This window comes from Cupriavidus sp. GW821-FHT02F09 (assembly GCF_059421605.1).
The window spans coordinates 1-49,320 of sequence record NZ_JBWKVH010000050.1 but is presented as its reverse complement, the minus strand read 5'-3'; the positions used below and the strand labels follow the sequence as shown (position 1 = coordinate 49,320).

Here is a 49,320-nt window from a genome sequence, read left to right as displayed (position 1 = left end):
GACTGCACGCCGAAGGCCATCTGCGGCTGGTGGTCGATGAAGATCAGCTGGCTGTTTTGCGGGGTCAGGACTTCGAGCTTGGCGTTGGTCATGATTTCTCTCCTTGGCTATTTGGCTATCTGGTTGAATTATTTAGAACATCGTCTTTGGCGTCGATCCGTCCATGGGTTGAACTTTATGGCAGCGTCGGCTGACTATGTGATGAGTTAGTCTGATAACTTGTTCAATTTTATTGATTGATATTTAATGGGAGTAGGAGGCAGCCAAACGGTGGGGTGGCCGCGTTGGCTTTCGCGACACCCAAGTAGTAATCTTCAATACTGGCTGCCGCATAGGGAACAAAGGCAAAATGCCCGACTGCTCGATGGCGGCTTGAATTGCGATGGGGCAATACGGTCAGCCAACGATATGACTTGAGGAGCCGGGCCAATGGGAAGCACCAACGCAGTTGCGGTGGCGGCAGTCGCCTTCGTGGGCAGCCACTTTCTCTTGTCCCATCCGCTGCGTAGGGGTTTGGTCCGCGCACTTGGCGAAGCCGGGTTCCAGGGCGTTTATTCGCTGATTGCAGTCTTGACGCTCGGCTGGCTGATCCTGGCATACCGAAAGGCGCCCCTGACGGCACCACTATGGCCGGTAGGAAACGGCCTCTGGGCGGCTGTGACCACGGTCATGCTGATCGCGTCGGTCCTCCTGATGGGTTCGCTGATCCGCAACCCGGCGCTTCCCACCGGCGGTCGGCTCGGCGCGTTCCCGGAAGCAGCGCGCGGCGTGTTCGCGGTGACGCGCCACCCAATGATGTGGTCGTTCGCACTTTGGGGGCTGTGCCACATCGCGGTGTTTCCGGTGGCCAAGAACATCATGATCGCAGCGGCTATGGTCATCCTCGCGCTCGTCGGCGCCGCGCTGCAGGACCGGAAAAAGGAGCAGCTCCAGCCCGATCTCTGGCCCGCATGGGAGTCCAAGACGAGTTATCTGCCGTTCGCGGCGATTGCCGCTGGCCGTGCGCGGCTCGGCGGGTTCGGCTTGCACGCGCTTTTGGGCGGCCTCGTCGTCTGGCTCGCAGCAACCTGGGCACATATCCCGCTCGCCGGTTGGGCCGCGGGCATCTGGCGCTGGCTGTAGCTGTAGCTGTAGCCGCAGCGTCAGGCGTCCAGATACACCCGCATCAGCGCCTCGAACCACTCCACGAACACCGCCAGCCCTCGCGAAGACCGCTATCGGGCCGCCCCGGGGCTACGCGCGTCGTCAAAGTTGTGAAGGCTTAAGCTTTTGCCTCGGAATCCGGAGGGAGAGGGCGGCGCGGGGAGGAAGCGAATGGGGCATGATCCCCCTCCGCTCCGCCCCGCGCTCTCTTTTTACTGCAGCTCGATCTTCGCGATCGCTGCCAGCCGCTTCCAGCGCGCTATCTCGTCCTTCTGGTAGTCGCGAAGTTCTGCCGGCGTGGACAGGATCAGCGAGGTGGACTGGCGCTGGTAATACTCCTTGACGTCGTCGGCGGCGCCGGCCTGGGCAAACAGTTCGCCAAGGCGTTGTGCAATGGGCGCAGGTGTCTTGGCGGAGACCGCCGCCGCCACCCAGTTGTAGGCCAGGAAGTCCGGCACGCCGGCTTCGGCCGCGCTCGGCACGCCCGGCAGTAGCGGCGAACGCTGGGGCGCGGTGTAAGCCAGCGCGCGCACCTTGCCGCCCTTGACCAGCTCAATCGCGCCGCTGGCATCCACCACGGCGAAGTCCACGTTGGCGGCCATCACGCCGTTGATCGCGTCGCCCGCGCCCTTGTAGGGCACGGCAGTGGTCTTCATGCGGCTTTGCTCGTTCAGCCATTCGCTGTACAGCGTGTACGACACCGAGCCGGTGCCGTAGTTGAGCGCGCCGGGCCGCTTGCGCGCGTCCTCCACCAGCGCCTTGAGCGTGTGGTACGGCGAGCTGGCGGGCACGATGATCAGGCATGGCCCACGCGAGAGCAGCGTGATGGGCGTGAAGTCGGTCAGCGGATCGTAAGGCAGCTTGCGAAAGGTGGCGGCATTGGTGGACAACGTGGAGTTGCTGCCGATAAACACCGTGTAGCCGTCGGCCGGCGCGCTGAGCAGCGTCTGCACGCCGATAAAGCCGTTGCCACCCGGCTTGTTCTCCACCACCACGCCCTGCCCCGTCAGCTCGCCGATCTTCTTGGCGAACATGCGGGCGGTCATGTCGGTACCGCTGCCGGACGGGAACGGCACGATAAAGCGGATCGGCCGGGTGGGAAATGCCAGCGGCTGCGCCAGCGCGGCGAACGGCGCGCCTGCCAGGCTCGCTGTAAGGACGGTCCCTGCCAGGACAGCGAAGCGGCGCCGGGAACAGTTCACGGTTCGGGTCATGTTGTCTCCTTGGTCTTGCGCCTGGCAGTGGGTTCCGCCAGTGCGGGTGCGTCAGTGATTCCGTGGTTCGCTTTGGCGGCGGGCTAACGCTTGAGGCCAAGCAGATCCCGCGCGATAACCCATCGGTGCACTTCGGACGGGCCTTCGTAGATGCGCATCAACCGCGTCTCGTTGGCCATCTGCTGCAACGGCATTTCCTTGGTCATGCCCATCGCGCCAAAGGCCTGCATGGCGTGGTCGATCACGTCCCAGGCCATCTCGGTGGCGAATACCTTGATCATCGAGACCTGGGTACGCGCCTCGTCGCCGGCGTCAATGCGCGCCGCGGCCTCGTATGTCATCAGGCGACAGGCGTGGATGCGGGTGGCGGCATCGGCCACCCACCACTGGATTGCCTGCCGGTCCGCCAGCGCGGCGCCGAAGGTGCGGCGCTGCGGCGCGTACTCGCACAGCATGTCAAGCGCGCGCTGGGCGCGGCCAATGCACCAGGCCGCCATCTGCACGCGCCGGCTGGACAGCCGTGCCTGCATCGGCGCGAAGCCCTGGCCTTCCACGCCCAGCAGCTGCGTGTGCGCGACGCGGCAGTCCTCCAGCACCACCTCGTAGGTGGAGGCGCCGCCGATCATGGGGATGCGCCGTTCTACCTTGAAGCCGGGCGTGCCACGGTCGACCAGAAAAGCGGAGATGCCGCCGCGGGCGCCGCGCGCCTTGTCGGTCACGGCCATCACGATGGTCCAGTCGGCGCGGGCAGCGCGGCTGATCCAGATCTTGCGGCCGTTGAGCACCCAGTCGTCGCCGTCGCGTTCGGCGCGGGTGGTCATCATGGCCGGGTCGCCGCCGGCGCCGGGCTCGGAAATAGCGATGGCGGAGATGGTCTCGCCGCGCGCGTACGGTTCCAGGTAGCGCGCACGCTGGGCCGCGTCGGCGGTCTTGAGCAGCATGCGCAGGTTCGGCGAATCGGGCGGCAGGTCGTAGGGTGTGACGGTCTTGCCCAGTTCCTCGTTGACGCCGACCATGGCCACCACTGGCAGGTCGGCGCCGCCCATCTCGGCCGGCGCATCCAGGCCCCACAGGCCCAGCTCACGCGAGAGTGCGTCCAGCTTGTCCTGCTCCTGCGCCAGCAGCGTGAGCTGGCCGCCCTCTGCCTCGCGGGCCAGCACGCCCGCTTCAAGCGGGATCAACTGCTCGCGCACAAAGCGCGCCACCAGATCCTTGAGCATCTGGTGCTCTTCTTCCAGTGCGAAGTTCATGCAATGTCTCCTTTATTGTTTGCGTCCCGCTTCAAGCGGCGTTCCTGCCGCCCGTCACCCGGGCGATGTCTTCAGGGGCTAGCCCGGCTTCGCGCAATACTTCATCGGTGTGCTCGCCCAGCGTGGGCGCGTGGCGGCGCAACGACAGCGGTGTGGCGGAGAAGCGCGTCGTGGGCCGCATTTCGCGCAACGGGCCCTCGGTGGGATGCTCGGTCTGCTGGAACAGCCCGACCGCCTCCAGGTGGGGATGCGCCAGCAATTCGTCCGGCGCATAGATCGGCGTGGCGGGGATATCCAGCGTCTCGAACAGCGCCATCCACGCCTTTGTGGTCCGGGTCGGCGTGATTTCCGCGAGGTGCTGGTACAGCGCGCGGATATGGGCGTTGCGCTGCGCGCGGCTGGCGATGTTGTACTTGTCACCCAGGTCATCGCGGCCCACGGCGTGGAAAAAGGCTTTCCAGTGGCGGTCCGTGTACGGTAGCGCGCAGATCCAGCCGTCCGCAGTCTGCGCCGGCCGCCGCCCTCCCTGCAGCAGGCGCGCATAGCCGGCCGCGCCAGTGGCGGGCTCGAAGGTCAACCCCGCCAGGTGCTCGGCCATCACGAAGCTGGCCATGGTTTCCAGCATCGGTACCTCCACCGCTTGCCCGCTGCCGTGGCGCTCGCGGTGCAGCAGCGCGGCCATCACCGCGTTGGCCAGCGCCATCCCGGTGGTCTTGTCGGCAATCAGGCTAGGCACGTACTCGGGCCGGCTGCCGGCGACGCAGCCCAGCGACACCAGCCCGCAAGCGGCCTGGATGATGTCGTCGAAGGCCGGTTTGTCACGGTGGGGGCCGTCCTGGCCAAAGCCGGTGGCCACGCAGTAGACGATGCGCGGGTTCAACGCTGCCACCGCAGCGTAGCCAAAGCCCAGCCGCTCGATGGCGGCCACGCGCATATTGTGGATCAGCACATCGGCGCCGGCGATCAGGCGGCGCAGCGCCGCAGCGCCTGCAGGCGTCTTCAGGTCCAGCACCACCGAGCGCTTGTTGCGGTTGAGCGCCAGGTAGATCGAACTCATGCCGGCGTTGCGCGATACGCCGTTGGCGCGCATGAGGTCGCCTTCCGGCCCTTCGACCTTGATGACGTCCGCGCCCAGGTCGGCCAGAGATTGCGTGGCCAGAGGGCCCAGCACCACCGAAGTCAGGTCGAGTACGCGAATTCCCTCGAGCGGGCCGGCGCAGACGGGTTTCTCATGTTGCATACGGCCCCCTCAGCGGCGCTGGAACACGGGCGCGCGGCGCTCGGCCATCGCCGCCACGCCTTCGCGGAAATCCGCGGTAGCGAACTGCACGCGCTGGATGGCCAGTTCACGCTGGTTGGCCTCCACGATGCGGTCGGCCAGCCCCAGGCGCAGCGTCTCACGTGTGCTTTCCACGGCCAGTGGCGCCGAGGCCGCGATATCGTGCGCGAGCGCCAGCGCGCGGGCACGCACCTCGGCCTGCGCCACCAGTTCGTCGGCCAGCCCGATGCGCACCGCTTCTTCGCCGTCGATGCGCCTGCCCGTATACAACAGCAGCGCGGCCTGCTGCTCGCCGACCAGGCGTGGCAGCGTCACGCTCATCCCAAAGCCGGGATGGAAGCCGAGCCTGTTGAAGCTGGCGCTAAAGCGCGCTTCGCGGCATGTGATGCGAAAGTCCGCCACCAGCGCCAGTCCCAGCCCCGCGCCGATCGCGGCGCCCGCAACCGCGGCCACGATGGGCTTGCGGTTGCGGTACAGCTTCATGGCCTGTGCGTAGAAGGCCGATGGGTCGCGCGAGACACTGCCCTGGTCGGTGCCGCTGAAATCGGCCCCGGCGCAGAAGGCGCCTACGCCGGAAGACAGCACGATGGCGCGACAGCTGTCGTCCTCGTCGAGTTGCAGCAACGCTTCGGCCAGCCGGCGCATGACATCGGCGTCGACAAAGTTATGGGGCGGGCGGGAGATCTCGATCTGCGCAACATGCTGGTCGCGTGTCAGGACGATTTCGGGGGTGGATGCCGAGGTCATGGCGAAGGGCTCCGGGAAGTGGAAAGGCACCCAGTATTCGCCGATGCGGATTCCCGCGCTACACTACAATTTCGAATACCGAAATTACTTGCAGCGCCCCGATGCTGGATTGGCGGGCCTGCGGCCAACTACATGCCTGATCCGCACCCCCATTCCGACCCCGGTTCCGCCCCGGCTTCCCACCCGGATTCCCGCGTCAAACCGCCTTCGAGCCGCGAACTCACGCACAGTACGGGCCGGTTCACGCGGCAGACCGAAGGCAGTCAGTCGCTCGAACGTGGCCTGATGCTGCTGCGCGCGTTCCGCGTCGGCTCTTCCAGCCTGACCAATGCGGACCTGGCAGCGCGCACCGGCCTGCCGCGCCCCACTGTCAGCCGCCTCACGCGCTCGCTGGTGGACAGCGGCTTCCTGTGCTACGACGCCACCGAGCGCGCCTATCGGCTGGCGGCCGTGGTGGTGAGCCTGGCGGACGCCTTCCACCACGCCACCACGGTGCCCGATATCGCCCTGCCGCTGATGCGCAAGATCGCCGAGGCGGAAAAGGTCAATGTCGGCCTGGCCGTGCCCGACCAGACCGCCATGGTCTACCTGGCCGCGGTGCGCCACAGCCGCGACAGCGTATCGCGCACCCGGCGCGTAGCGCCCGGCACGCGCGTTCCCATGGAACTGACCTCGATCGGCATGGCGTGGCTGGCCGCGGTGCCGGCCGGCGTGCGCGACCACTTCCTCGCACGGATCGAGGAGAAGGCCGGCGACGAATGGCCGGCCTTGCACAAGGAACTGTCGCGTGGCATTGCCCAGGCCCAGGCGCAAGGCTATTGCAGCACCAACTACCAGCCCGGCCACCTGACCGCCGTGGGCGCGGCGTTCCGCGGGCCGGACCACCAGTGGTACGGGCTCAATATCAGCTTCCCGCACAAACCCAGCGAAAAGCCGCGTGATGTGGCACGCTATGCGCCGCTGCTGCTCGGTCTGATCGAGAAGATCAGCGCGTCATGCGGGGTGGAGGACGGCGTGGAGTCAGCATGACGGCCGGCGGCTAGCGCGGGGCCAGCCTTCTTGCCCATCAGGGGAGTCATACTGCTTGTTTCAAAATGAAGCGCAGCGGTTCTGGCTAGGCGCGCGGCCGCAGACAGCGCATGTGGTACGGCCAAGGCCGCGCAATGACGCCAGGATCTTTTTGAAATGGCCTCTTACAAACCGACGTGATGGACCCAGCCGGCAGGGCCAGCGGCCTGGTTGCGCTGAATCTCCACCAGCCGCTCCCTTAGCACCTTGACAGTGTTGCCAGCGGCGCCGTTCCCGATCGCGAAGCGCGTCCGCGCGGAGCGCACTTCGCCAATGGCCACCAGCGTCGCCGCCGTTCCGCAAACAAAGGCCTCGGCCAGGCGTCCGCTTTGGGCATCCGCCTCCCACTCGGGGTACGAATACCGGCGCTCTTCCACCACCATGCCCATCTCCCTGGCCAGCTCGATCACCGAAGCCCGGGTGATGCCCGGAAGAATCGAGCCGCTAAGGGGCGGCGTGACCAGGGTGCCGTCGTCCATCACGAAGAAGATGTTCATGCCACCGAGTTCCTCCACCCAGCGGTGCTCGGCGGCATCCAGGAAGACCACCTGGTCGCATCCGTTCGCAGTGGCCTCGCTCTGCGCGACCAGGCTGCCGGCATAGTTGCCACCGCACTTCGCCTCGCCGGTGCCGCCGGGCGCGGCGCGCGTGTAGTTCTCGGATACCCAGACGGAGACGGCCTTGTCTCCGCCCTTGAAGTACGGGCCCACCGGGCAAGCGATCACGCAGAAAATGAACTCGGAGGCTGGCTTGATGCCGAGGAACACCTCGTTGGCAAACATGAAGGGACGCAGGTAGAGGCTGCCCGAGCCATGCGGCACCCAGGCCTGGTCGATCCGCACCAGTTGCTCGATCGCTTCCAGAAAGAGCGATTCGGGCAACGCCGGCATGGCCATGCGCTTGGCCGACGCCTGGAAGCGGCGCGCGTTCTCGAGCGGGCGGAACAGCGTCACGGCGCCATCCGCGCCGCGATAGGCCTTCATGCCCTCGAAGATCTCCTGGCCATAGTGGAGTACCGAGCACGCCGGATCGATCGAGAACGGCTTGCGGGCAGTGACCTTGGCGTCCTGCCAACCCTGTCCTTCACGCCAGGTGATCGTCACCATATGGTCGGTGAAGACGCGGCCGAACGCGGGGTCGCGCATCAGTGCATCCCGCGTGGCCGCGTCGAGCGCGTTCGGGTTGGGTTCGAGGCTGAAAATGGTTTGTTGCGTCATGAGCGCGCGTCTTCCTTCGCTGGCGTTGGGGATTGGCAGCAGGGCGAACACCCCTGTCTGCCGCCGGCATGGCACGTGGTTCTACGTGAAATCCGAGGGTATCGATGATCGCATGCTGGCGCCCAGTTTGTCTTCAATGACAAGGATTGACCTTCGCTCCGGACATTGCTTAGCCGCTACAACAAACCAATTGCCGCACAAAGGTTATGTTAAATCGTTGATTTGAGACGGTAAGCCAATTGAGACAGCCTCTTAGCCTGCCTCAACACGATTGCGTCCTTCAGCCTTGGCGCGATACAGCGCCGAATCGGCCCGTGCCAGCAATTCGTCAAGGGTCGCTTCCCCGGCCTCGATGCTGGCCAACCCCAGGCTTGCCGTGCAGGCGGGCTGCCCGGCGATGGCCGATTGCTGCTCGACTGCCTGGCGCACGCGCTCGGCCATGGCAAGCGCGGTCTCCATGCCGGTCTGCGGCAGCAGCACGACAAACTCTTCGCCGCCGAAGCGGCCAAGATGGTCCGTGTGGCGCAGTGCCCGCCCTACGATTTGTGCGAAATGCGCCAGCACGCGGTCACCCACCAGGTGTCCGTGCTGGTCGTTGATGCGCTTGAAGTGGTCGATATCCATCAGCAGCAACGACAGTGGCTGCCCGCCGCGCCGGTTCTTCAGTTCACTACTACCTGCGTGCAGCACAGCGCGTCGACTCAATACTCCCGTCAGGTCGTCGCGTTGCGCCAGGTACTCGAACTGCGCACGTAACCGCTCGCTCACAGTCAAAAGCAGTCCAAGGCAGACGAAGAGCGACGCGAAGCAATACGCTGCAATGTACGCGGTCTGAATAGCCGAAGGGGAAAACCGCGAAGTATCGACGGCATCCTGGAAAAGCGTCGTCGCTGCCCGCATGAGCAAGGCCAGCCCCTGGAAAGCGAGGACAACTGCCATGAAACGCGGGGCAAAACCCCGGCCGTGCTGCCAGGTCAGTCGCGCATGGGTCAGGCATATTGCCGCTAACACCGAGGTAAGCAGCAACACGCGGATCCGGTAGTCGGGATGGACCAGCAGGAACCAGGTAATGCCAGCCAGGCAGCCAACACCCAGGGCGAGCCAGCGTTTCCAGCTACAGGGCACCCCGTAGAAGCGCTGGCTGCCGAAGTAGAACAAGGCGCAGCCCGAAAGCAGCAGCGCGTTACCGCCAAGTGCGACGAGCACGGCCGGCCAATGCCCGTCCATCGCATAGAAGGCGGTGGAAAGCGCGCAAAGCACCGGTGCCAGCGCCCAGGGTAGCAACCCTTTGGTGGAGGCAGGATAGGCGCGGCGAAAAGCCAGCAGGACGATGCCCAGGGCGATATTGATCATCCCCGTCATCGCCGTCATGGAGCGCAGGTCCAGGTTTAGCATGGGTCGGCCGTGGAGAAACGATCTGTGCACATGGCACCGTGCACACATTGTACTGGCGGTTAGCCACCGCCCGGCCGCCAAGCCGGCCGTCGCCTGGTAAGGCAGGCAGTGTGTACACTACTGCCCTACCTTTTTCGCTTGACCCATGACGATCACTATCAACGAAGACCTCCGTGCCTATATCGATCCACTTACAGACGACGAATACGCGGCGCTAGAACGCAGCCTACTCTCCGAAGGGTGCCGCGATGCACTGGTGCTGTGGGGCGATCTCCTGGTGGATGGACACAACCGCTACAGCATCTGCCAGAAGCACGGAGTCCCTTTCAATACGGTACAAAACCAGACGTTCCAGTCCATGGAGGATGTTCACCTGTGGATGATCGACAATCACCTCGGGCGGCGCAGCGTATCGGATTTCCAACGCGGTGTACTCGCATTGCGGAAGAAGGAAATCGTATCCGCGCGTCTGGCACAAGCCCAAGCCCAAGCGCAGGCCCAGCCGGGTTCTGCAAAGCCTGCCGGGGCTGAAGTCGCCATGCAATCCGGGGCCGATACCGTGTTGACTCGCGAGGCGGTTGCGCGCACGGCGCGGGTGAGCAGTGCGACGCTTGGTCAGATCGAAAAAATCCAGAAGACCGCTGCGCCCGAGTTGGTCAGCGCGGTAAAAGCGGGCGTGATTTCCATCAATGCTGCGGCTGCCGTAGCCTCCTTGCCTGGCGAGAAGCAGGTAGCGGCGGTTGCCGGGGGCAAGAAGGAACTGCGCCAGGTGGCCAGACAGGTGCGCGAGGCCCGCGTGCCACCCAAGCCTGAACCGGCGCCCCCACCCAGCGACGCCACCCCCGACCAACTGGCAATTCATCGTCTGACGCAATTGGTGACACAGCTCACCGAAGAGCGCGATCAGTTGAAAAAGAAGGTGCAGCACTTGACGGTTGCACTCGCAGAGGCCCGCGGCGGGCAATCGACTGAGGCACTCTTGTCTGGTGAGCGGGCACGCGTGTCCTAGCGCAAGCACTACTTGCGCTCGTCGAGAGCGCGCCGGTGTAGTGCTGCTCACCAGAACCGAAAGGCCCGTGATGATCGCCTATCGATGGCGGAGCGGGGCGGCGGCCCCGCTCCCAACGCCGCCGGCTTACTGGCTCAGCCGCGTTACCTTCAACTGCGGGTCCGCCGCAATGGCTTGCTCGCTGAACGGCAGCCGCACCCATCGCTTGGCGGAGTACTCCGCCATCTGGTCAAAGGCGTGCGGCGACTGCTGATCTACGGACTGGCCGTACACCAGCAGCGCCTCGGCGACCGGCCCTTGCTCGTCAAAGCCTACGGTCTGCACGTAGCTGGTCCCAAAGTAGACCTGCAGACCCTTGTCCGACACGGGGGTGCTTTGCAGCTTGTTGAGCACGCCTTCATATTCCTCGCCGCCGTGCAAGGCGATGCGGCCAGTCGGTGCCGTGGCGGCCTGCACCTGGCCCAGCGGCGCATCCAGCGCAAAGCCGGCAGTGCGCATGGCCTGCACGGCGTCCTTCAGTGCCTTGAAGACCTCGGTGCGCACAGACGCATCGCGCATGCGCAGTCCGCGTGGCGTGTTGACCGGATCGGTGGGGGTGAACTCGATGGCGTAGACCTTGGGGATCTTGCTGGCGCGCATCCAGAACTCGCGGAACAGCGGTGCGGCACGACTGTCGAGGTTGCTGTGGCGGTCCCACTTGCGCAGCGCCGCGCAGCCGTCGCTCAGGTCGGCGTCCTTGGCGCCGCGGCAGGCATCGAGCAGGTCATCCAGCACGAGCTCGCCGGAGAGGTTGCGGTCGCGGAACAGCACGGCCTGCAGGCCGGGTACGTCAAAGCGGTTACCGGGCAGGCCGTCCTCCCCCGCGAGGCGGCGGCCGATTTCCATCAGGCCAACGCGCGTGCGCAGGCGTTGCGCAACTTCGGTGGGACCCAGCACCGGTGAGAAGCCGGTCAGCTTCTGGCTGGGGTTAGACAGCCACGAACTGTCATTGCTGTTGGCGACATAGTCATCGCGTACCAGCACGGGCATGGCGTTGGGGGCCACCAGCCCCGGTACTGGCGACGCCGCGTCCACCGTCCAGTTGCAGCTAGCCCGCGTGCCGTCCAGCAGGACCATGCCGGTGCCCTGCATCAGCTTGGCGGCCAGCGCGGCGCTGTCGCCGGTCGGCGCGCATTGCTTGAGCAAGGCGGCCGATACGTTGGGCGCGACCGATACATCGGCAAACATGGCGCGGCCTTCACGGTCGGTGGCAATCGTGTTGACCCACGGAATGCCCAGGCGGCCAATGGCGGTGCGGATGCCAGCGACGTCGCGCGCGCGGCCGATATCAAGCCAGGTGTCGACCGAACGCGTGTTGTTGCGGTTGGCGTCGCGCAGCGCGTAGGCCTTTTGCGCGGACCACGGCAGGCCGGCCGATGGCATGGACAGCACCGGGCCGTATTCGGTCATGTAGAAGGTGTGCGAGCGCTGCTCGGTACGGCCGTCGGGCAGTTTTGCCGCATAGCTGACGGTGCGTGGGGTCATCTTGCGCGGCGCGCCGTCCACCAGGTAGGTGGTGGGGTCGCCTTCGGCCAGTTTCAGTTCATACAGGGTGAAGCGGCGGGCGGTGGACACGGTGTGCGTCCAGGCCACGTCCTTGTTGAAGCCGATGCTGATGATGGGGAACGAGGCAATGGACGCGCCCATGACGTCCAGCTTGCCCGGTATGGTCAGGTGCGCTTCAAAAAAACGATTGGTGGTGGTCCACGGAAAATGCGGATTTCCCAGCAGCAGGCCGCGCCCATTCGTGGTGGCTTCCTTGCCAAAGGCCCAGCCGTTGCTGCCGATCGGCGGATCCAGCAGCTGCAGGTTGTTGTTGACGGCTTCGAAGTCGATGCTGGCTACGTCCACCGCCCCCGCCTGCTGCGCGGTCTTGGCACTGCCCGCGGCCCCGGGCGGCACGGCGGCGACAATGCCCGCTGCCAGCGCGCCGGCGCTGGCTTGGATGCTCTTCTCCTCGGCCAGGCGGAACAGGTCGATGGCGGTAACGGGCCGCACCCAGTCAGCGTTGCGGCAGCCAGCCGGGCGTTGGGCGGGCGGGGTATCGCGCAGGTAGCGGTTGTAGCCGGCGATATAGCCGCGCAGCAATTCGCGCGCCTCTGGCGAGGCCTGCGCGTAGCCGGCGCGCAGGGCGTCGTCATCGATGATCGCGCGGAAGAATGGATCGGATTCGCTGTTCTTGATGCGCTTGAATGACACCTCGGTACTTTCGTCGGGGCCGAACACGCGCGAGCGATCGCCGCTGACCGTGACGACCTGGTCGGCCATCAGGCAGACGTTGTCCTGCGCGTATGCGTAGCCCATGCCAAAGGCCAGGCTGGCGTAGTCGTTGGCCTTGATATGGGGAATGCCATAGGCGGTGCGGCGGATCTCGGCGTTGAGTCCGCCTTCGCTCCAGTTGGCGCTGTCGCTGCCTGCGGTGGCGCAGCCGCCCAGGGTGGCGACCGCCAGCACGGCGCCGCCAAGTGCGGTCGCGCCGCGCACGATGCGTTGCTTCATTGTGTTGTCTCCTCGTTCTTGTGTCTGTGGGCCCATGGAACGTTGCGCGCCAACCGGCGACGCGCCATGGTGCCGCTGACATGGTCGGGCATCGGGGCCGTGACAGGTAGAGTGGATTCCGCCACAATTGGTGGCATTCCCGCCATCGGGCAGGCAGCTTTCCAACCAAAATCCACCGCGCCATGTCGGACGTCTATCTGCTGTGCTACCCCTCGGCCGTTGTCTCCGCCCTTTCCACCGCGGTCGACATGCTGGACATTGCCAACACGCTGGCCTCCATGCAAAGCCGGCGGCGCGGCACGGCGGCGCCCTTTCGCTGGCGGCTGGCGGTAGCCGAGCCGCAACGCTGGCAGGCGCTGGCCAGCGTGCTGCGCTGCACGTGCGCGCCGCTGGAAGAACTGGCCGGCGCAGGCAAGGACGCCATGGTGGTGATCGCGCCACCGTTGTTTGACCACATCGCCGGGCTTGAACATATGCTGTCGCTATTGGACCGCGAACGCGCCGCCATTGCGGCAGTTGCTACGCGGGGGGCGCTGGTGGTGGCGCCGTTCACGGCAGTAGCACTTCTGGTAGCCATGGATTTGCCGGCACAGCGCAAGCTGGCGGTGCCGTGGCTGATTGCCAACTGGATGCGGCTGAGCGAACCCGCGCGACGATTGCAGGCCGACCAGCCAGTGGTCAAGAGCGGCAACCTGCTCAGTTCCCGCGCCCTGGATCGCATGCATGCGCTGTTGCTGCAGGCGGTGGCGCATACCGCAGGTAACGCCCTGGCCCGCACGCTGGGCAACGCCCTGCTGGACCAGCCCGAGCGCGGCGAGGCAGTCAGCATCTGGCTGAAGACCGGCGATGCCCCGCGCCACAGCGTGGCGCTGCGCGCGCGCCGCTACCTGCAACAGCATCTGGCCGAGCCCTATGACCTGCCCCGGCTGGCGGCGGTGGCGTCCACCAGCGAACGCACGCTGCTGCGGCATTTCATGAAGACCGTGGGCATGTCGCCGCTGCAGTTCCTGCACCGATTGCGGGCTGAGCGCGCCTGCCATCTGCTGGAAGTCTCCACGCTCAGCCTGACCGCCATTGCCGAACAATGCGGCTACCAGGATATGTCCGCCTTCCGCAACCTGGTGCGCCGCCATACGGGCCAGACGCCGGGCGCGCATCGGCGGGCGCATTCGGTGCGCTCGGAATTGCGCGCGGGCTGAATGCCGTGGACAGGCGCCTCAGGCGCACATTTGAGCTCGGCCAGGACCGGACATAATGAAATGGTCAGCCCAGAGGAAATGCGAATCCCGATGCCGACGCGGATATCGGGAAAGCGCTTCGTGCACGGTTGGCGGTTGAACGATGGCGCTTAAGGTGGGGGTTCAACCGGTCCGATCGCCCCGGTCTAGTCCGGCCCTCGGCGCCAAAAAGCCAAGGCAGTGAAACTGATCGGCTAGCAACGCTATGGCACGGCGCGAAATCGCTTCCACGCCTCCGCCTCAAGCTCGCCACAGGAGGAAACAGCCATTCCTCGCTCATCCAGAATCTGGAAAGCTTGCTGATCGCGCCCTATGCTAGACGCGCCATCGAGTCCAAGAAGCAGGCTGTACATGGCGTCTCGCAAAACGCCATCGAGCACATTACGAAGCTGCTCAGTCTGGTCCACCGTCAGCGCCATATTCCGAATCTGCGTAGCGATGACACTTTCGCCTTGTTCGCCCATCAAGACGGAAAGGAGGTCGTTTTTGAGGTCTACCCAGTTTCCCACGAATGTAGCTGCATCCATTTTCTTTGCTCGTTTGCAGTAGCCGGGACGCGGTGCGCGGCAGTTTAGTTCGGGCGCAAGCTCAATTCAGCAGGGGCCGGGCCGGCGCGTCACCATTGTAGCCTCCCTTGAACGGCCGAATCTGGTTGTGGCCGTCCGATCCAGCGGCCAAGCTACCGCCCTAAACGCTCGCGAAGGAACTCGATGAAGCGCTGCGTCTTCGCCGGCAACAGACGGGTTTCGGTGATGGCATAAACGAGCATCGGCGTGCCGTGCCATTCCGGCATGATGCGACGCAGCTTTCCGCTGGCCAGTTCATCAGCGACGACTTCCTCCGGCATCAGGACGATGCCCATATCGAGCGTTGCCAGGCGGCGGCTCATGCCAACGCTGTTGAGCGTGAACCGCCCACCCACCGGCACCGTGGCGCTTCGCCTCCCGTCGCGCAACGTCCACGAACCCGCCTTCAGGATGCTCAAGCACTCGTGCCGATCCAGGTCGGCGGGCTTGTTTGGCTCGCCCGATCGTCCAAGGTAGCCGGGCGAGGCGTAGAGGTTAGGCGTAAGCGCGGCCAACGCGCGTGCGATCAGCTGCGAGTTTTCGGACTCCCCCATGCGGATAGCCACATCGAAGGGTTCGCTGACCAGATCGACCCGTCGCGGAGTCAGGTCGAAATCGAAGGTGATGCCGGGATAGAGGCCAGCAAACTCGGCGATCAAGGGCGCCAGGTAGGTGACTGCGAAATCCACCGGCAACGATGCACGCAGCACACCGCTGGGCTGGGCAAGCATGTCGCCGAGCTGCTCGTGTGCCAGCCGGGCTTCATCGACGATGCGTTTGCATCGCTCGAAGTAAATCTGGCCGGCCTCGGTCAATTCGATCTTGCGTGTCGTGCGATGCAGCAGGCGCAGCCCGATCGCTTTCTCCAATGCGCTGATCCGCCGCGATAGTGTCGAGTTCGGCACGCCCATCACCTCCGCGGCACTTCGAAAGCCCTTGGCTTTGACGACCTCCACGAACAAGGCCATGTCGTTCAACAGCTCCATGCTCGTTGCTCCATCAGTGGATCAATGTTCTCCAAATTACCATATTTATCCCGCATGAGAAGCAGGCGATGATTCCTCCATCCACCACTTTCTGAGGATTCCATCATGAGCAAACTGTTCGATCCCGTCCGCGTCGGCCGCCACACCCTGCAAAACCGCCTGGTCATGGCACCAATGACCCGCAGCCGTGCCCAATTCGACGGCACGCCGGGAGAGCTGGCCGCCGAGTATTACGCCCAGCGCGCCAGCGCCGGCCTGATCGTCGCCGAAGGCACCCAACCCTCGGACGATGGACAGGGCTACCTGACCACGCCAGGCATCTACACCAATGCACACGTCGCCGGCTGGAAGAAGACCACTGACGCCGTGCATGCCAAGGGTGGCCACCTCTTCATCCAGCTCATGCACGCCGGGCGCATGTCGCACCCGGACAACACGCCGCATCATCGCCAGGGCGTCGCACCGTCGGCCATTGCGCCGGGCACGCAGATGTTCACTGCCAAGGGCATGCAGGACATCCCCGTGCCGCGTGCGCTGGCCACCGAGCAAGTGCACCAGACCGCTCAGGATTTCCGCCACGCGGCGGGCCGCGCGGTCGAAGCCGGCGCCGATGGCGTCGAGATCCACGCTGCAAACGCCTACCTGATCCAGCAGTTCCTCGCACCGAGCGCGAACACGCGCACCGACGAGTACGGCGGTTCGATCAAGAACCGCGCCCGCTTCGCCCTTGAAGTCGCCGCCGCGATTGCCGAGGAAATCGGCGCGGACAGGACCGCGATTCGCCTGTCGCCCGGCACGACGCTTTGGGGTATCGACGAAGGCGCCGAAGGGCCGGATCTGTACCGCTACCTGGTCGCCGAACTCGACAAGCTGGGCCTGGCCTACCTGCACATCCTGCACCAGGGCAACGAGCCGCTGCTGGCCGACATCCGCAAGCTCTGGAAGCGCACGCTGATCCTGAACCGGCCGAGTCGCCCGCGTGACCAGATCGGGGCCGACGTGGCATCGGGGCTGGCCGACCTGGAAGCCTACGGCCAGATGGTTCTTGCGAACCCGGATTTCGTCACCCGGCTGAAGACCAATGCGCCGATGAACGAGGTTCAACACAGTGCTTTCTTCGGCGGCACGGCGCAGGGCTACACCGATTACCCGACCTTGAGCGAAGCCCAAGGAGCCTGAGGCCACCACAATGTGCGCCAGCGATGCCAACCAGGGTGTCACGAGCGAACGCACCAAAAACAGCCTGCGTAGGCGTCGATTGAATTCGCTCTGCGACTGCACTGACAGAGCGCGCCTCTTCTTCGACGCGGGTTGGCCAGATTGCCGTGGGAGCGTTTTCAATAGCGTGTAGACGGATTGCCTTGAAGATTGCTGCGTCAGCGGCGGTAAGTAGTCGGATCTCAACCAAGGAGGTGGTCATAAAACCTCAGAAATTATGCGTTTTCGTCATTTGAATAATGATGCATTTTTAGAATGCCGCGGTTAGCAATTTGACGCGCAGCACCAACAGCGCTGGCGCGCGGTTCTTTTCGTTCGCGCGCACCTTCGCATTGTGGTGGATGAGCGAGAGCAGGCAGAATCGATCGTCTGGCCTGAGAGTCCAATAGTGGCCGGGCTCGGCCGTGCAGGCGGACGGCAGTAGTCGACTGCGGATTCAACCGGTCAACGCAACAGCTTGATGGAATCGCTCAGCCGGTGTATCGAAGTTTAGTGTTTTGCGTGGGCGTTCGTTGAGTCTTCTGGCTATGGCGTTGAGCTTGGCTTGCGAGTAGCCCGAGAGATCGGTGCCTTTCGGGAAGTACTGTCTCAACGATCCACGTCTTCAACGCTGCCGCCCCGGCGCCAGTGGTCTTCCCTGCGGCAGGTCTGTTTCAGAAATGAAACGCTCTTCACAGCTTCACTTCGCGTCGCTGTGCCATGTCAATGGTTGGCGCCTGCTATGCAACCTGCTCCAACTGGTGGCATGCTAGATGTTGCGTTCTTTTCGTCAGTCGATTTGACGCTGACGAATGGCCTTTGGGAGAGATGAAAAATGCGAATCTATCGGTTGTTGCTCGCTAGCATCGTTGCCTTTGGTGCCCTTCCTCTAGGGCAGGCGAACGGTGAGGTAACGCAAACGCGAACCGGCACGCACCTCATCACGCTCGGTACGCGCGGAGGGCCAATTCCCGCCAAAGACCGGGCGCAATCATCGAATCTGCTGATCGTCGACGGGACGTATTATCTTGTAGACGCTGGCGATGGCGTGCTGCGCCGGTTGACGCAGGCAGGGGCCAATTTCCGCCAGATTGGGAAGGTATTCATCACGCACGGCCACGATGACCACACTGCGGGGTTGGGCACACTCATGTCAGTTGCGTGGGATTTTCAGCGCCACGATCCAATCGCCGTCTACGGTCCGCCCGGGACCGCGGCGCTGGTAAAAGGCGCCATTCAGTGTTTTACGGTGAATGCGGAAATCCGCTGGGCCGAAGGCAGGCGCACACCGCTTGCCGATGTCTTCGTCGGCCATGATGTTGTGCCTGGGCTGATTTACCAGGATAAAAACATCCAGGTAACTGCTGTCGAGAACACGCACTTCCATATCCCGGAGGGCAGCCCATACTATGGGAAGTACAAATCCTATTCCTATCGCTTCCAGACACCCGACCGCGTAGTTGTCTTCACTGGCGACACCGGTCCCAGCGACGCGGTGACTGAGCTAGCAAGGAATGCCGATATCCTCGTGTCGGAGGTCGGCTCCAGCGAAGACGTGAAGCAGGTGTTGGTCAAGAACGGTACTTGGCAAGGAATGACAGCGGAACAACAAACCGCATTCATGCGGCATGAAGTTGAGGAACATCTGACGCCGGATGAGGTCGGGAGAATGGCGGCACGCGCTCATGTCAAGACGGTGGTATTAAGTCACCTGTTGCCGACGGTCAACGAGCATGACGATTACCTGCGCTATGTGACCGAGGTTAAGAAATTCTTCTCCGGACAAGTGGTCGTTGCCAAGGACCTGATGGAGTTTTGACCCTCATCCGGCCAACACTAGCGGTCGGCCGCTTTCGGGGAAGCAGACCGACCACGTTGGCCGACGACGCGACTGACGTCGTCCGCGCACGAGGGGCCGTTGTCCGGGACAGAGCTGACGTTCGAACGTCAGCGTGAAAGCGGGCGTCAATGTCCCTAGGTGGCCGAACCCGGAAGCTCGTCGCCGGCCAGCGTCGATCGCCCCGACTTAGATCCGAACTTCCGTAGTCGACTGCGGATTGAACCGGCCCTTCACTGCCTTCCGCAGACGGCTCTCATCGTTCTTTGGCAAGACTTTCGGCCTGTCGCCGAACCCTGGCAAGCATACGCCGCCGGATTAGCCCACTGACAGGACGGATGATGTACCAGTAGGGAGCAAATCGGCGACGAACCGCCGCGGTTGGACAAAACACCCGGGTCTCCGTGCTCAGCACGGATGCGCCTGACGCATCGGCATCTACGTTGAAGCCCATGACGAGCTGGCAGACGTCCATTCTGACGCTCGCCTTGAAGGCTTCGGGGGACCCAATGTCCAGCAAACCGTAATCTGGCCGCCAGAAAGCTCCGGTCAGCCCAAACGCCAGCCCGGAATCCCCTTCGCGACCAAGAAATGTGAAATCGTCGAGATCAAGTGGGCGTCTGCTCGACCGGTTCATCCATCGCGACGGCAGTTCGCGCAGGCCAATGGCCAGTCGTACCAGCGGATCATCTTGCGCACGTTGGCGAGCAACGCAATCCAGAATAATGTTCGCTGGCGCGTGTACGAGCGCAGCGTGTCGCTCGCGGAAATCATATTGAGGCAGAAAATCGTCAATCAGAGTCATTTATATTTTTCCCACCGCACGCGAGATTTGCATCCTATGGTCTGCAGTTCACTCCACGAAGAGAATTGCCTGCCATCCACACGTCGATTGTCGACGATCCAGGCGTCCGTGTCGACCGGCCGATACTGGCGGGCCCGGCCGCGTTAGCCGGCCCCAAGCAGCCGCTTGAGAGCCCATGTGCCTATTCCGAAGCGGATCCAAATGCGCCGTGCCCGGCCACTACTTCGCTAAGAAAGTCCATCACCGCGCGCACAGGGGCCGAGCGCCGCAAGTCCCTGTGCACCACCAGCCAGATGTCGCGCGAGAATGCGGCGCCCTCGTGTTCCAGCCGTACCAGGCCCGCATCGGCATCCCCCAGGAAACAAGGCAGGCCAGCCACGCCCGCCCCTGCGCGGGCAGCGGCGAGATGGCTGCTGATATCGCTGAGTTCGCAGCCCACGGGCCGTGGCCCCGCCAGCTCCAGCAGCCAGCGCTGCTGCGGCATGTCGGCGAACTGCGCATCGTAGGCAATAAAGGTCCAGTCGCGGGGACTCCGCAATGCCGGATAGTCGAGGCTTGCGTACAAGGCGAATGGCATCTGCCCCAGCTTGCGCACCACACTGCTCGACTCGCTGGGCCGCACCAGCCGTAGCGCTACGTCTGCCTCACGGCGCGTCAGCGACACCGCGCGGGCCTGCGCCGACACGCAGAGTTGGATACCCGGATAAGCCGCGCGGAAATCCGCCAGGCGGCCGGCCAGCAGATGTGTGGTCAGCACCGGTGGCGCACTGAGCGACACCTTGCCGCTCACGGGCTCGTGGCTGGCACGCGTCTGCCGCTCGATAGCGAACGCGGCGGCTTCCATCGTCCTGGCTTGCTCGAAGACCGACACCCCGAGCGGCGTCAGGCGGCACGAGCGCGGCAGGCGTTCAACCAGAAGCGCTTGCAGCCCGGCTTCGAGCGCGGCCAGCCGGCGGCTTACCGTGGCGTGATCCACCTGCAAATCGCGCGCTGCGCCGGACAACGTGCCGGTGCGAGCGACTGCCAGGAAGTGGCGAAGATTTTCCCAATCGAGCATCTGTGCGTTTTCTCCAGGTTCGGTGGAGATTTTAGGGAATTTACGCAGATATGTCTGCAGCCTAGCATGCGGAGATCCTATCGTTGGAATCCATGCCATGCCTACCACCACCAATGCGCAACGGGCCACCCTGCTGGCCGCTGCGCTCGGCCTTGTCGTCGTCCTGCTGGACGTCAGCGTCGTCAATGTCGCCCTGGATACCTTGCGGCAAGGATTCGCCACCGATGTGGCGGGGCTGCAATGGGTGATCAACGCCTACACGCTGGTGTTCGCGGCGTTGCTACTGACCAGCGGAGCGCTCGGAGATCGCTTGGGCGCCAGACGGGTGTTCCTGATGGGGCTCGCGCTGTTCACGCTGACGTCGGTGGCGTGCGGCGCGGCGGGCAGCCTGGCGATGCTGGTGGTGGCCCGGCTGGGCCAGGGCATTGGTGCGGCGCTGCTGGTGCCGAACTCGCTGTCGATGCTCCAGCGGGCCTTTCCCGAACGCGAACAACGCAGCCGCGCAGTCGGCTGGTGGGGTGCGATCGGCGGCATCTCGCTGGCGGCCGGGCCGGTACTGGGTGGCCTGCTGGTGACCCACTTCGGCTGGCGCTCCATCTTCCTGATCAACCTGCCGCTGGGCCTGATTGGCCTGTATCTGACGTTGCGCCATGTCGCCGCCGATGGCGGCGGACATCACCGCGGCCTGGATTGGCCCGGGCAAGGCGCGGCCATACTGGCGCTGGCCGCACTCACCGCATCGGTCACCGAAGCCGGCCGTCTCGGCTGGGGACACGCCTGGGTACAGGCGGGGCTGTGGCTAGCCTTGGCGTCGGCGGCCGCCTTCGTCCGCATCGAATCACGCAGTGCTGCGCCGATGCTGCCGCTGGCGCTATTGCGCATCCCGGCGTTCAGGGTGGCGTCGCTCGCCGGTGTGATCGTGAATTTTGCCTACTATGGCCAGATCTTTGTCTTCAGCCTGTTCTTCCAGCTTCAGCAGGGACTATCGCCACAGCAGACCGGGCTGGCGTTCCTCCCGATGACGGTGGTGCTGATGGCAGTCAACGTGCTCGCCGGCCGCCTGATCACGCGGATGGGCGCGAGATACCTGATGGTGCTGGGATTGCTCCTGGCCGCCCTGGGTTACCTGATGCTGTTGCCGGTGCGCATCGACGGCCCCTACTGGCTGCTTGCCCCGCCGATGCTGCTGGCCGCCAGCGGCATCGCGCTGATGGTGCCGACCATGACCAATGTCACGCTGTCAGCCGTGGATGGCTCCCGCGCGGGCATCGCCTCCGGCGTCCTCAACTCGGCGCGGCAGGTGGGCGGTATGCTAGGCGTGGCGGGGTTCGGTTACCTGGTGCACGACACTGCCCCGCAGGCCTTCATGCGCGGCATGCATCTCTCGCTCTGCCTCGCGGCCGCATTGCTGCTGGTGGGAGCCGTGACGTGCTGGTTTGGCATTCGTGCGGAACGTCCCGCCGCTAGCAAGGACGGGCAGCAAGGCGCCACTGGAACCAATGCTCTCTAATCGGCACCTTCGCTGCCATGGCGGGATGGTCCGATCACGCTCCGGATTTCGAGAGCGGGATACCGGCAGTGTGTGGATTGCCTTCCTTGGAGTCCTCAGGCAGAAGGTTGCCATCGTCGAGCGCAGCATCGGCGTTGGCCGTTTCGGGAAAGCGCTCGGGATACAGATGCCGCTGCGCAATCTCGTGGTCAAAGGTGCCGGACCACTTGGCAATGACCACGGTCGCGACGCTGTTGCCGATCGTATTGCAGGTGGAGATCGCCATCGACAGGAAGCGGTAGACGCCGAAGATAACGGCTAGTCCCTCGACCGGCAGCATCCCGGTCGAAGTCACCGTTGCAGCGAAGACCACGAAGGAGCCGCCGGAGACGGTCGCCGTGCCCTTGGAAGTCAGGAGCATCAGCAACAGGATGCCAATCTGCTGATCCAGCGACAGCGGCACGCCGTAGGCATGCGCGATGAACATCACGCCCATGGCCATGAAGAGCGAGGTGCCATCGAGGTTGAATGCGTAGCCGGTTGGCAGCACCAGGCCCACGGTCTGCTTGGCGCAACCCAACCGCTCCAGCTTGATCAGCAGGCGGGGCAGTGCACTCTCCGACGATGCGGTGCCGAGCACGATAAGGATCTCGTCTTTGATGTAGCGCAGGAAACGCCAGAGACTGAAGCCTGCCAGCCGTGCCACCAGGCCCAGCACCACCACGATAAACACCGCCACCACCGCGTAGAAGCTGAACACCAGTTGGGCCAACGCGATCAGCACCGCGGTGCCGTTGCTGCCGACCGAATAGGCTACTGCGCCGAACGTGCCGATCGGCGCCAGTTTCATCACCAGGTTGATGAAGGAGAACAGTACCTCGGAGATCTGGTCGAGCCCCTCGTTGATCTTCTCGCGCCGGCCTTCCGGAATGGCGAGGATGCCGATGCCGACCATCACCGCAAGCACCACCACCTGCAGCAGTTCGCCCTTGGCAAACGCCCCGACAAAATTGTCTGGCACGATGTGGGCCATGAACGCCAGGAAGCCGTGCTGCCCGGCCTTGGCCACCACCGGCGGGGCGGCGCCGGTGGCTACGGTGGTCATGCCCTTGCCGATCTGCAAGAGGTTACCCGCCAGCATGCCCACGACCAGGGCAATCGTCGAAAGCACTTCGAAGTAGAGGATGGAGCGCCAGCCAACGCGGCCAGCACTCTTCACATCGCCGGCGGATGCAATGCCGTGGACAATGGTGAGGAACACAAGCGGCGCCACGCCCGCCTTGATCAGCGAGAGGAACATGTCGCCGAGCAGCTTGAGCTGCGAGGCGAACTTCGGGAAGATGAAGCCCACCGCGATGCCAAGCACCAGGGACACCAGCACTTGCATACCCAGCTTGCGATACCAGGGTAGTTTTCTCGGGGGCGAGATCAGCGCATCTGCGCTGGATGAATGGTTTTCCATATCTGTCTCCTCGATGCTGTTTGATGCTGTTTCTTACACACCGTTCGACAGCGCGATGGCGCGGTCCACCATCTGCGGCGCCAGGCCGAGATAGTTGGCCGGATCCGTCAAACGCTCGATCGCCGCACGATCGAAGTGTTGCGTGACCTCAGGCAGTGCCATCAGCGCCTCGGCCAGCGTGCCGCCCTTCTCGTTTACGGTGCGGCAGGCGTCGTAGACGATGTCGTGCGCCTGCTGGCGGCCGGTGAAGGGGGCCATGCCCATCATCACCGCTTCGGCCACGATCAGGCCACGGGTGATGCCGAGGTTGTGCTTCATGCGTTCGGTATCGACGATGAGGCCGCCAAGCGCGAACTTCGCCTGGTGAAGGGCACCCGCAGTGAAGATGAAGCTCTCGGGAATCGCAATCCACTCCGCATGCCATGGGCCGGTCGCGCGCTCGAAGTCTTGCACCATGGCATCGACCATCAGGCCGGCGTGCTGGCGCACTGCCTTCGAGGCGGCCAGCATCAGTTCGCTGGAGATCGGGTTGCGCTTTTGCGGCATGGTGCTGGAGGCGCCACGACCCTTGACGAAGGGCTCGTAGACCTCGGCGAACTCGGTCGACGCCATGATCATGATGTCGAGTGCGATCTTGCCAAGGGAACCTGTGATCAGTGCGAGCAGGTTCACCGCCTCGGCGAAGCCGTCCCGTGCCACATGCCAGGTGGTTGCCGGCACGCCCAGCCCAAGTTCCTCGGCCATCGCCTGCTGCACCGCGAAGCCCTTGTCGCCCAGCGAGGCCAGCGTGCCCGCCGCACCGGCAAACTCCACCACGGCCACCCGTGGCCGCAATTCCGCCAGACGCTGCTGGTGGCGGTCGAACATGGCGAGCCAGATCGCTACCTTGTAGCCAAAAGTGACCGGCAGCGCCTGCTGCAGGTGGGTGCGGCCGGCCATGGGCGTATCGCGATGCTTGACCGCCAGGCCGGCCAGGATGCCGCGCAGTTCGCGGACATCGGTGTCGATGCTGTCGAGCGCGTCGCGCACCTGCAGTGCCACCGCGGTGTCCATGATGTCCTGCGTGGTCGCTCCCCAGTGCACGTAGCGGCCGGCATCGCCGCACATGCCCACAAGCTGATGCACCAGCGGCAGGATCGGGTACCCGACGATGTCCGTCTCCTCACGCATATGGTCAAAGTCGATACGCTCGATGCGCGACTCGCGCGCAATCACTTCCGCCGCCTCGGCCGGGATCACGCCGACGCGCGCTTCGGCCTTCGCCAAGGCGATCTCGGCGTCAATGTAACGCTGGATCAGCGCCCGGTCGGAGAAAATCTCGCGCATCTTGGCGGTGCCGAAGGCATCGCGGAACAGAATCGAATCAACAACGGTGCTAGCCATGGGGACGGAAAAAGTGGACATATCGGCCTCTGAGGTAATTGCTGGTTTCGCGAACACGCTCAAATATGTTCGAACATATCCAACTATAATATGTTCAAACATATTCACAACCATGGGTTTACCCTAGCGCCATGAAACCGCCCGCTCCCCTCGCCATGCCGAAGCTCAACTTCGCATCGCCTGGCATCTTGATCAGCGCCTTGATCGAGGCGCGTTACGGCCGCTGCATTGGGGGCGCGTCCGCAGCGCCTCGGATCAGGGCTTGGCAGGCATGCAAGGCATGCGAAATTTCAAATGCGGACGTCGACATGTAGCGGCTGCTTTTTCCGCAAGGCTGGGCAAGCCGCATCGCCTTTCAACACCTTGCCGTCTGCCAACGTCAGCACTGGGACTGGCAGCCCGGCGCCGCCGGTCTCGTCTGTCCCCTTGTCACGCGCATAGATGCGGCTCCGTACTTGGGAGCATGCAATGTCGCACGCTGCTGGCCAACCTGATTCATGCCGACCGGCTGGTCGGCCGGCGGTACGCCATCAGCAACCGCCAGCGAGTATGTCCGGGCGCTGGCATCGCGCTCAGCCCCCGGCAAGAAAGGATTGATGGCGCCAGGCGCCGGTTTGATCAGATAGTCGGCCACCGATTCGACTGGCACGCCGGCGCCGTCATACTGCCGACACGGACGCAAGACTACTTGTCCTTTCGCGGGCGCAGTTCGCGCGGAGCGTCAAGGAAGGACCAACGGCCTACCGCTACTTCGCGCTGCTCATCGCGCAGCGGCATGCCGGCGTCCTTCGCTATATCTCAGATACAAAACTGATGGCCCCGGAGGCTCGCGTACGCGCGAGGCTGGCGGAACTCCTGCTGTTGCAGCGCCCGCTGGTGCCTCAAGGCGGTCCCGTCACCTTGAAGGTTTCGCAGGTCAATCTTGCCGCGATGATTGGTGTGTCCCGCCAGACATTGAATAAGCTCCTGAAGCAATTGGAGAAGCGCGGGCTGATCGAGATCGCATTCCGGAGCATTCGCGTGATGGATCCGGAGCGCTTGCGGGATGAGGACAACACCTGACACGGGCATTTCAGTGCCGGGCCGCTTGGCGGGGTCCATGTCCCCTACCGATCGATCCGTGACCTAGCTCGCAATGCGGGCTGGCCCCAACTCGGCGATAGCCTGGGACGATACGAGATTCGCCGGGCGGCGCTCAGGCGTTGATCCAGGCGCGCGCCTGATCCAGCTCGTTGACGTGGAACACCTTGACTTCGGCCTTCGTGAAGAACCGCGCCAGATGCATCGAGGCGTGGATCCATCCCGCGTCGGCCACCACGGCGGCGCGCGTGATTTTGCGGGCCACGGAAACGCCGAGCGTCAGGTCGGTCCACAGTGCCTTTGGCTCGATGCCGGTGAAATGCTCGATGCGTTCGAGCACGCGGGTCTTGCCGTTCAGTTCGAGATCCCCTCGCAGGCGCTCGATGGCTTCGCGCAGATCGCGGTCAGTGATTTTGCCTTCGACGGAAATCTCGACGACCGGGGAATCGGGGTCAGTGTGATACAGGATCATGGCAGGACCACTTGGCTGGGGAGGCGTAACACGCTCAGGCACGGACGAACCTAGCGCTCGATCACCTCCTGATGGTACGCCTTTTCGCACGGCTCGGACCGCACGGGTTCCTGGTTCGCCAGAACTGGACCCAGGAACTGTGAGACAAAACCCACTAACCGTGAGACGTGACTGTTCCGTCTCAAATCTATTAGGCAACGGGTGTACAAAGGATCAATGACTTAGCTTGCCGAGTTTCAAACAAGCTGAGCAGGATTCTCAAAGTTAGTGGGCGAACGGCACGATTTGTCTCACAGTTAATGCGCATATGGAGACGTGATGCCGTCCAGCGCGGACTGGAAAACGTGCGTCAGATGCGCTGCGCGGTGCGGCGGCGATGGCCAAGACGCTACCCTGCTCAACTGCGCACCGGCACGATACTGAACCGGGAGACACCCTGGGTTGCAGCCATCTCGGCCGCCAGTCCTGCCGGCGATAGTGCGCGCGCCTTGTCCGGCGCGACCAGGCTGATTCGCCACACGGCCTGGTTGTCGGCAAACGTGATAGTCAGGCTGTCGTGCAGCACGCGATAGCCGCGGGACTTTGCCCTGTCGATCAGTAGATCGAGATCCGGCGCTTCACCGGGTTGGAAAGTCAGAGACACATCCAGCGTCGTGCGCCCCGGAAGCCTGGATTCAAGTCGGTGCAACAGAGACATCGAGCTCACGCATAGCACGGCGAGCAGCAACGCGGCGGCATAAAAACCAACGCCGAGCAACACGCCTATGGCCGAGGCAGCCCAGATGGATGCCGCGGTCGTGAGGCCGCGGATGCGCATGCCGTCCTTCATGATGACCCCGGCGCAGAGGAAGCCGACGCCGGTGACCACGCCCTGGATGGTATGGGTCGGGTCTGCCTGGATGTGCGCTGTGGCGCCGCCGTACCAGAGCGGCGCGTGGCCGACGAACACCGTCAGCGCCGTGGACGCCATGCACACGAGGCCGTAGGTGCGCATGCCGGCGGCGCGGCCATTGTACGAGCGCTCGTAGCCTACCAGCATGCCGAGCAGCAGCGCGCCCACCATGTTCAGCCCGATGAACGCGTTGGCGGCGAGAAAGGCGCCGCTCCAATAGTGCTGCAGATCTCCTAGCATAGGATTTCGCGATCAGGCTGCGAGCCAGGCATTCAGCGAGCGCAAGGTTTCCTCGCTCAGTTCCCCCGCCGCGGCGGCAAGCCGCAGACGGCCAAGGAGGTAGTCCAGGCGTGCCTGAACCAGGTCAAGCTCAGCGGCGAACACGCGCTGCTGCGCATCCAGTACGTCGGGTTGCGTACGGGTGCCAACGTCCCGGCCAAGCGTCGTTGCCGCGAGCGCGCTACGCGCCGAAGTCAACGACTGCTCGAGTGCAGCAACGCGCGACACGCCCGTTTTCACTGAGAGGAATCCGTCCTGCACCCTCAAACGCACGTCTCGCCGGGCGGCGGCAATCTCCTGCTCCGCCTGACTCTTCCTCGCGGCCGATTCCCGCTCGCGCGAATCCAATCCGCCGCCCGCGTACAACGGAATGTTGAGCTGCAAGCCGATCGTCGCGGTTCGGGTGTTGCTGCCAGCAATCCAGGGAGCCAGGTTGCCGGTTTGCCCTTGTGCGCCATAACGCGCCACGAGCGCGACGGTCGGGCGACTGCTGAGGCGGTATTTATCGATTTCCGCGCCGGCAATGTCGTGCTCCGACTGCCTGGTCTTGACGAGGTAGCTCTGTTCTTCACCCTTTGCCTGCCACGCCGTGAGATTGTCCGGTTCCGGCGGCCGCGGTGCGAAGCCAGGCGCCAACCCGCTGAGCCGATCGGGCGGCATGCCGACGGTTTCCAGGAATCGCGTGCGTCGCTGTTCGAGCGCAGATTGTGCCGTGACCTCGCGACTCTCCACCCCATCCAGGCGCGCCTGGGCTTCATGAAGATCGGTGATCTTGCCCTGGCCGATGTCAAAGCGTGCCTTCGCGCGGTCGCGTTGCTGTCGCAACGCCGCCTTCTCGGCCTGCACCACGCGGAGCGTCTCCTCGCCCAACACCACGCCGAAGTATGCCTCGGCCACCCGCAAAGCCAAGTCCTGGCGAGACTGGTCGAATTGCGTTTGCGCCAGGTTGGATTGCTCGTGCAACTGCCGTCTCGTGGCCACAGCGCTCCTGTCGTACAGCGGCTGCACGAGCATCACCCCGGCCTGGCGAGCAGTGCCCGAACTATCAGCGGAGACCAACGGCGCGAGCTCGGCAGGCGGGTTGGCGGACGACCGATTGTTGATCCGGTCCAGCGCCGCCTGGAGGCTTACGCGGGGACGCAGCAAGGCGTCGCCTTGCACAGCCTTCTCCCGTCCCGCCGTGAGCGCATCATTTGCGGCGAGGCTCGTCGGATCATGCGCCAATGCCTGCTGATAGGCCCCCACGAGATCGATAGCGCTCGACGCTCCAGCGTTCATGAAAAGCATGCAGCCCAAAGCCACCTGCCCGGCCCGCAAGGCCATACTCATTCTATTCATCGCATTTACTCTTAACGTCACATCTGCGATCAAACGGTCGCAGGGCGCTTGGCCCGGTACCAGGTCGCATACAGAGCGGGAAGGAAGACGAGCGTCAGCACCGTGGCAACGGCGAGCCCTCCCATGATTGCCCACGCCATGGGGCCCCAGAACACGGAGTGTGTAAGCGGCACCATCGCCAGAATTGCCGCCAAAGCAGTCAGCACGATCGGACGCAGCCGCCGCACCGCCGCCTCGACGATGGCCGTCCACAGTGCGACGCCCGCGCCCACGTCCTGATCGATCTGTACGACCAGGATCACCGAGTTGCGGATGATCATTCCCGCGAGGGCAATAACGCCCAACATGGCGACAAAGCCGAATGGAATCCGGAACGCGGCCATGATCGCGCTGACACCGATCAGCCCGAGCGGTGCCGTCAGCAGGACCATCGCCATCTTCTTCATGTCCTGCAGTTGAATCATCAGCAGCACGAGCACCGCGATGATCGTCACAGGCATCACCGCGAAAACGGAATGCTGGGCCTTCGCACTCGATTCGTAAGCGCCGCCGATCTCGATGCCATAGCCGAGCGGTAGCGCCTTTTCCAGTGCGTCGATCTTCGGTTGTAGTGCACGCGTGACGTCAGGTGCCTGCGCCCCTGCGATATCGGCGCGAACGGTCAACGTTGGCACGCGGTTACGCCGCCACAGCTCGCTGTCCTCGCTGTCAAGCGTGAGCCGGGCCACTTGCGAGACCGGCACAAACTTGCCGTCGCGCACATAGATCTTGGCGTCCTTCAGGTTGTTCAGGTCCGTGCGCTCCGCCGCGACGAGGCGCGAGACCACGTCGATTCCTTGGTCCTCCTCACGGTACTGCGTGATTGGCGTGCCCGACAACGAGGCCTCGAGGGCTTCCTTGATCTGGCCTGAACTGATGCCCAGTGCACGCGCCTTATCCTGGTCCACATCGACCTGCACGCGCTTGATGCGTTCGCCCCAGTCCTGGTTGACCTGCCGCACATGGGGCTCTTCACGCATGATGTCCGCCACCTGCTGACCGATCGCACGAACCTTGACGTTGTCCTGCCCGTACACGCGAAACTGCACCGGGTATCCGACAGGCGGACCGTTCTCCAGCCGATTGACGCGGCCCCGCACATTCGGGAATCTCTCGCCGAACAGATTCTCGATCCTCTCCTTCGCCCGCTCTCGTGCCTCACCGCCCTTCGTCATCACCAGCATCTCGCCGAGGTTCAGATTAGGCGTCTGCGCATCGAGAGGCAGGTAGAACCGTGGCGCACCGTTGCCAACAAAGCTGGTCACCGCCGCGATGTCCGGATCGCCCTTGAGCAGGCCTTCCAGCGTCTGTACCTCGCGCTGGCTCGCCTCGAAGGTCGACGCCCTCGGCATCCACAGGTCAACAATCAGTTCGGCCCGGTCGGATGCCGGAAAGAATTGCTGGGGTACTGCCTTGAACAGCACCAGTGCGCCCACGAACGCAGCGAGCGTGATGCCGATCACCCACACTCGATGCTCCAGGCAGAAATTGATGAAGCGGCGGAACTTGACGTAGAAGCCGCGCTGGTAGACCGCCTCCTCATCATGCGACGCGTGCGCATGCTCTTTCAACAGCTTGAAGCCGATGTAAGGTGTAAAGAGGACGGCCACGATCCATGACAGCACCAGCGAAATGCCCACCACCTGGAACAGGGAGTACACATATTCGCCCGTGCCCGACTTCGCAAAGCCGACGGGAAGAAAGCCCGCAGCTGTGATCAACGTGCCCGTGAGCATCGGGAAGGCGGTGGCCGTGTACGCATATGTGGCGGCGCGGAACTTGTCCCAGCCCTGCTCGAGCTTCAGCGACATCATTTCGACGGCAATAATGGCATCGTCCACCAACAGTCCGAGCGCAATGATCAGCGCACCGAGCGAGATGCGCTGCAAGTCGATGCCCATCACGTACATCGCCAGGAATGTCATGGCCAGAACGAGCGGGATGCTGAGCGCAACGACCAGTCCGGTCCGCAAGCCTAGCGACAGGAAACTCACGACGAGCACAATGACCACAGCCTCGGCCAGACTCTTCTTGAACTCGAAGACAGAATGCTCGACGATACGTGGCTGGTCGCTGACCGCATGGATCTGCACGCCCACCGGCAGGTTGGACTCGATGCGTTTTACCGTTTCTTCCAGCTTTGTTCCAAGGCGGATCACGTCACCGCCCTTGCGCATGCTCACCGCAAGTCCAATCGCCTCGCGGCCGTTGAAGTGCATCCTCGACGTGGCAGGCTCCACAAAGCCGCGACGGACGTCTGCGATATCGCCAAGACGGAAGGTACGTTGGCCAGCACGGATGCCGATGGCGCGAATCCCTTCGACAGAGTCAAACTCGCCACTGACGGCCAGCCGCACTTGTTCCGCGGTGGTTTGCACAGTCCCGCCTGATGTCACGGCATTGGTTTGTGCGAGCGTCGACGCGATCAACGCCGGGTCGATCCCCAGCGAGGCGAGCTTGGCGGTGGAGACTTCCACATAGATCTTCTGTTCCTGCTTGCCTACGAGGTCGACCTTGTTGACGTCGCCGACACGAAGGAACTCATTGCGCGCGGCGTCCGCGATCCGTCTCAGGTCGTCATAGTCGAAGCCATCACCTGTGATGGCATAGAGGTTGCCGAACGTGTCTCCGAACTCGTCGTTGAAGAATGGGCCCTGCGTGCCTTGTGGCAAGGTATGCCGGATGTCCTCCATCTTCTTCCGGACCTGGTACCACACATCCGGCACGGCGCCCGGTGGTACGTCCTCGCGCAGGTTGACCTTGACCTGAGTTTCGCCCGGCTTCACGTAGGTGGACGTATAGTCGATCTCCGCCACCTCTTGCAGCTTGCGCTCGATCTTGTCGGTCACCTGATCGGCCATCTGCTGCGCGGAGCTCCCCGGCCAGTACGCCTGCACGACCATGGTCTTGATCGTGAACTCGGGGTCCTCCTTCTGACCCAGGCTGCTGTAAGCCAGTACGCCGGCCACGGACAACAGCAACAGCAGGAACCCGATCATCTGCTGGTGCTTCAGCGCCCATTCGGACAGGTTGATGCCTTTCACTTAACACCTCCCGCCCTGGCGACAGACACCGTCTCGGCCACTTTCACCTGCTGGCCAGGCTGCAGCATATGCACGCCGGCACTCACAACGGTCTCTCCGCCCGCCAGTCCCCCAACCACGATGACGCTGTCGTTCTGCGCGGCGCCCAGCTTGACTTCACGCGCGATCACCCGCGACGTCTTCGGGTCAACCACCCACACCTGCCGGCCATGTTCATGATCGACAATGGCGGTCAGCGGCACGCGGACAACGCCGTTGCCGTCCACGTCGGGTGCTAGGACAGACGCGGTCATGCCTAGCCGCAGGAGATCCGAATCCGCGTCCTGAATGGAAATGCGGGCCGAGTACGTCCGCGTGACGCTGTCCGCGTCCGGCGCAAGCTCCCGGAGCTTGCCCGTCCAGGACTTGCCCGGATGCGCCCAGACCGTGATCTTCAGCATCGACGCCTTACGCAGTTCGTCGACTCGCGACTCCGGAATACTGATCGAGACCTCGCGTTCGCCGTCAGCCGCAACGGTAGCGATCGACTGCCCGGCCGCGACCACCTGCCCGGCTTCCGCGTTGATGGCACTGACCACGCCATCGCGGTCGGCCACGAGCGTGGTAAAGCCGCGCAGGTTGGCGTTCAGCTGCTGGCGCGCCTGGGCAGAGCGCAGTTGTGCCTCCGCCTGGTTGAGCGCCAGCCGCTGCTGGTCCAGCTCGGCTTGCGAGGCAAAGTTCTGCGCGAGCAATTGCTCGGTACGCCGAACATCCACCCGCGCCTGGGCTACCCGGCCCCTTGCCGCATCAGCCTCCGCACCCGCCGCAGCCACCTGCAACGTCTCCTGGGTGGGGTCGAGCTGGAACAACGGCTGGCCGCGCTTGACGTGGCTGCCCACTTCCACCATGCGCGCGACGATCTTGCCGGCTGTGCGGAATCCAAGTTGACTTTCGTAACGCGCGCGAATCTCGCCTGAATAGGTCGCGCCGACCGACCCGGCGGTACGTCCGGCGACCACTGTCCGCACCGGCCTTACGTCCGCGTGTCCGGATGTGGGGTGCGGTGTACAGGCGGCTAGCAGATGTGCCGCGATGATGATAAGAGCTGCCGCTCGATAGTTCCTGTTCAATTTCTGCCCTCCAGTAAGGTCCGTCGCTCCCCTGCGAGTCATCAGAGATCCACGCCACCGAGGCGCTCCACGGACTCGTGCTGGCGTCAGCGACGGCAGGCCTGTTAGGGATTTCTCCCTTCCCGATAGCCCGGAATATACATCATACTGACTTGAATGTCATGATGACGTACAATTTATTTTATGAGTGGAACGGGACGACTATGACGTACCGGATTCCACATCAGACGAGGAAGGTGCGTGGCGACCACAAGCAAGTGGACGCGCAGAGACAAGCACTGGACGCGGAGTGACGTGACGGGCATAGACCGAAGGCGCAGGAAGTGCTGCGCGCGCGGCTATGTCGACTCATTGACCATAAGGAAAAAACAGATCAATGACCCCGATACAGAAGAGATTGGCAGCTGAAACAGAACGGTCGGAGACTCGCGACCACCGTCAGCGAGTTGCGGCAAAGCGGCGGCAGCGTATGCGCTCGCTATTGCTGAACAGTGCGATGCGCTTGATGGTAGAGAACAGCGCCGAGACGCCTTCCATCGACGACATCATTTCGGCCGCACGGGTGTCACGTGGCACGTTCTACAAGTACTTTCCGTCGTCTGACGCGATCGTGCGGGAGCTTGTCGGGAAGGTTGCTGAACAATGGGAGCGGGCCGCCGACCCCATTGTGCGCAGCCATGACGACCCGGCCGAGCACATCGCCAGGGGAATACGGCTTGCATCGATACTTACGATACGCCAGCCGGGTGTGGCTGCAATCCTGGGCCGGCTGGGCTGGGCTGGCTACCAGGCACCCAATATGCTGGAGTTTGTCCGCAGGGACATAGAGGAAGGTGTTCGACGCAAGCGCTTCAAGCGCATGCCGATCGCCCTGGGGTTCAATATCGTTGCCGGCGCGGCAATGAGCGCAATGCACCGCATGCTTGAAACCGAATGTCGCGAAGATTTCTCGGAGCTCGCCGCCGCCGTGGCATTGCGCGCCTTAGGCGTGGAAGAAGCGGTGGCTGATGCGATATCCAAGTCGCCGCTGGATGCGAGTGAGGTGCTGTTCGATGGCTTGCTCGCCCAAGCGAGCGGCGAAGCACCGTAGTGTTGGCTACGCGCGCGGGTCGGAGGGCTCGGCCATTTCGGCGAGCTTCTCCTGTGCCTTTTCGAGCAGTGACTCAGGCGAAACGACCAGCTTTGGCAAAGGCGCAGAGGTCAACTTTGTGGCACTCGATGCAGACACGCCGAGCGACCGCAACACCGCCCGCACAATCCGCTCGGGATAATCCTTGGTCGTTTTTCCCTGGGCCATACGGTGAACGGCGATTACCCCTGCGCCTGCCACCATGTCCAATGCAACATCGGCCGAGGCCTCGTCAAACGTGCCCGTCTTCAGGCCTTCCTTGATATCCGAGGGCAGGTACTCGTACACGGCACTCTTCTTGCCGACCAAGGTCAAGCCTGTGCCGGAAAGAAACCGCGCCACCACGGGATAGGATCGCGCAAGGTGCAGATACAAGCGAATACCCGTTGCAACACGCAACGCCGGGTCTTCGATATTGCCGACCACGCTCTCGATCATTTGCACCATGTCGTGACTGAGCGCTTCGCTGACAGCCGCCAGCAGATCGTCGTTAGTACGGAAGTAGTTGTAGAAGGAACCTTGTGAGACGCCAGCTGCCGCGATGACTTCCGGAATCACGCTGACTCCGATACCTCTTTGCGCAAAGACGATCATCGCGCTTTCAATGAGACGCATGCGCATCCGTGCACGCCGTTCGGCTGCAACGCGAGGGCGATGGTCTTTAAGATCAGGGGCGGCAGGCATCTTCAATTTGAGGACCTTATGTGATTGGATGATTATATCAATACGCCGCTGCAACGCCGACACCATGGCGTAGGCCACGTCCCGCCCTCCTTGATACGAACAAGCTCAGTGCCGTCCTCGGCTGCGCACCGAGTGCGCAGCGTTGTGCAGTGTCTGTGCCACGACGACCAGCCGTTCGAGGTGTTTTTCAGAAAAAGTGCCGTTGCATTCCCTATAAGATACTTATTGTCATGATGACACGCAAGTCATTTTGTAGCAGAATGCGGGAATATCGAAAGATTCCGGTGCGCTCGACGCACTGCTTGCCTCATGCAACGAGGCCGATAACCATCCCAGGACACGTCGTGCATCAGAACCACCTCCCGCCGCCAGATCCACCACAGGACATGCACCGGCTGGTTGCGTGCGAGCATTGCGACGCACTCCATATGCGCGTGACACTGCAACCGGGCGAACGTGCCACCTGCCTGCGCTGCGGCGGTGCGCTCTATCGCAACAGTTCACTTGCCTATCGCCGCCTGCTGCCGCTCGTTGTGACCGCTCTGATCCTGTTCATGATCTCGAACGCGTACCCGATTGTCGCTATGGAACTCAAGGGCTCGCGCGTGGAGACCACGCTATGGGGCGCCGTGCAAGCACTCTACGCGCATGACATGTCGCCGGTGGCGATGCTCGTGTTCGCCACGACGATCCTGCTTCCGCTGGCCGAGTTACTCATGATGTGCTACCTGCTCGTGCCAATGGCGCAGCACCGCATGCCCCCCGGATTCGACCGCCTTGTGCGCGGCATTCTCCTGACGCGGCCGTGGGGCATGATCGAGGTATTCATGATCGGCGTGCTGGTGACGGTGGTAAAGCTGTCGACCATAGCGCAGGTGCTTGCTGGCGTCGCGCTCTGGTCATTCGGTGCCCTCGTGGTCGTACTTGCCGCCATCCTGTCCTTTGATCCGCGCGACCTGTGGCATCACCTCGATGCGAACGGTGCAGATGACATACAAACCTGCTCGCCGGACGCCGCAACATGACCGCGACTCAATTGCCTTACGCTACCGCTGCTTCGCGCGGACTGCTGTCATGCCACGCTTGCGACCGGCTCAGCCCGATGACGCTCGAGGCCGGACCGTGTCCCCGCTGCGGCGCCGTACTACATCATCGCAAGCCAGCCAGCGCGTCGCGCACCTTGGCTTTCCTGTTGGCCGCTTACCTTCTGTATATCCCAGCCAATCTGCTCCCGGTGATGGTGACGCAGTCAATTCTCGGTACACAGCGCGACACCATCATGTCCGGCGTGATCTATCTATGGCTGTCCGGCTCGCACATGCTGGCGCTCGTGGTGCTGATCGCCAGCATTGTTGTCCCGCTGCTGAAGATGATGATCCTGACATTGCTGCTGGTATCGGTGCGCCGCAGATCGACCTGGCGCATCCGAGAACAGACCCGGCTCTACGCGCTGGTCGAGGTCATCGGCCGATGGTCCATGCTCGACATCTTCGTCGTGGCACTGCTGGCCTCGCTGGTGCAGGTCGGGGCGCTGGCCACGATTACGCCCGGGGGCGGGGCCCTGGCCTTTGCCTCGGTTGTCGTGCTGACCATGCTCGCGTCACTGAGCTTTGATCCCCGTCTGCTGTGGGATGCGCTTGACACGTCGCCTCCCCCCATCGAATTTCCGCACTCCGATCATGCCTGAACACACTAATCATCCCCCACCTCACGGTGTACCGCCGCCCGGGCGCAAGCCTCGCGCGCGTTGGCTACCCTCGCTCGTCTGGCTGATCCCCCTCGTTGCGGCGGTAGTCGGGCTTTCGTTGTTGATCAACACGCTAGCATCGCGCGGGCCCGAGATCACCGTCACATTTCGCACCGCCGAAGGCCTGACGCCGGGCAAGACCCCCGTGCGCTACAAGGACGTCGATATCGGATTGGTCAAGACGGCACGGCTGGCAGCGGACCGTTCGCATGTGATCGCGACGATTGCGTTGACCAAGGACGCGGAGACCTTCGCCGTGGCCGACACACGCTTCTGGGTGGTGCGGCCTCGCTTTGCAACCAGCGGCGTGTCGGGGCTCGAGACGCTGCTATCGGGCGCATATATCGGCGTGGATGCCGGCAAGTCAGGCGAGACGACGCGTAGCTTCACCGGGCTCGAAGTCCCGCCGACTGTCACTGCCGACGCCTCAGGCAGGCAGTTCGTGCTGCGTGCGCAAGACCTGGGCTCGCTCGACATCGGCTCACCGGTCTACTATCGTCGCGTGCAGGTCGGCCATGTCGTAGCGTATCAACTCGAGCCGAACGGCCACGACATCACGCTGCGGATCTTCGTCAACAAGCCCTATGACAAGCTCGTCTGCGCCGATACGCGCTTCTGGCATGCCAGCGGCGTCGACCTCAAGCTCGATGCGAACGGGCTGAAGTTGTCCACGCAGTCGCTGGTCACCGTGATGCTTGGTGGCTTGGCCTTCCAGGCGCCGGAGCACTCGACTGCGCACGCCACAGCCGCCGAGAACACCGAGTTCCTGCTAGCGGCGGACCAATCGGAAGCCATGAAAGAGCCGGAGGAACTCGCCCCCGCACTGGCAGTGCTCAACTTCGATCAGTCCGTGCGCGGCCTGTCTCCAGGTGCGCCAGTCGATTTCCGCGGTGTGACCGTCGGGCAAGTGCGCTCGATCGGTATCGAATACCAGCGTGACAAGAAGGCCTTCCGCATGCCCGTGGTGGTGGAACTCTATCCGTCTCGCATGGGTCTGCACGAGAAAGACGTGGCTGACGACGCGCGCAAGCTCGCCATCGTGCATAGCCTCGTACAGCGCGGCATGCGTGCGCAGTTGCGCACAGGCAACCTGCTGACAGGCCAGCTCTATGTGGCACTCGATTTCTTTCCGAAGGCAACTCTGCCGGCTGATCTGGACCTGAACGGGTCGCTGCCTGAGTTCCCCACCACGCCGGGCACCTTCGACGAACTGCAAGCCAAGCTTGGCGACATTGTGACCAAGATCGGTAAAGTGCCGTTCGACCAGATCGGGCAGGACGCGCGCACGGCGATGGTGTCTATGAACAAAATGCTCGTCAACGCGGACAAGCTCGTGGCACAGGTCAATGGCGATGTGGCACCAGAAGTGCTCGCCGCGCTCAAGGATGTGCGCCGCACGCTCGCCACGGCCAATGGCGCGCTCGCGCCCGACGCATCGCTGCAGCAGGATACGCGTCGGATGATGCAGGAACTCACGCAAACGGCAGTCTCGCTGCGCACGCTGACCGATTATCTCGAGCGGCATCCCGAAGCACTGCTGCAAGGCAAGAGGGAAGAGAAATGATGAAACGTATGACGCTGTTTGTTACGCTGGCCGCCGCGGCCACGACCATGATGTGCGGCTGCGCGTCACCCGAGGCGCGCTACTACACGCTGGCTGCCAATCGCTCCGACGCCGCGCCGGCCGTGACAGGGCGAGCCAGCCGTCGCAGCGAACCGTTATGGATCGAGGTCACGCCGGTGCGCGTGCCCGAGCGGTTGAACCGCATTCAGCTGGTGGTGCGTGACGGCACCAGCGGGGAGGTGAAGCTGCTCGACACATCGCGCTGGACGTCCCCATTGCCCGACGAGCTACGCGATGCACTGTCGCAGCAACTGCAATCGACGCTTGACGCGTTGGATGTCTACCAGCACGGCCTGTCGGCGACGCAGCCGGCCTTTCGGGTAACGACCGAGGTGGTAAACCTCGACGCCAATGTGGGCAAGTGGGCAGCGGCGACCATAACCTGGACCGTGCGGCGACTGCCGGACGGCAAGGTTCTGAGCGGCCGCACCAAAACAGAGGTGCCCGCGCCCGGGCAGATGGACGGCGTGGTGAATGCGTATCGGGAAATCCTCGCAGCAACCGCTGCCGATATAGCAGTCGGCGTGGAGTCGCTTAGTCGCTAAATGTGTGCCGTTACCCACCTTTAGCGGAGTGGCGCGGCGACCAACCCGGCATATCGACCGATTAGGCGTTAGCGACATAGCCAGATTTGTGAAGGGCATCGCCTGACCAAGAGCGTGACCAGGCTGACTCGCCACACCGCCTGGTTGTCGGCAAACTTGATGGTCAGGCTGCCGTGCTGCAAGCGATCGCAGCGGTCAAGTCCGACAGCGGCTGAATCAGCATCACGCCGGCCTGCCGCGCAGTTCCCGAACAATCGTTGGATGCCAACGGCGCGAGGTCGGCCGGAGGGTTGCCGGACGAACAATCGTTGATCCTGTCGAGTGCCGCCTGGAGGCTTACGCGGAGACGTAGCAAGGCGTCGCCCTCCGCACAGCCATCTCCCGTCCCGCCGTGAGTGCATCACTTGCAGCGAGGCTCGGCAGAGCATGCGCCAATGCCAGCTGATAGGCCGCCGTGAGATAGATAGCGCCCGACTCTCCCGCGTTCAGGAAAAGCATGCAGCCCAGAGCCAAGGTCCTGAGCGGCCGCACCGAAACAAAGGTGCCAGCGCCCGGGCAGTTGGGGGGAGTGGCGAATGTGTATCGGGAAACTGCGGCTCATATTGCAAGCGGAGTGCATCCCTTGGCGGCTAGACGTGAAACGCCCCGCACCTTGCGCACGGCGGGGCGCTGCAACCAACCCACCTTGTCACACCATCTAGGTGTTAACGAGATATTAGTCATCATGACAAATAGACTATTATCAAAACCATGAAAGACGTCGCTTGACACCGCATTCCGACGTCGCAAGCGCCGTGGCACCTCCTTGGCAGCACCTGCGGGCACGGCGTCGATCCAAAACAATCACAAACGGACCGCTCAGCGGTTGGAGACCTCATGCCCAAATCGACTGTCATGCTCCGCCAGCCGGAGTCTTACCCGGAGAGCCGGCTGCCACCTGGCGTGCAACGGCTCACTCGCCCAAAGCCGTTCGGTAGAGCCGTGGAACTGGCGTTCCTTCGCTGGGAAAAGAAAGACCTGGCGGCGACTGAACGCTTCTGGCGCGATTTCGGCATGCATGTGGCCAGCGACTCGCCTGAGCGGCTCACGGCCCGTGGCGTCGGGACGGCCCCCTGCATTGCGGTGGCCGAACGTTCGGCGGCGAGCCGCTTCGTTGGGCCTGCCTTTCGCATGTCCGACGATACCGACTTGCATCGGTATTCCGATCGCTTTGGCGCCACGTGGTTGTCCGACCAGCAGATTCCCGGAGGCGGGCGCGGTGTCGAGCTATTCGATCCTTCCGGGCGCAGTGTCTGGCTCGTGCAAGGCCAGCAGCGTGTCGAAGCGCTGCCCATGCGCCCACCCATGACATTGACCAACACGGCGCAACATGCGCCGCGAGTCAACCGCACTGTTCGCACCCCGATTGAGCCGGCCAGTATTGTCCGGCTGGGTCATGTTGTATTTCAAACCGTGGACTTTGCCGCCATGGCGGCGTGGTACATGACCGTACTGGGTGTCATTCCGACCGATGTGCAGTACCTCGCGGATGGCAGTCCCAACCTGGCCTTCTGCCGGCTCGACCTTGGCCAGGCGCCAGCCGACCACCACACCCTCGTACTGGTGGGTGGCATCGAAGAGAAATACGAGCACAGCGCGTACGAAGTCATCGATCTCGATGCGCTCGGGCAAGGTCAACAGGTGCTGCGTGCGCAAGGCCATTCGCATATGTGGGGCATCGGGCGGCATTTGCTGGGAAGCCAGTTGTTCGACTACTGGCGCGATCCGGACGGCTTCGAACTGGAGCACTACACCGATGGTGACCTGTTCACCGCGGATTTCGAAACCGCTTACTCGCCGCTTGATTTCGGCGGCATCTGGGCCTGGGGCGCCGACGCACCGGCTTCCATGAAGCCAAGAAAGACTTTGCGCAATGTGCTGAAGGTGCTGAGGCTGGTACGGCGCAAGGCGATAGCGCCGGCGCGGCTCAAGCTGATCGAAACGGCGCTGGGTGCACCCGCCAGACCCTGGCTTTAGAACTAAGCAATTCCCTAGGAAGCATCATGTCTCGTACCGTAATTCGCTATATCCATACGGATGGCCCGCGATGGGGCATTCTCTTTGGCGCACGCATCGCGCCGTTGCAGGCCAACGCCGCGACCACAGGCGAGTTGCTTGCCAAACACTGGCAAAGCATCTGGCAAGTGCCAGCGGCGCAGGCAACGATTCCGCGCGAGGCCGTCCAGCTTCTCGCACCCGTCACGCAGAACCAGCAATTCCTCTGCCAAGGCATCAACTACCGCAGCCACGTCATGGAATCCGGTCTGCGTGTCGAGAATTTTCCCTTCAACACCATCTTCACGAAGGCATCCTCATGCATCACGGCCGCGGATGCTCCGGTTGCCTCCCCAGCCCACGTCAAGCTGCTCGACTACGAGATCGAGCTCGGGCTGGTGCTGCGCCGGGATTTGCAACCTGGCGTGAAGGTCAGCCCCGACGCTCTCGGTGATTGGCTTGGCGGCGTGACCATCGTCAATGACCTGTCTGCGCGTGACGTGCAATTGCCGCAGGGTCAGTTCTACAAGGGAAAGAGCTATCGCGGCTTCGGGCCTGTTGGCCCTGGGCTCATATTGCTGACACCGGAAGAGTGGCAACGTTGGCCGGAATTGCGGATGCGCCTGGATGTCAACGGACAGCCCCGGCAGGACGCCTACTGCGCCGATATGATCCACGCGCCGGCTTCAACCTTGACGGAACTGGCATCCATGCACGACGTTCACACAGGCGACCTGATCGCCACCGGTACGCCTGCCGGTTGCGCGGCGCGCGCGCCGGGAAAGCTCGCCATGTTCTTGGCGAAACACTTTCTCAGCGACGCCGGCAAATGGCGCATGTTTGTGCGCCGCGGCATGACGAATCCCGCCTACCTTCGGCCCGGCGATAGCATCCGGGCCTCGATTCGCACGGATGACGGCACCATCGACCTGGGCGAGCAGACCACCGTTATCGCCCCAGCATGACGACTACGCCAGTTGGCGACGAAACATGTGGCACATCCCATCGCAGTATTTGGAATGAGAGTGAAGTCTTATGAGTAGCCTTGCAATCAGCGCCATGCCAGAGGTCGTCAGGCGACTGGAGGACGTGGAACAGATCGAACGGATGCCCTGGCAGTACGTAATCCGCGCCACAAACACTTACGATGTACTACGGACCGCCTGCGAGCGCTGGCCGGAACGCGTGGCCCTGCGGCTACTACTGGATGGCAGCGCCTCCGCGCCGACGCGCGACGCCCGTTATGCAGAATTGCTGGAAGGCATCCATCGCGCCGCTAATGCACTCCACCGCCTCGGCGTGAGGTCGGGCGTGCCGGTTGCCATCCTGTTACCGAACTTGATCGAGAGCCACCTGGCACTATGGGGCGCCGAGGCTGCCGGCATTGCCAGCCCGATCAACCCGATGCTGGAGTCCAGCTACATTGCCCGGATCTGCGAAGAGACGGGAGCCAAGGTTGTCATCGCCCTGGGGCCCACCACGGAAGGGGGTATCTGGGAAAAAGCCGTGGAAGTCGCGGACAGGCTGCCTCGGGTCGAGACGATCCTGCAGGTCGACCCGACGGCCGCGATGGGGCGGCGTACCGGATCCGGCGGTCACATCCCGTGCGGCAAGATGCCGACCCGCCCCGGCGTGCAGGTGCTTGACTTCCATGACGCGCTGGCCGAATCCGACAGTACGCGGCTGATCAGCGGGCGGCGATTCACGCCCACCGAGCCGTGCGCCTATTTTCATACGGGTGGCACCACCGGGTATCCCAAGGTGGCCGTGCACAGTCACCTGAACGAAGCCGTGATGGCATGGATCCTTCAAAGGATTGACGACCGGCATAACGTGATGCTGGCGGGGTTGCCCCTTTTCCACGTGAATGGCGCCATGGTGACCGGACTCGGTGCGCTTTACAGCGGTTCGGAAATCGTCATGCTGACAGCAGGCGGGTATCGGACGCCGGGACTGCTGGACGCCTTCTGGGAGATCGCCAACCGATTTGGGGCCACCACGTTTTCCGCCGTGCCAACCATCCTGACGGCACTGCTTTCCAGGCCGCTGCCTGCGGACGGTATCCCGACCTTGCGCGACGTCCTCTGTGGTGCCGCGCCGCTACCCAGTCAGGTCGCACACGAGTTTGAAAAGCTCACCGGTGTTCGCATCCACGAGGGATATGGCCTGACGGAAGGTAGTTGCGTATCGACCGTCAACCCGCCACAAGCCGCGCCCAAGGCGGGTACGGTTGGCATCCGCATTCCGTATCAGGAATTGAAGCTGTTCAAGCTACATGCAGACGGCAGGCCCGCCGAGCTTGCCGAAGCCGGTACGACCGGCGTGATCGGCATACGCGGCCCCAATGTGTTTCCCGGCTACCTAAGGGAAGCCGACAACCGTGGCATCTGGATCGAGGGCGGATGGTTCAACACGGGCGACCTGGGCCGCTTTGACGCGGATGGATCTCTAACGCTGTGCGGCCGCGCGAAAGACCTGATTATCCGTGGCGGCCACAACATCGATCCGTCGATGATCGAGGATACGATCGCCGCACACCCCGAAGTCGCCATGGTCGCTGCGGTCGGACAGCCTGACACCCATGCGGGTGAATTGCCGGTAGCCTTCGCGGTACTCAGGCCAGGCGCACAAGCTTGCACCGAAGCATTGATGGCATACGCGCGGGAGAGGATTCCTGAGCGTGCGGCGGTGCCAGTGCGCATCGAAATCATGCCAGCACTGCCCCTTACCGCCGTCGGCAAGGTCTCCAAGCCGGACCTGCGGCTGCTCACCATCGAGCACGTCATCCAGGCGGCGCTTGCCGAGCATGGTATGTCCGACACCCGCGTCAAGGCCCGCCTCTGCCCCGAGCGCGGTGCCATAGCCGATATCTCCGGTCCGGTCGCGTCACGTGAGGCGGCGATAGCACTGGTAGCCCGCTATCCCGTGATTCCCGCATGGCAGGAGCAATGATGACGGACACCACGAAGACCCCGCAGGGGAACATGCTCGATACGGATGTCCTGCTTGTTGGACTGGGGCCGGTGGGGGCAGCGCTGGCCAACCTGCTTGGCCGCTACGGGATCCGCGTCCTGGCCATCGACCGCGCCACGGAGATTTTTGCCAAACCGCGCGCAATCGCGCTGGACAACGAGGCCCTGCGCATTCTGCAGCTCGTGGGCGTAGCGGAGGGAGAATTCGCCACGGTGGCGATTCCGAAGGTGCAATACCGCTCGCCACTGTTCGGCCGCTTTGCGCGCATCAACAGCGCGAGAATTGTCGACGGCCATCCGACGCTCGTCACGTTCTACCAGCCAGAGCTGGAGGCCGTGCTGCGCAAGAAGCTGTCAGCGCACCCCACCGTCGACGTTCGCCTCGGGACTGAACTCCAGTCCTTCGTCGATGACGGTCATTGTGTGCATGCCGTCGTGAAATCAGCTGGCGCCTCCGACCAGCAGATCAGGGCCAAGTACATGGTGGGCATCGATGGCGCAGGTTCACTGGTCCGGCGTGAGCTGGGGCTTGATTTCGAGGGCCGCACATTCCAGCAGGACTGGCTGATTGTCGACGCGCTTGGCGTGCCGAATCCCATTGACCATTGCGAGTTCGTCTGCGACCCGGCACGGCCAACGCCGCATATGGTCGCCCCAGGAGGCCGCCAGCGCTGGGAGTTCATGTTGAAGCCGGGCGAAAGCGCTGCGGAAATGGAGCGGCCTGAATCGGTGCGCAAGCTGCTCGCGCCGTGGTGCGATGTAGACAAGATCCAGATAGAACGCACCGCCGTGTATCGGTTTCACGCACGTGAAGCCAAATCGTTCTCGAAAGGCCGATGTTTCCTGGCCGGTGATGCCGCTCACATTACGCCTCCTTTTGCCGGGCAAGGATTGGTGGCCGGCCTGCGAGACGTGGCAAACCTTGGGTGGAAGCTGGCGTGGGTGCTACGCGGTCAGGCGAGCGAGCAGATTCTCGACAGCTATGATCAGGAACGCCGGCCTCACGCAAGGAAGATCATCAACCTGGCGCGCTTTCTTGGAGCACTTGTCATGCCACGCAACAGAGCTGCCGCACTCGCCATACACGGATGCATGAGCGCGATAAGGTTGTTGCCGCGCGGCCGAGCCCTGTTCGAAGACCTGAAAGTGAAGCCCGCAAACACGTTCGACAAAGGCCTGTTTTTGCGCGTGCGCGGCACCGAGAAGCTGCGTGCCGGTTCGAGCTTTCCACAGGGGTGGGTCCGACCGGCAGAATGCGGAATCCCGACACTTAGCGACGATTGCCTGGGGCTTGAGTGTGCAGTCATCGGATTTGGCTTTGACCCCGCGACGCGTCTCTCGTCCGAGCTCATGGTCCGCTGGTCCCTCGCCGGCGGCAAGGTGTGGCAATGGTGCCAACGTGCCCAGGCGCAGCATCTCGCGCCCAAAGGCCGGCGCCTTGAAGCATTGGACGAGGTCGTGTTGCCCCGCGTGGCCCCGCTCGACTGGATGGTGGTGGTCCGCCCGGACCGATGCGTGCTCGCCGAAGGCCCGGCCTCTCAAGCCGAGCACATCCTCCAGCGCGCCCTTGATTTGATCGATCCGCCGCAGGTACGCCTCGACATACGCCTCCCCAAGGCTGCCTGAAGGCACCCGTCGCCCCGCAGACAGATAACAAACAACAAACCTTCTGGCGCCAGTTCATGGCGCCTGCGGGCGGGGCTTCTTTTACGCCGCTTCAATAACAAGGAGGAGACCCTTGTGTTGCAGACTTCTGCTTATTGCCTTTCCATCGCGGCAATCACTTGCCTTGCAAGCATGACCGCACATGCCGGAGAAGACTTTCAGGTGCGGTACAACGTCGCAGGCAGCATCGGAGGGGAAATGTTCACCCCCCCGGATGCCGCCGGGCTCGCAGTTGGTGTCGCAGCGACTTACATCGACATCAGGAAGGTGACCGGCAACGATGGCAACACACTGACGAAGCCGATCCCCGGTGGCGCCATTCCACTTCCATCCCCTACCCCCGTGACGGCGTATCCCACGTATGGCGCCAATACCGCCCAGATCCCTGCCTCAGGCACTTTCAAGCTGTTCAACCTCGGCATTGGCTACATTACCAACGCGGACTATGGCGGCGGTCGCTTCGCGTTCGGCGGCGTTCTGCCGTATGGCGTCAAGTCCCAATCGGTCAGGGCTACTGCCGCAACGCCAGCCGTGCAGGCGAACCCCGCGGTCCCCGCGGCCGCACAGCAGGCCATCGCCAGCCAGTTCGGCGCGACATATCAGTCAAGCCTCGCCGGCGAAGCAGCCAGTTCCAGTGGCGACATATCGGGCATCGGCGACCTGGAGTTGCAAGGCGGCTGGCTCTATACGACCGAACAGCTGCGCGTATTGCTGGGCGCATCCCTCGTCATTCCGACAGGGCGCTACAACGCATCGCCTGCACCCGACATAGGCACCGGTAATTTCTACACGCTGCGGCCGTCGGTGCAAGTGGCCTACCTGCCGACGCCGGACATCGCCATCGCGGCAAAGGTGACCTTGGGCCTGAATACGAAGAATCGGGACAATGACCTCCGCAGCGGAAACTGGATCGGATTGGAAGGCGCGGCGGCATACAAGACCGGGATTGGCGTGCTCGGACTGCACACTGTCTTCGTTCAACAATACCAGGACGACTCGAACAACCCCTGGGGCCCAAGCCGCTACCGATCCCTCAATGCCGGTGCGTTCTATACCGCGATGGTGCCCGGCATTGACGCTGCGTTGACGTTGCAATACATGGCGACAACCAGTTCGCGCAATGCAAAGGTCGGGAGCATGACCCAGATCCGTTTGATCAAGCTATTCTGACGACGATGGCGAGACAACTGCCATCGTGTCTCGCCGTTTCCCCTGGCCCCCCTGCCCCCCCGGCCCGACGACTTGGTTGCACTCAGGTCGGGAGCAGATCGCCTATCTTTCGCTGTGCCTGCTCGATAGCGACTTGCCTTTGTTCAGCACCGGCAGATACCCCCTCGGCGGCGACCACTTCGAGCTGGGACACGCCAACGAACGAGAATACGCTCCGGAGATAGGCTTCCGCGTGCTCCAGTGCCGCGTTGCGCGAACCGGGGCCATAGTACCCGCCACGTGCAACGTGCCAGGATGATGCGCTTGCCGGTCACGAGCCCTTCTGGACCTCTGTCCGTATAGCGAAAGGGCTTTCCCGCGACGGCGATGCGGTCGATCCAAGCCTTCAGTTGGCTGGCGATACTGAAATTGTAAAATGCGACACCAATGACCACCACATCGACCGCCAGGAATTCTTCCAGGATGGCGCGTCCCAACTCAATATCCCGCAGAAGCGCTGCGTCGTTCGGCGCCTTGGGATCACGGGATGCGGCGAAGTATGCGCCGGACAAGTGAGGAATGCATTGACCTCCCTCGGCCACTCGCTAAGGACACCTGTGGAAGCACTCGGCCTATGGGCCATCGCGCATCTCCCGGCCATTGAAAAGGCGAGACAGGCGTTCGACCTCAGCAAAAGGAATTCCGAATCTGAGCAGCCCTAGTCAAGGAGACAGCGAATTTTCCGGGATATCGCCGCTCCGTCTGCGGAGATCCTTCGTCTACGGTACGCTGCAGCGGAGACTGGCTCGCACGGCTATCCGCCCTGAAAGCTTGGTCCCTCACGACTGGACGGGCTGCGAGATCAATGTGGAGTTTGATACCGCCAATCCCGACCGAATGGACCGTACAGAGATTTCTTCAAGGTCATCTCACCGGTGTCCTTGCGGCTGACTTCATCATCTATGACCATCGATCAGGCGAGGCCGCTGACTTTATCGTCGGAAACGTGATCCCTGGAAATCGCCTAACCATATCGCTCTATCATTGCAAAGGCGCCGGCGGCCCAGTATCAGGCGAACGAGTTGACGACGTCTATGAACTTGCCGGACAGGCAGTCAAGTCTGCTAGATTCCAGCGGAAGGACGAATTGCTTCGTCACATCGAGCGTCGTACGCAAGTCCGCCCAAACAGGGGACATTCCCCATTTCTTGTCGGGACTCGAGGCGCGGCTTTGGAACTTATTCGCGCATACGACCCTATCGCCATCAGCCTTTCCGTGCATGCGGTGCAGCCAGGTCTCCTGGCAACCGGATTGGCAGAGAACGTTCGCGCGGTTATGGCCGTGGCCAACGACAGCGAGCATTGCTCGCGAAACATACTGGGCTGAATTGCGCGAGCAATCGAGAGCAACAGCGAACAATCAGTAGTTCTGCACGCACCTCCGAAATATGGGAGCGGACTGCTCAAGAGGCATCCTCCTGCCCGTCTGCCGGCCTTGGCATGGCGCCCCGCCGGCCGTTCCTTTTACCCACTAACTTTGAGAATTCAACCCACTAACTCTGAGACAAAACCCACTAACTTTCAGACGTGACAAGTAGTTGCGCTTGCATCACAAATTCGCCGAACGTTTCTGTTTAGTACACATTGCATCATTTTTCTCTGTTCTTGATAATCTTTCTTCTCAAGAACAGAGAAAATAAGGCACGCTCACCGCTCCAAACTACCTGTTCTTCCTGACCTATCGCCCGCTACGCCGCCTTTGGCCTGGATCCGGGGCTAGTTTCGATGCCGTTTCGCCCGCGAGGCCCGCCCTTATCCGCCCTTATCCGCCCTTGTTCGCGACCCGCCCGCGCCTCCGCGGCGGCCACGGCGGCGTCTTGCGCCCTCGACTGCATGCCCGCCAGCTCCGCGCGCGGCGCTCGGTGGCGCTGGCGCGCTCCGGTGCCACCATCACCTGCTCGCGGGTGCGCTCCAGGTCCGCCGAAAATTGGGTATGCAGCTCCAGCAACTGCCGATCGAGTATCGCGACCTGGCGTACGCGCTCCTCCTGGCGCGCCTGCGTGGCTGCGTGAGCCTGGCGCTCGGCTTCCAGTTCGCCTTGTAGCGCCACGTGCGCTTGCTGCGCGGGCGTCGCGCTCGGCCTGTACAGCGGCTGTCTTCTACTCGGCCACCACGACCGCGGCCCGCGCCTGGTCGCGCTGCGCTTGCGCCTCGCTCGCTTGCAGCCTAGCTTCGGCCCGCAAGGCGGCCAGTTCACCGGCGGCGGCCTCGTTGGCGGCCTGCGAGATCGACTGCACGACGCTGGCCGCGATCGCCTTACGGACAACTGCGCGCCGCGGCGCCAGCTCCGCCGGATCAATGTGTCCCTGCCTCCCCAATGTCTGCCGCGGAGGTCCAAGAGTCAATCGAAAGTCCAGCATCAGCATCTGCTGAAGCTCATCGGGAGTCGGCGGGCGGGCGGCGGGGAGCCATATTCAAGGAGAGGGAGGAACTTAAACCACAGGCCCCTCATCTCCGATAAGGACGCCGACGGTAGGCCAATACCGGAAGCGACTCGTCGACGACGAGTGAATCCGCACTCGCGGATTCACCATTGGCGCTGATGGTTGGGACGCCGCTCGCCTCAAGTCACGGCACT

The 49,320-nt window shown here is 63.2% G+C and carries 38 protein-coding genes and 4 pseudogenes; 18 read left to right on the top strand and 24 right to left on the bottom strand.

All coding sequences use genetic code 11. The annotated features are described in order from the left end of the window. Positions 1-92, bottom strand: a pseudogene (locus AC07XB_RS33655) (hydrolase); the annotation flags it as partial. Positions 93-429: 337 nt separating this feature from the next. Here AC07XB_RS33655 and AC07XB_RS33650 point away from each other — a divergent pair. After that, a complete protein-coding gene (locus AC07XB_RS33650; RefSeq protein ID WP_492831745.1) occupies positions 430-1,122 on the top strand; it encodes an NnrU family protein in 693 nt (230 codons plus the stop codon). 233 nt (positions 1,123-1,355) lie between these two features. Here the strand turns inward: AC07XB_RS33650 and AC07XB_RS33645 are convergent, their stop codons facing one another. From AC07XB_RS33645 to AC07XB_RS33630, 4 genes are all read right to left on the bottom strand, one after another. After that, positions 1,356-2,357 (bottom strand): Bug family tripartite tricarboxylate transporter substrate binding protein, encoded by a 1,002-nt coding sequence (locus AC07XB_RS33645; RefSeq protein ID WP_492375747.1) that lies wholly within the window; start codon positions 2,355-2,357, stop codon positions 1,356-1,358. Positions 2,358-2,440: 83 nt separating this feature from the next. Beyond that, a complete protein-coding gene (locus AC07XB_RS33640; protein WP_492831747.1) occupies positions 2,441-3,607 on the bottom strand; it encodes an acyl-CoA dehydrogenase family protein in 1,167 nt (388 codons plus the stop codon). Positions 3,608-3,638: 31 nt separating this feature from the next. After that, on the bottom strand, positions 3,639-4,847 hold the full coding sequence (locus tag AC07XB_RS33635) for a CaiB/BaiF CoA transferase family protein (protein ID WP_492375749.1): 1,209 nt from the start codon (positions 4,845-4,847) through the stop codon (positions 3,639-3,641). Positions 4,848-4,856: 9 nt separating this feature from the next. After that, positions 4,857-5,633 (bottom strand): enoyl-CoA hydratase/isomerase family protein, encoded by a 777-nt coding sequence (locus AC07XB_RS33630; RefSeq protein WP_492831749.1) that lies wholly within the window; start codon positions 5,631-5,633, stop codon positions 4,857-4,859. A gap of 132 nt (positions 5,634-5,765) precedes the next feature. On the opposite strand from AC07XB_RS33630, the gene AC07XB_RS33625 reads away from it, so the two are divergent. Continuing rightward, positions 5,766-6,662 (top strand): IclR family transcriptional regulator, encoded by an 897-nt coding sequence (locus AC07XB_RS33625; protein ID WP_492814367.1) that lies wholly within the window; start codon positions 5,766-5,768, stop codon positions 6,660-6,662. Between the two features lie 164 nt (positions 6,663-6,826). On the opposite strand, the gene AC07XB_RS33620 is transcribed toward AC07XB_RS33625, so the two are convergent. Together AC07XB_RS33620 and AC07XB_RS33615 are read right to left on the bottom strand one after the other, a co-directional pair. Then, entirely contained in the window at positions 6,827-7,918 is a 1,092-nt protein-coding gene (locus AC07XB_RS33620) for a branched-chain amino acid aminotransferase (protein ID WP_492831751.1), read from the bottom strand. 252 nt (positions 7,919-8,170) lie between these two features. Next, complete coding sequence (locus tag AC07XB_RS33615; protein WP_493688078.1) at positions 8,171-9,394, bottom strand: GGDEF domain-containing protein; 1,224 nt, start codon at positions 9,392-9,394, stop codon at positions 8,171-8,173. Between the two features lie 64 nt (positions 9,395-9,458). Between AC07XB_RS33615 and AC07XB_RS33610 the strand changes: the two genes are divergently transcribed. After that, on the top strand, positions 9,459-10,322 hold the full coding sequence (locus tag AC07XB_RS33610; protein ID WP_492831755.1) for a ParB N-terminal domain-containing protein: 864 nt from the start codon (positions 9,459-9,461) through the stop codon (positions 10,320-10,322). A gap of 126 nt (positions 10,323-10,448) precedes the next feature. Here AC07XB_RS33610 and AC07XB_RS33605 read toward each other — a convergent pair whose 3' ends face one another. After that, on the bottom strand, positions 10,449-12,860 hold the full coding sequence (locus AC07XB_RS33605) for an acylase (protein ID WP_492387155.1): 2,412 nt from the start codon (positions 12,858-12,860) through the stop codon (positions 10,449-10,451). Positions 12,861-13,042: 182 nt separating this feature from the next. Here AC07XB_RS33605 and AC07XB_RS33600 point away from each other — a divergent pair, with 182 nt between their 5' ends. Further along, positions 13,043-14,059, top strand: a complete 1,017-nt coding sequence (locus tag AC07XB_RS33600; RefSeq protein ID WP_492831757.1) for a GlxA family transcriptional regulator — start codon at positions 13,043-13,045, stop codon at positions 14,057-14,059. A 242-nt stretch (positions 14,060-14,301) separates the two neighbouring features. On the opposite strand, the gene AC07XB_RS33595 is transcribed toward AC07XB_RS33600, so the two are convergent. Together AC07XB_RS33595 and AC07XB_RS33590 are read right to left on the bottom strand one after the other, a co-directional pair. Further along, complete coding sequence (locus AC07XB_RS33595; protein ID WP_492374921.1) at positions 14,302-14,625, bottom strand: hypothetical protein; 324 nt, start codon at positions 14,623-14,625, stop codon at positions 14,302-14,304. A gap of 152 nt (positions 14,626-14,777) precedes the next feature. Beyond that, positions 14,778-15,650, bottom strand: a complete 873-nt coding sequence (locus tag AC07XB_RS33590) for a LysR family transcriptional regulator (RefSeq protein ID WP_492831759.1) — start codon at positions 15,648-15,650, stop codon at positions 14,778-14,780. A 105-nt stretch (positions 15,651-15,755) separates the two neighbouring features. Between AC07XB_RS33590 and AC07XB_RS33585 the strand changes: the two genes are divergently transcribed. Continuing rightward, entirely contained in the window at positions 15,756-16,829 is a 1,074-nt protein-coding gene (locus AC07XB_RS33585) for an alkene reductase (protein WP_492831761.1), read from the top strand. Between the two features lie 475 nt (positions 16,830-17,304). Here AC07XB_RS33585 and AC07XB_RS33580 read toward each other — a convergent pair. Beyond that, positions 17,305-17,466 (bottom strand): annotated as a pseudogene (locus tag AC07XB_RS33580) (IS30 family transposase); the annotation flags it as partial. A gap of 216 nt (positions 17,467-17,682) precedes the next feature. On the opposite strand from AC07XB_RS33580, the gene AC07XB_RS33575 reads away from it, so the two are divergent. Then, complete coding sequence (locus tag AC07XB_RS33575) at positions 17,683-18,666, top strand: MBL fold metallo-hydrolase (RefSeq protein WP_492831763.1); 984 nt, start codon at positions 17,683-17,685, stop codon at positions 18,664-18,666. Between the two features lie 274 nt (positions 18,667-18,940). On the opposite strand, the gene AC07XB_RS33570 is transcribed toward AC07XB_RS33575, so the two are convergent. Both AC07XB_RS33570 and AC07XB_RS33565 read right to left on the bottom strand, forming a co-directional pair. Further along, positions 18,941-19,489 carry a hypothetical protein gene (locus AC07XB_RS33570; RefSeq protein WP_492831765.1) on the bottom strand — a complete coding sequence of 183 codons (549 nt, stop codon included), beginning with the start codon at positions 19,487-19,489 and terminating at the stop codon, positions 18,941-18,943. 181 nt (positions 19,490-19,670) lie between these two features. Further along, positions 19,671-20,546 (bottom strand): LysR family transcriptional regulator, encoded by an 876-nt coding sequence (locus AC07XB_RS33565; RefSeq protein ID WP_492814348.1) that lies wholly within the window; start codon positions 20,544-20,546, stop codon positions 19,671-19,673. A 97-nt stretch (positions 20,547-20,643) separates the two neighbouring features. Between AC07XB_RS33565 and AC07XB_RS33560 the strand changes: the two genes are divergently transcribed. After that, positions 20,644-22,056 carry an MFS transporter gene (locus tag AC07XB_RS33560; protein WP_492831767.1) on the top strand — a complete coding sequence of 471 codons (1,413 nt, stop codon included), beginning with the start codon at positions 20,644-20,646 and terminating at the stop codon, positions 22,054-22,056. 34 nt (positions 22,057-22,090) lie between these two features. Here AC07XB_RS33560 and AC07XB_RS33555 read toward each other — a convergent pair whose 3' ends face one another. Together AC07XB_RS33555 and AC07XB_RS33550 are read right to left on the bottom strand one after the other, a co-directional pair. Continuing rightward, entirely contained in the window at positions 22,091-23,497 is a 1,407-nt protein-coding gene (locus AC07XB_RS33555; protein ID WP_492831769.1) for a cation:dicarboxylate symporter family transporter, read from the bottom strand. A 33-nt stretch (positions 23,498-23,530) separates the two neighbouring features. Then, positions 23,531-24,901: a class-II fumarase/aspartase family protein gene (locus tag AC07XB_RS33550; protein ID WP_492831771.1), complete on the bottom strand. Its 1,371-nt coding sequence runs from the start codon at positions 24,899-24,901 to the stop codon at positions 23,531-23,533. 792 nt (positions 24,902-25,693) lie between these two features. Here AC07XB_RS33550 and AC07XB_RS33545 point away from each other — a divergent pair. Continuing rightward, positions 25,694-25,942, top strand: coding sequence for a Crp/Fnr family transcriptional regulator (locus AC07XB_RS33545; RefSeq protein ID WP_492374907.1), 249 nt, complete (start codon positions 25,694-25,696; stop codon positions 25,940-25,942). A gap of 133 nt (positions 25,943-26,075) precedes the next feature. On the opposite strand, the gene AC07XB_RS33540 is transcribed toward AC07XB_RS33545, so the two are convergent. The 5 genes from AC07XB_RS33540 to AC07XB_RS33520 form a co-directional block, all read right to left on the bottom strand. Then, complete coding sequence (locus tag AC07XB_RS33540; protein ID WP_492374906.1) at positions 26,076-26,432, bottom strand: SpoIIAA family protein; 357 nt, start codon at positions 26,430-26,432, stop codon at positions 26,076-26,078. A gap of 397 nt (positions 26,433-26,829) precedes the next feature. Then, on the bottom strand, positions 26,830-27,564 hold the full coding sequence (locus AC07XB_RS33535; RefSeq protein WP_492374905.1) for an MgtC/SapB family protein: 735 nt from the start codon (positions 27,562-27,564) through the stop codon (positions 26,830-26,832). 12 nt (positions 27,565-27,576) lie between these two features. Further along, positions 27,577-28,932, bottom strand: coding sequence for a TolC family outer membrane protein (locus AC07XB_RS33530; RefSeq protein ID WP_492374904.1), 1,356 nt, complete (start codon positions 28,930-28,932; stop codon positions 27,577-27,579). 38 nt (positions 28,933-28,970) lie between these two features. Then, entirely contained in the window at positions 28,971-32,024 is a 3,054-nt protein-coding gene (locus AC07XB_RS33525) for an efflux RND transporter permease subunit (protein ID WP_492831773.1), read from the bottom strand. Next, positions 32,021-33,031, bottom strand: coding sequence for an efflux RND transporter periplasmic adaptor subunit (locus AC07XB_RS33520; protein ID WP_492831775.1), 1,011 nt, complete (start codon positions 33,029-33,031; stop codon positions 32,021-32,023). Before AC07XB_RS33520 ends, AC07XB_RS33525 begins: the two co-directional genes overlap by 4 nt. 478 nt (positions 33,032-33,509) lie before the next feature. On the opposite strand from AC07XB_RS33520, the gene AC07XB_RS33515 reads away from it, so the two are divergent. Then, on the top strand, positions 33,510-34,223 hold the full coding sequence (locus AC07XB_RS33515; protein WP_492831777.1) for a TetR/AcrR family transcriptional regulator: 714 nt from the start codon (positions 33,510-33,512) through the stop codon (positions 34,221-34,223). 6 nt (positions 34,224-34,229) lie between these two features. On the opposite strand, the gene AC07XB_RS33510 is transcribed toward AC07XB_RS33515, so the two are convergent. Continuing rightward, positions 34,230-35,024: a TetR/AcrR family transcriptional regulator gene (locus tag AC07XB_RS33510; RefSeq protein ID WP_492814338.1), complete on the bottom strand. Its 795-nt coding sequence runs from the start codon at positions 35,022-35,024 to the stop codon at positions 34,230-34,232. Positions 35,025-35,332: 308 nt separating this feature from the next. On the opposite strand from AC07XB_RS33510, the gene AC07XB_RS33505 reads away from it, so the two are divergent. The 9 genes from AC07XB_RS33505 (at position 35,333) to AC07XB_RS33465 (ending at position 46,703) form a co-directional block, all read left to right on the top strand. Next, positions 35,333-35,971 (top strand): paraquat-inducible protein A, encoded by a 639-nt coding sequence (locus AC07XB_RS33505; protein WP_492374925.1) that lies wholly within the window; start codon positions 35,333-35,335, stop codon positions 35,969-35,971. Further along, positions 35,968-36,633, top strand: coding sequence for a paraquat-inducible protein A (locus tag AC07XB_RS33500; protein ID WP_492831779.1), 666 nt, complete (start codon positions 35,968-35,970; stop codon positions 36,631-36,633). The genes AC07XB_RS33505 and AC07XB_RS33500 overlap by 4 nt, the downstream gene beginning before the upstream one ends. Further along, positions 36,626-38,257 carry a PqiB family protein gene (locus AC07XB_RS33495; protein ID WP_492831781.1) on the top strand — a complete coding sequence of 544 codons (1,632 nt, stop codon included), beginning with the start codon at positions 36,626-36,628 and terminating at the stop codon, positions 38,255-38,257. The genes AC07XB_RS33500 and AC07XB_RS33495 overlap by 8 nt, the downstream gene beginning before the upstream one ends. After that, positions 38,254-38,862 carry a PqiC family protein gene (locus tag AC07XB_RS33490; RefSeq protein ID WP_492831783.1) on the top strand — a complete coding sequence of 203 codons (609 nt, stop codon included), beginning with the start codon at positions 38,254-38,256 and terminating at the stop codon, positions 38,860-38,862. The genes AC07XB_RS33495 and AC07XB_RS33490 overlap by 4 nt, the downstream gene beginning before the upstream one ends. Positions 38,863-39,738: 876 nt before the next feature. After that, positions 39,739-40,878 (top strand): VOC family protein, encoded by a 1,140-nt coding sequence (locus AC07XB_RS33485; RefSeq protein WP_492831785.1) that lies wholly within the window; start codon positions 39,739-39,741, stop codon positions 40,876-40,878. A gap of 104 nt (positions 40,879-40,982) precedes the next feature. After that, positions 40,983-41,861, top strand: coding sequence for a fumarylacetoacetate hydrolase family protein (locus tag AC07XB_RS33480; RefSeq protein ID WP_416051824.1), 879 nt, complete (start codon positions 40,983-40,985; stop codon positions 41,859-41,861). Between the two features lie 124 nt (positions 41,862-41,985). Beyond that, on the top strand, positions 41,986-43,848 hold the full coding sequence (locus AC07XB_RS33475; protein WP_492831787.1) for an acyl-CoA synthetase: 1,863 nt from the start codon (positions 41,986-41,988) through the stop codon (positions 43,846-43,848). Continuing rightward, a complete protein-coding gene (locus AC07XB_RS33470) occupies positions 43,845-45,494 on the top strand; it encodes a bifunctional 3-(3-hydroxy-phenyl)propionate/3-hydroxycinnamic acid hydroxylase (RefSeq protein WP_492374891.1) in 1,650 nt (549 codons plus the stop codon). Before AC07XB_RS33475 ends, AC07XB_RS33470 begins: the two co-directional genes overlap by 4 nt. Positions 45,495-45,608: 114 nt before the next feature. After that, positions 45,609-46,703, top strand: a complete 1,095-nt coding sequence (locus AC07XB_RS33465; RefSeq protein WP_492831789.1) for a transporter — start codon at positions 45,609-45,611, stop codon at positions 46,701-46,703. 82 nt (positions 46,704-46,785) lie between these two features. On the opposite strand, the pseudogene AC07XB_RS33460 reads toward AC07XB_RS33465, so the two are convergent. From AC07XB_RS33460 to AC07XB_RS33450, 3 genes and pseudogenes are all read right to left on the bottom strand, one after another. Further along, positions 46,786-46,977, bottom strand: a pseudogene (locus tag AC07XB_RS33460) (NAD(P)H-dependent oxidoreductase); the annotation flags it as partial. A 73-nt stretch (positions 46,978-47,050) separates the two neighbouring features. Further along, positions 47,051-47,284 (bottom strand): annotated as a pseudogene (locus AC07XB_RS33455) (NAD(P)H-dependent oxidoreductase); the annotation flags it as partial. Positions 47,285-48,841: 1,557 nt separating this feature from the next. Further along, a complete protein-coding gene (locus tag AC07XB_RS33450) occupies positions 48,842-49,108 on the bottom strand; it encodes a hypothetical protein (protein WP_492831791.1) in 267 nt (88 codons plus the stop codon). Positions 49,109-49,320 lie beyond the last annotated feature (212 nt).

Bases quoted from the DNA above. Each gene is read 5' to 3' on its own strand.
- AC07XB_RS33585 (WP_492831761.1), top strand. From the start codon at position 15,756: ATGAGCAAACTGTTCGATCCCGTCCGCGTCGGCCGCCACACCCTGCAA.
- AC07XB_RS33565 (WP_492814348.1), bottom strand. From the start codon at position 20,546: ATGCTCGATTGGGAAAATCTTCGCCACTTCCTGGCAGTCGCTCGCACC.
- AC07XB_RS33570 (WP_492831765.1), bottom strand. From the start codon at position 19,489: ATGACTCTGATTGACGATTTTCTGCCTCAATATGATTTCCGCGAGCGA.
- AC07XB_RS33600 (WP_492831757.1), top strand. From the start codon at position 13,043: ATGTCGGACGTCTATCTGCTGTGCTACCCCTCGGCCGTTGTCTCCGCC.
- AC07XB_RS33620 (WP_492831751.1), bottom strand. From the start codon at position 7,918: ATGACGCAACAAACCATTTTCAGCCTCGAACCCAACCCGAACGCGCTC.
- AC07XB_RS33650 (WP_492831745.1), top strand. From the start codon at position 430: ATGGGAAGCACCAACGCAGTTGCGGTGGCGGCAGTCGCCTTCGTGGGC.
- AC07XB_RS33515 (WP_492831777.1), top strand. From the start codon at position 33,510: ATGACCCCGATACAGAAGAGATTGGCAGCTGAAACAGAACGGTCGGAG.
- AC07XB_RS33560 (WP_492831767.1), top strand. From the start codon at position 20,644: ATGCCTACCACCACCAATGCGCAACGGGCCACCCTGCTGGCCGCTGCG.
- AC07XB_RS33505 (WP_492374925.1), top strand. From the start codon at position 35,333: ATGCACCGGCTGGTTGCGTGCGAGCATTGCGACGCACTCCATATGCGC.
- AC07XB_RS33535 (WP_492374905.1), bottom strand. From the start codon at position 27,564: ATGCTAGGAGATCTGCAGCACTATTGGAGCGGCGCCTTTCTCGCCGCC.
- AC07XB_RS33540 (WP_492374906.1), bottom strand. From the start codon at position 26,432: ATGATCCTGTATCACACTGACCCCGATTCCCCGGTCGTCGAGATTTCC.
- AC07XB_RS33485 (WP_492831785.1), top strand. From the start codon at position 39,739: ATGCCCAAATCGACTGTCATGCTCCGCCAGCCGGAGTCTTACCCGGAG.
- AC07XB_RS33590 (WP_492831759.1), bottom strand. From the start codon at position 15,650: ATGGAGCTGTTGAACGACATGGCCTTGTTCGTGGAGGTCGTCAAAGCC.
- AC07XB_RS33575 (WP_492831763.1), top strand. From the start codon at position 17,683: ATGCGAATCTATCGGTTGTTGCTCGCTAGCATCGTTGCCTTTGGTGCC.
- AC07XB_RS33500 (WP_492831779.1), top strand. From the start codon at position 35,968: ATGACCGCGACTCAATTGCCTTACGCTACCGCTGCTTCGCGCGGACTG.
- AC07XB_RS33640 (WP_492831747.1), bottom strand. From the start codon at position 3,607: ATGAACTTCGCACTGGAAGAAGAGCACCAGATGCTCAAGGATCTGGTG.
- AC07XB_RS33490 (WP_492831783.1), top strand. From the start codon at position 38,254: ATGATGAAACGTATGACGCTGTTTGTTACGCTGGCCGCCGCGGCCACG.
- AC07XB_RS33630 (WP_492831749.1), bottom strand. From the start codon at position 5,633: ATGACCTCGGCATCCACCCCCGAAATCGTCCTGACACGCGACCAGCAT.
- AC07XB_RS33530 (WP_492374904.1), bottom strand. From the start codon at position 28,932: ATGAGTATGGCCTTGCGGGCCGGGCAGGTGGCTTTGGGCTGCATGCTT.
- AC07XB_RS33555 (WP_492831769.1), bottom strand. From the start codon at position 23,497: ATGGAAAACCATTCATCCAGCGCAGATGCGCTGATCTCGCCCCCGAGA.
- AC07XB_RS33625 (WP_492814367.1), top strand. From the start codon at position 5,766: ATGCCTGATCCGCACCCCCATTCCGACCCCGGTTCCGCCCCGGCTTCC.
- AC07XB_RS33470 (WP_492374891.1), top strand. From the start codon at position 43,845: ATGATGACGGACACCACGAAGACCCCGCAGGGGAACATGCTCGATACG.
- AC07XB_RS33550 (WP_492831771.1), bottom strand. From the start codon at position 24,901: ATGTCCACTTTTTCCGTCCCCATGGCTAGCACCGTTGTTGATTCGATT.
- AC07XB_RS33635 (WP_492375749.1), bottom strand. From the start codon at position 4,847: ATGCAACATGAGAAACCCGTCTGCGCCGGCCCGCTCGAGGGAATTCGC.
- AC07XB_RS33495 (WP_492831781.1), top strand. From the start codon at position 36,626: ATGCCTGAACACACTAATCATCCCCCACCTCACGGTGTACCGCCGCCC.
- AC07XB_RS33545 (WP_492374907.1), top strand. From the start codon at position 25,694: ATGGCCCCGGAGGCTCGCGTACGCGCGAGGCTGGCGGAACTCCTGCTG.
- AC07XB_RS33595 (WP_492374921.1), bottom strand. From the start codon at position 14,625: ATGGATGCAGCTACATTCGTGGGAAACTGGGTAGACCTCAAAAACGAC.
- AC07XB_RS33645 (WP_492375747.1), bottom strand. From the start codon at position 2,357: ATGACCCGAACCGTGAACTGTTCCCGGCGCCGCTTCGCTGTCCTGGCA.
- AC07XB_RS33610 (WP_492831755.1), top strand. From the start codon at position 9,459: ATGACGATCACTATCAACGAAGACCTCCGTGCCTATATCGATCCACTT.
- AC07XB_RS33450 (WP_492831791.1), bottom strand. From the start codon at position 49,108: ATGCTGATGCTGGACTTTCGATTGACTCTTGGACCTCCGCGGCAGACA.
- AC07XB_RS33605 (WP_492387155.1), bottom strand. From the start codon at position 12,860: ATGAAGCAACGCATCGTGCGCGGCGCGACCGCACTTGGCGGCGCCGTG.